This is a genomic window from Agrococcus jejuensis, from assembly GCF_900099705.1.
In the GTDB taxonomy this organism is placed as follows: domain Bacteria; phylum Actinomycetota; class Actinomycetes; order Actinomycetales; family Microbacteriaceae; genus Agrococcus; species Agrococcus jejuensis.
On the sequence record NZ_LT629695.1, the window covers coordinates 1 to 57,671 of the forward strand.

General features: G+C 71.6%; 45 protein-coding genes, 1 tRNA gene and 4 pseudogenes. 9 read left to right on the forward strand and 41 right to left on the reverse strand.

What is annotated here, in order from left to right:
* The 5 genes and pseudogenes from tal to pgl all read left to right on the forward strand — a co-directional run.
* Window positions 1-847 (forward strand): annotated as a pseudogene (gene tal / locus BLQ67_RS00005) (transaldolase); the annotation flags it as partial.
* Window positions 844-2,429: pseudogene (locus BLQ67_RS00010) on the forward strand (glucose-6-phosphate isomerase). The pseudogenes tal and BLQ67_RS00010, both read left to right, overlap by 4 nt.
* Before the next feature lie 24 nt (window positions 2,430-2,453).
* Window positions 2,454-3,955: pseudogene (gene zwf, locus BLQ67_RS00015) on the forward strand (glucose-6-phosphate dehydrogenase).
* Complete coding sequence (locus tag BLQ67_RS00020; RefSeq protein ID WP_092501421.1) at window positions 3,952-4,929, forward strand: glucose-6-phosphate dehydrogenase assembly protein OpcA; 978 nt, start codon at window positions 3,952-3,954, stop codon at window positions 4,927-4,929. The pseudogene zwf and the gene BLQ67_RS00020 overlap by 4 nt, the downstream one beginning before the upstream one ends.
* A pseudogene (pgl, locus tag BLQ67_RS00025) lies at window positions 4,926-5,644 on the forward strand (6-phosphogluconolactonase). Before BLQ67_RS00020 ends, pgl begins: the two are co-directional and overlap by 4 nt.
* 74 nt (window positions 5,645-5,718) lie before the next feature.
* Here the strand turns inward: pgl and BLQ67_RS00030 are convergent.
* From BLQ67_RS00030 to BLQ67_RS00105, 16 genes are all read right to left on the reverse strand, one after another.
* Window positions 5,719-6,078 carry an RNA polymerase-binding protein RbpA gene (locus BLQ67_RS00030; RefSeq protein ID WP_092501422.1) on the reverse strand — a complete coding sequence of 120 codons (360 nt, stop codon included), beginning with the start codon at window positions 6,076-6,078 and terminating at the stop codon, window positions 5,719-5,721.
* The gene (gene secG / locus BLQ67_RS00035; RefSeq protein WP_092501423.1) at window positions 6,078-6,329 is read right to left on the reverse strand and encodes a preprotein translocase subunit SecG; all 252 of its coding nucleotides are present in this window, start codon (window positions 6,327-6,329) and stop codon (window positions 6,078-6,080) included. The genes BLQ67_RS00030 and secG overlap by 1 nt, the downstream gene beginning before the upstream one ends.
* A gap of 78 nt (window positions 6,330-6,407) precedes the next feature.
* Window positions 6,408-7,190, reverse strand: coding sequence for a triose-phosphate isomerase (gene tpiA / locus BLQ67_RS00040; RefSeq protein ID WP_092501424.1), 783 nt, complete (start codon window positions 7,188-7,190; stop codon window positions 6,408-6,410).
* Window positions 7,184-8,395 carry a phosphoglycerate kinase gene (locus tag BLQ67_RS00045; protein WP_092501425.1) on the reverse strand — a complete coding sequence of 404 codons (1,212 nt, stop codon included), beginning with the start codon at window positions 8,393-8,395 and terminating at the stop codon, window positions 7,184-7,186. The genes tpiA and BLQ67_RS00045 overlap by 7 nt, the downstream gene beginning before the upstream one ends.
* A complete protein-coding gene (gene gap, locus BLQ67_RS00050; protein ID WP_092501426.1) occupies window positions 8,395-9,399 on the reverse strand; it encodes a type I glyceraldehyde-3-phosphate dehydrogenase in 1,005 nt (334 codons plus the stop codon). Before gap ends, BLQ67_RS00045 begins: the two co-directional genes overlap by 1 nt.
* Window positions 9,400-9,476: 77 nt before the next feature.
* On the reverse strand, window positions 9,477-10,100 hold the full coding sequence (locus tag BLQ67_RS00055) for a superoxide dismutase (RefSeq protein ID WP_092501427.1): 624 nt from the start codon (window positions 10,098-10,100) through the stop codon (window positions 9,477-9,479).
* A gap of 96 nt (window positions 10,101-10,196) precedes the next feature.
* Window positions 10,197-11,162, reverse strand: a complete 966-nt coding sequence (gene whiA, locus BLQ67_RS00060) for a DNA-binding protein WhiA (RefSeq protein ID WP_092501428.1) — start codon at window positions 11,160-11,162, stop codon at window positions 10,197-10,199.
* A gap of 1 nt (window position 11,163) precedes the next feature.
* Entirely contained in the window at window positions 11,164-12,024 is an 861-nt protein-coding gene (gene rapZ, locus BLQ67_RS00065) for an RNase adapter RapZ (RefSeq protein ID WP_269457094.1), read from the reverse strand.
* On the reverse strand, window positions 12,021-13,913 hold the full coding sequence (gene uvrC / locus BLQ67_RS00070; protein ID WP_092501429.1) for an excinuclease ABC subunit UvrC: 1,893 nt from the start codon (window positions 13,911-13,913) through the stop codon (window positions 12,021-12,023). The genes rapZ and uvrC overlap by 4 nt, the downstream gene beginning before the upstream one ends.
* A 16-nt stretch (window positions 13,914-13,929) precedes the next feature.
* Window positions 13,930-16,788, reverse strand: a complete 2,859-nt coding sequence (gene uvrA / locus BLQ67_RS00075) for an excinuclease ABC subunit UvrA (protein WP_092506679.1) — start codon at window positions 16,786-16,788, stop codon at window positions 13,930-13,932.
* A 151-nt stretch (window positions 16,789-16,939) separates the two neighbouring features.
* A complete protein-coding gene (locus BLQ67_RS00080) occupies window positions 16,940-17,518 on the reverse strand; it encodes a Dps family protein (protein ID WP_092501430.1) in 579 nt (192 codons plus the stop codon).
* A gap of 112 nt (window positions 17,519-17,630) precedes the next feature.
* Window positions 17,631-19,358, reverse strand: a complete 1,728-nt coding sequence (locus BLQ67_RS00085) for an acetyl/propionyl/methylcrotonyl-CoA carboxylase subunit alpha (protein WP_092506680.1) — start codon at window positions 19,356-19,358, stop codon at window positions 17,631-17,633.
* A gap of 2 nt (window positions 19,359-19,360) precedes the next feature.
* Entirely contained in the window at window positions 19,361-20,920 is a 1,560-nt protein-coding gene (locus BLQ67_RS00090; RefSeq protein ID WP_092501431.1) for a 5-oxoprolinase subunit B/C family protein, read from the reverse strand.
* Window positions 20,917-21,711 carry a putative hydro-lyase gene (locus tag BLQ67_RS00095; RefSeq protein WP_092501432.1) on the reverse strand — a complete coding sequence of 265 codons (795 nt, stop codon included), beginning with the start codon at window positions 21,709-21,711 and terminating at the stop codon, window positions 20,917-20,919. Before BLQ67_RS00095 ends, BLQ67_RS00090 begins: the two co-directional genes overlap by 4 nt.
* Window positions 21,708-22,475, reverse strand: coding sequence for a LamB/YcsF family protein (locus BLQ67_RS00100; RefSeq protein WP_092501433.1), 768 nt, complete (start codon window positions 22,473-22,475; stop codon window positions 21,708-21,710). Before BLQ67_RS00100 ends, BLQ67_RS00095 begins: the two co-directional genes overlap by 4 nt.
* Window positions 22,476-22,484: 9 nt before the next feature.
* Complete coding sequence (locus BLQ67_RS00105; RefSeq protein WP_092501434.1) at window positions 22,485-23,765, reverse strand: NRAMP family divalent metal transporter; 1,281 nt, start codon at window positions 23,763-23,765, stop codon at window positions 22,485-22,487.
* A gap of 160 nt (window positions 23,766-23,925) precedes the next feature.
* Here BLQ67_RS00105 and BLQ67_RS00110 point away from each other — a divergent pair, with 160 nt between their 5' ends.
* Complete coding sequence (locus BLQ67_RS00110) at window positions 23,926-24,561, forward strand: GntR family transcriptional regulator (RefSeq protein WP_092501435.1); 636 nt, start codon at window positions 23,926-23,928, stop codon at window positions 24,559-24,561.
* Window positions 24,562-24,579: 18 nt separating this feature from the next.
* On the opposite strand, the gene uvrB is transcribed toward BLQ67_RS00110, so the two are convergent.
* From uvrB to coaE, 3 genes are read right to left on the reverse strand one after another with little or no spacing between them, the layout of a single operon-like run.
* Window positions 24,580-26,631, reverse strand: a complete 2,052-nt coding sequence (uvrB, locus tag BLQ67_RS00115; protein WP_092501436.1) for an excinuclease ABC subunit UvrB — start codon at window positions 26,629-26,631, stop codon at window positions 24,580-24,582.
* Window positions 26,632-26,641: 10 nt separating this feature from the next.
* Complete coding sequence (locus tag BLQ67_RS00120) at window positions 26,642-28,114, reverse strand: serine hydrolase domain-containing protein (protein WP_092501437.1); 1,473 nt, start codon at window positions 28,112-28,114, stop codon at window positions 26,642-26,644.
* The gene (gene coaE, locus BLQ67_RS00125) at window positions 28,108-28,710 is read right to left on the reverse strand and encodes a dephospho-CoA kinase (RefSeq protein WP_092501438.1); all 603 of its coding nucleotides are present in this window, start codon (window positions 28,708-28,710) and stop codon (window positions 28,108-28,110) included. The genes BLQ67_RS00120 and coaE overlap by 7 nt, the downstream gene beginning before the upstream one ends.
* Window positions 28,711-28,791: 81 nt before the next feature.
* On the opposite strand from coaE, the gene BLQ67_RS00130 reads away from it, so the two are divergent.
* The gene (locus tag BLQ67_RS00130) at window positions 28,792-29,412 is read left to right on the forward strand and encodes a DUF4126 domain-containing protein (RefSeq protein ID WP_092501439.1); all 621 of its coding nucleotides are present in this window, start codon (window positions 28,792-28,794) and stop codon (window positions 29,410-29,412) included.
* An 87-nt stretch (window positions 29,413-29,499) separates the two neighbouring features.
* On the opposite strand, the gene rpsA is transcribed toward BLQ67_RS00130, so the two are convergent.
* From rpsA to polA, 9 genes are all read right to left on the reverse strand, one after another.
* Window positions 29,500-30,957, reverse strand: coding sequence for a 30S ribosomal protein S1 (rpsA, locus tag BLQ67_RS00135; protein WP_092501440.1), 1,458 nt, complete (start codon window positions 30,955-30,957; stop codon window positions 29,500-29,502).
* A 158-nt stretch (window positions 30,958-31,115) separates the two neighbouring features.
* Window positions 31,116-32,939, reverse strand: a complete 1,824-nt coding sequence (locus BLQ67_RS00140; protein ID WP_092501441.1) for a LamG domain-containing protein — start codon at window positions 32,937-32,939, stop codon at window positions 31,116-31,118.
* Entirely contained in the window at window positions 32,939-33,514 is a 576-nt protein-coding gene (locus BLQ67_RS00145) for a hypothetical protein (RefSeq protein ID WP_231945102.1), read from the reverse strand. The genes BLQ67_RS00140 and BLQ67_RS00145 overlap by 1 nt, the downstream gene beginning before the upstream one ends.
* Complete coding sequence (locus BLQ67_RS00150) at window positions 33,511-34,062, reverse strand: hypothetical protein (protein WP_157674597.1); 552 nt, start codon at window positions 34,060-34,062, stop codon at window positions 33,511-33,513. The genes BLQ67_RS00145 and BLQ67_RS00150 overlap by 4 nt, the downstream gene beginning before the upstream one ends.
* Before the next feature lie 73 nt (window positions 34,063-34,135).
* The gene (locus BLQ67_RS00155; RefSeq protein WP_092501443.1) at window positions 34,136-34,621 is read right to left on the reverse strand and encodes a hypothetical protein; all 486 of its coding nucleotides are present in this window, start codon (window positions 34,619-34,621) and stop codon (window positions 34,136-34,138) included.
* Between the two features lie 216 nt (window positions 34,622-34,837).
* Entirely contained in the window at window positions 34,838-35,314 is a 477-nt protein-coding gene (locus BLQ67_RS00160; protein WP_157674598.1) for a hypothetical protein, read from the reverse strand.
* A 23-nt stretch (window positions 35,315-35,337) separates the two neighbouring features.
* Complete coding sequence (locus BLQ67_RS00165) at window positions 35,338-37,020, reverse strand: DUF885 domain-containing protein (RefSeq protein WP_092501445.1); 1,683 nt, start codon at window positions 37,018-37,020, stop codon at window positions 35,338-35,340.
* A gap of 45 nt (window positions 37,021-37,065) precedes the next feature.
* Window positions 37,066-38,070: a TIGR03560 family F420-dependent LLM class oxidoreductase gene (locus BLQ67_RS00170; protein ID WP_331711981.1), complete on the reverse strand. Its 1,005-nt coding sequence runs from the start codon at window positions 38,068-38,070 to the stop codon at window positions 37,066-37,068.
* Between the two features lie 36 nt (window positions 38,071-38,106).
* A complete protein-coding gene (gene polA, locus BLQ67_RS00175) occupies window positions 38,107-40,734 on the reverse strand; it encodes a DNA polymerase I (RefSeq protein ID WP_197674644.1) in 2,628 nt (875 codons plus the stop codon).
* 110 nt (window positions 40,735-40,844) lie between these two features.
* On the opposite strand from polA, the gene BLQ67_RS00180 reads away from it, so the two are divergent.
* A complete protein-coding gene (locus BLQ67_RS00180) occupies window positions 40,845-41,273 on the forward strand; it encodes a PaaI family thioesterase (protein WP_407922498.1) in 429 nt (142 codons plus the stop codon).
* A gap of 117 nt (window positions 41,274-41,390) precedes the next feature.
* On the opposite strand, the gene BLQ67_RS00185 is transcribed toward BLQ67_RS00180, so the two are convergent.
* Both BLQ67_RS00185 and BLQ67_RS00190 read right to left on the reverse strand, forming a co-directional pair.
* Window positions 41,391-42,296, reverse strand: coding sequence for a hypothetical protein (locus BLQ67_RS00185; protein ID WP_092501447.1), 906 nt, complete (start codon window positions 42,294-42,296; stop codon window positions 41,391-41,393).
* A 332-nt stretch (window positions 42,297-42,628) separates the two neighbouring features.
* Complete coding sequence (locus tag BLQ67_RS00190) at window positions 42,629-43,273, reverse strand: ANTAR domain-containing response regulator (RefSeq protein ID WP_092501448.1); 645 nt, start codon at window positions 43,271-43,273, stop codon at window positions 42,629-42,631.
* Window positions 43,274-43,312: 39 nt separating this feature from the next.
* Between BLQ67_RS00190 and BLQ67_RS00195 the strand changes: the two genes are divergently transcribed.
* Window positions 43,313-43,397 (forward strand) — tRNA-Leu (locus BLQ67_RS00195).
* A gap of 89 nt (window positions 43,398-43,486) precedes the next feature.
* Here BLQ67_RS00195 and pyk read toward each other — a convergent pair.
* The 11 genes from pyk to hisI are packed head-to-tail and all read right to left on the reverse strand — an operon-like array spanning window position 43,487 to window position 57,628.
* A complete protein-coding gene (gene pyk / locus BLQ67_RS00200; protein WP_092501449.1) occupies window positions 43,487-44,995 on the reverse strand; it encodes a pyruvate kinase in 1,509 nt (502 codons plus the stop codon).
* 59 nt (window positions 44,996-45,054) lie between these two features.
* Window positions 45,055-46,509 (reverse strand): glutamate synthase subunit beta, encoded by a 1,455-nt coding sequence (locus BLQ67_RS00205; protein ID WP_092501450.1) that lies wholly within the window; start codon window positions 46,507-46,509, stop codon window positions 45,055-45,057.
* Window positions 46,502-51,046 (reverse strand): glutamate synthase large subunit, encoded by a 4,545-nt coding sequence (gltB, locus tag BLQ67_RS00210; RefSeq protein ID WP_231945103.1) that lies wholly within the window; start codon window positions 51,044-51,046, stop codon window positions 46,502-46,504. Before gltB ends, BLQ67_RS00205 begins: the two co-directional genes overlap by 8 nt.
* Window positions 51,047-51,102: 56 nt before the next feature.
* A complete protein-coding gene (lgt, locus tag BLQ67_RS00215) occupies window positions 51,103-52,122 on the reverse strand; it encodes a prolipoprotein diacylglyceryl transferase (protein ID WP_231945104.1) in 1,020 nt (339 codons plus the stop codon).
* A gap of 35 nt (window positions 52,123-52,157) precedes the next feature.
* Window positions 52,158-52,955 (reverse strand): tryptophan synthase subunit alpha, encoded by a 798-nt coding sequence (trpA, locus tag BLQ67_RS00220; protein ID WP_092501451.1) that lies wholly within the window; start codon window positions 52,953-52,955, stop codon window positions 52,158-52,160.
* Window positions 52,952-54,163: a tryptophan synthase subunit beta gene (gene trpB, locus BLQ67_RS00225; protein ID WP_092501452.1), complete on the reverse strand. Its 1,212-nt coding sequence runs from the start codon at window positions 54,161-54,163 to the stop codon at window positions 52,952-52,954. The genes trpA and trpB overlap by 4 nt, the downstream gene beginning before the upstream one ends.
* Window positions 54,160-54,939 (reverse strand): indole-3-glycerol phosphate synthase TrpC, encoded by a 780-nt coding sequence (gene trpC / locus BLQ67_RS00230; RefSeq protein WP_092501453.1) that lies wholly within the window; start codon window positions 54,937-54,939, stop codon window positions 54,160-54,162. The genes trpB and trpC overlap by 4 nt, the downstream gene beginning before the upstream one ends.
* The gene (locus BLQ67_RS00235; RefSeq protein WP_231945105.1) at window positions 54,939-55,184 is read right to left on the reverse strand and encodes a DUF6704 family protein; all 246 of its coding nucleotides are present in this window, start codon (window positions 55,182-55,184) and stop codon (window positions 54,939-54,941) included. The genes trpC and BLQ67_RS00235 overlap by 1 nt, the downstream gene beginning before the upstream one ends.
* Before the next feature lie 31 nt (window positions 55,185-55,215).
* The gene (locus BLQ67_RS00240; protein ID WP_092501455.1) at window positions 55,216-55,785 is read right to left on the reverse strand and encodes a Trp biosynthesis-associated membrane protein; all 570 of its coding nucleotides are present in this window, start codon (window positions 55,783-55,785) and stop codon (window positions 55,216-55,218) included.
* Complete coding sequence (locus tag BLQ67_RS00245) at window positions 55,782-57,302, reverse strand: chorismate-binding protein (protein WP_092501456.1); 1,521 nt, start codon at window positions 57,300-57,302, stop codon at window positions 55,782-55,784. Before BLQ67_RS00245 ends, BLQ67_RS00240 begins: the two co-directional genes overlap by 4 nt.
* Window positions 57,299-57,628: a phosphoribosyl-AMP cyclohydrolase gene (gene hisI, locus BLQ67_RS00250; RefSeq protein WP_092501457.1), complete on the reverse strand. Its 330-nt coding sequence runs from the start codon at window positions 57,626-57,628 to the stop codon at window positions 57,299-57,301. The genes BLQ67_RS00245 and hisI overlap by 4 nt, the downstream gene beginning before the upstream one ends.
* Between the last annotated feature and the right edge of the window lie 43 nt (window positions 57,629-57,671).

Consider the following 57,671-nt stretch of genomic DNA (forward strand, 5'->3'; position numbering starts at 1 on the left):
GACATCTTCCAGCCGATCTACGCCGCGACGAGCGGCATCGACGGCCGCGTGTCGATCGAGGTGTCGCCGAACCTCGCGTTCGACACCGAGGGCACGGTCGCGGAGGCCAAGGAGCTGCACGAGCGCGTCGCCAAGGAGAATGTGCTCATCAAGATCCCCGCGACGAAGCAGGGCCTCGAGGCCATCGCCGCGACGATCGGCGCCGGCATCAGCGTCAACGTCACGCTGATCTTCTCGCTCGACCGCTACCGCGACGTCATCAACGCCTACCTCACGGGCCTCGAGCGCGCGCAGCAGGCGGGCCACGACTCTCGACGATCCACTCGGTCGCCTCGTTCTTCGTGTCGCGCGTCGACACCGAGATCGACAAGCGCCTCGACGCGATCGGCACCGAGGAGGCCACGGCGCTCAAGTCGAAGGCGGGCGTCGCGAACGCGCGCCTCGCCTACGGCGTCTGGCAGGAGGCGTCTCGTCGGAGCGCGCGCAGACGCTGCTCGCCGCCGGCGCCAACGCGCAGCGCGCGCTGTGGGCCTCGACGGGCGTCAAGGACCCGTCGCTGCCCGACACGCTGTACGTCACGGAGCTCGCAGCGCCCGAGACCGTCAACACGATGCCCGAGAAGACGCTCGAGGCGCTCGCCGACCACGGCGTCGTGACGGGCGACGAGATCACGGCCAACGTCGAGTCCGCACAGGGCGTGCTCGACGCCGTCGAGGCGCAGGGCGTCTCGTACGTCGAGGTCACCGAGCTGCTCGAGCGCGAGGGCGTCGACAAGTTCATCGCCTCGTGGGACGAGCTCGTCGAGACCGTCCGCGGCCAGCTCGCGCAGGCGGGAGGTGCGGCATGAGCTTCGTGCTCCACGCCACCGGCGCCGCGCAGGAGGCCATCGACCGCGTCGTGCCGCAGCTCGTGGCCGACGGCGTCGCGGGCCGCATCGCCGCGAAGGACTCGACGCTCTGGGGCGAGGCCGCCGAGGCCGAGGCATCGAAGCGCCTCGGCTGGATCGACGCCGCCTCGAACACGCGCGGCCTCGTCGACGACGTGCTCGAGCTCAAGGCCGACCTGGCGGCGAAGGGCGTCGACCGCTTCGCCCTCGCTGGCATGGGCGGCTCGTCGCTCGCGCCCGAGGTCATCACGCGCACGTTCGGCGTGCACCTCACGGTGCTCGACTCGACCGAGCCCGGCCAGGTGCTCACGGCCCTGCGCGACGAGCTCGAGCGCACCGCGATCGTCGTCTCGTCGAAGTCGGGCTCGACGCTCGAGACCGACTCCGCGAAGCGCGTCTTCGAGCAGTGGTACCGCGAGGCGGGCATCGACCCGACCGAGCGCATCATCGTCGTGACCGACCCGGGCAGCCCGCTCGACGGCGCCGCGCGCGCGGCGGGCTACCGCGTCTTCAACGCCGACCCGAACGTCGGTGGCCGCTACTCGGCGCTCACGGCCTTCGGCATCGTCCCGTCGGCCCTCGCGGGCGTCGACGTCGCCGAGCTGCTCGACGAGGCGGAGGCGGCCCTGCCGCTCGTCTCGGAGGACGACGAGTCGAACCCGGGCCTCCAGCTCGGCGCCGTGCTCGCCGGCACGAAGCCGCTCAAGGACTACATCGGGATCGTCGCCGACGGCACGCACATCGTCGGCTTCGCCGACTGGGCCGAGCAGCTCATCGCCGAGTCGACGGGCAAGCAGGGCACGGGCGTGCTGCCCGTGGTGCTCGACGTCGACGCAGCCGAGCTCGGCGAGGACCTCGCCGACCTGCAGGTCATCCGCGTCGTCGGCTCGCGCGCCGAGGCGCGCGAGGTCGCTGCCGGCGAGGTCGAGGTCGCCGGCACGCTCGGCGCCCAGCTGCTGGTGTGGGAGTTCGCGACGGCCGTCGCCGGACGCCTGCTCGGCATCGACCCGTTCGACCAGCCCGACGTCGAGTCGGCCAAGGACGCGCGCGAGGCCTGCTGGAGGACCTCGCCCCCGGCGCCCGCGACGGTCGTCGACGGCTCGATCGAGCTGCGCGGCTCCGTCTCGGGCGACACGCTCGAGTCGTCGCTCGACGCGCTGCTCGCCGCGATCCCCGCCGACGGCTACCTCGCGGTGCACACGTACCTCGACCGCCTCGGCGAGGAGCGATTCGCGACGCTCCGCGACCTGCTCGCGGCACGCACGCAGCGCCCCGTCACGTTCGGCTGGGGTCCGCGCTTCCTGCACTCGACCGGCCAGTACCACAAGGGCGGCAAGCCCGTGGGCGTGTTCCTGCAGATCCTCGGCACCCCGCCGAGGACCTCGAGATCCCCGAGCGCCCGTTCACGTTCGGCCAGCTGCTGCAGGCGCAGGCTGGCGGCGACGCCGCCGTGCTCGCGGGCCACGACCGCCCCGTGCTCACGCTGACGCTGACCGACCTCGACGACGGGTACCGCCGCCTGGCCACCGCAGCCGCCGCATGAGCGCCGGCGGGCTGGTCGAATCCGCTGCGCGACGCGTCGGACCTCCGTCTGACGCGCATCCCCGAGCCGAACGCGCTCGTGCTGTTCGGCGTCACGGGCGACCTCGCGCAGAAGAAGCTGCTGCCGGCGATCTACGACCTCGCCAACCGCGGCCTGCTGCCGCCCGGCTTCTCGCTCGTCGGCTACGGCCGTCGCGAGTGGGATGCCGAGGCGTTCCGCGGCGTCGTCGAGAAGGCCGTGCGCGCCCACGCGCGCACGCCCTTCCGCGAGGACGTGTTCGCGCAGCTCGCCGAGGGCTTCCGCTTCGTGCAGGGAGACTTCGACGACGACGCGGCGTTCGACCGGCTCGCCGAGACGCTCCGCGAGCTCGACGACGCGCGCGGCACCATGGGCAACTACGCCTTCTACCTGTCGATCCCGCCGGGCAGTTCCCGGTCGTGACGCAGCAGCTGAAGCGCTCGGGCGTCGCGACGAGCGACGAGTCGTGGCGCCGCGTCGTCATCGAGAAGCCGTTCGGCCACGACCTCGCCTCGGCGAGGGACCTCGCGTCGGTCGTCGACTCGGTCTTCCCGCCCGACAGCGTTCCGCATCGACCACTACCTCGGCAAGGAGACGGTCCAGAACATCCTCGCCCTCAGGTTCGCGAACAACCTGTGGGAGCCGATCTGGAACGCCAACTACATCGACCACGTGCAGATCACGATGGCCGAGGACATCGGCGTGGGTGGCCGTGCGGGCTACTACGACGGCATCGGCGCCGCGCGCGACGTCATCCAGAACCACCTGCTGCAGCTCTTCGCCCTCACGGCGATGGAGGAGCCGGTGTCGTTCGACGCCGTCGACCTGCGCACCGAGAAGGAGAAGGTGCTCTCGGCCGCCCGCATCCCGGGCGACCTGGACGCCTCGACCGCACGCGGCCAGTACGCGGGCGGCTGGCAGGGCGGCACGCAGGTGACGGGCTTCCTCGACGAGGACGGCATGGCAGAGGACTCGGCCACCGAGACCTACGCCGCCATCACGCTCGAGGTCGACAACCGCCGCTGGCGGGCGTGCCCTTCTACCTGCGCGCCGGCAAGCGCCTCGGCCGACGCGTCACCGAGATCGCGATCGTCTTCAAGCGCGCGTCGCAGTACCTGTTCCCCGAGACGGCGACGCAGTCGATGGGCGAGAACGCCCTCGTCATCCGCGTGCAGCCCGACGAGGGCACCTCGCTGCGCTTCGGCTCGAAGGTGCCGGGATCCGGCATGCACGTGCGCGACGTCACGATGGACTTCGGCTACGGCCACGCGTTCACCGAGGAGTCGCCCGAGGCGTACGAGCGCCTCATCCTCGACGTGCTGCTCGGCGACCCGCCCCTGTTCCCGCAGGCGCGCGAGGTCGAGCTGTCGTGGGCGATCCTCGACCCCGTCGAGGAGCACTGGGCCGCCGTCGGCAGCCCGCTCGAGCAGTACGCACCGGGCTCCTGGGGGCCCGCGAGCGCCGACGCCATGCTGCGTCGCACCAACAGGCATTGGAGGCGCCCGTGATCGTCACGCTCGAGGGCACGACGACGAGCGCGATCCAGCGCCGACTCATCGAGATCCGCGAGGAGGGCGGCGTGCTCGCCCTCGGGCGCGTGCTCACGCTCGTCATCCACACGCATCTCGGCGAGGAGGAGGACGCGATCGCGGCCGCCAACGAGGCGAGCCGCGAGCACCCCATGCGCGTGCTCGTCGTGTCGCGGTCGATCGACGAGATCGCCGCGACCGAGGAGCCGCGCCTCGACGCCGAGATCCGCGTCGGCGGCGACGCCGGCGCCAGCGAGGTCGTGCTGCTGCAGTGCTACGGCGAGGTCGGCGCGCACCTCATCGGCGTCGTGCAGGGCCTCCTGCTGCCCGATGCGCCCGTCGTCGCGTGGTGGCCGCACCGCATGCCCGAGCACCCCGCATCCGCGCAGCTCGGCGCGCTCGCGCAGCGCCGCATCACCGACTCGGCACGCCAGGAGGACCCCCGCACGGTGCTCCGCGGCCTCGCCGAGGGCTACGAGCCCGGCGACACGGACCTCGCGTGGACGCGCGTCACGAACTGGCGCGCCCAGCTCGCGGCCGTGCTCGACCAGCCGCCGTACGAGCCCGTGATCCACGCGCGCGTCACCGGCGCGCTGCGCAGCCCGTCGGTGCACCTCATGGCGGCCTGGCTGCGCCTGCGCCTCGGCGTCGACGTCGACGTGTCGTCGCGCGCCGACGGCCCGCTCGGCTCGAGCGGCCTGTCGTCGGTCACGCTCACGCGGGCGTCGGGCGACGCGACGCTCACGCGCATCCGTCCGTCGACGGGTCTGCTGCAGATCCCCGGCCAGCCCGACCACGAGGTCGCGTTGTCGCACCGGCAGCTGCGCGACCAGCTCGCGGAGGAGCTGCGCAGGCTCGACCCCGACGAGATGTACCACCAGGTGCTCGAGGCGATCCGCATCTCGGGCACGGCGGGCACGAGCGTGCCCGCGCCCGAGGGAGGCAGCCGATGAGTCGCGAGCTCGTGATCCACGCCGACCGCGCCGCGCTCGTCGCCGAGACCGCCGACCGCTTCGCGGCGACGATCACGGCGGTGCTCGCCGAGCAGGACGAGTGCCACGTCGCCCTCACGGGCGGCTCCGTCGGCATCGAGCTGCTCGCCGCGCTGCGCGGTCGCGCGCTCGACTGGGCGCGCATCCACTGCTGGTGGGGCGACGAGCGCTTCGTCGCCGCCGCCGACGGCGACCGCAACGCGCTGCAGGCGCGCGAGGCGCTGCTCGACCACGTCGACATCCCCGCGGCGAACGTGCATGAGCTGCCCGCATCCGATGCGGGGCTCGACCTCGACGCCGCGGCGATCGCTGCGACGGCCGAGCTCGGCGATCGCGTGCTCGACCTCGTGCTGCTGGGCATGGGACCCGACGCGCACGTCGCGTCGCTCTTCCCCGGCCACGACGGCACCGACGTCGAGGGGGCGGGCGTCATCGCCGTGCGCGACTCCCCAAGCCGCCGCCCGAGCGCCTGAGCCTCACGTTCGACGCGCTCAACCGCGCCCCGCGCGTGTGGCTCGTCGTCGCGGGCGACGACAAGGCGTCGGCCCTCGCCCTCGCCATGTCGACGGCCGACCGGCACGAGGTGCCCGCAGCGGGCGTGCACGGCACGCGCGAGACGCGCTACCTCGTCGACCGCGCCGCGGCGTCGCTGCTCCCCGACGGCATGCTCGACTGAGCACCGTCCATCCGGACACGACGAAGGCCCGCATCCAGCGGATGCGGGGCCTTCGTCGTTGCGCGTGACGCGGGTCAGGAAGCCTGACCGCGGCGGGCGCGCAGCTTCTGCAGCGCCTCCTCGAGCAGCTGCTCCGCCTCCTCGGGCGTGCGGCGCTCCTTCACGTACGCGAGGTGCGTCTTGTAGGGCTCGGCCTTCGAGACCTGCGGGGGTGCATCCTTGTCGCGGCCGGCGGGCAGACCCGTCGACGGCGAGTCGATGACCTCGGGGATCTCGTCCTCGGGCAGGTCGGCCGCGAAGTAGCGCACCGTCTCGTTGCCCGCGGCGTCCCAGTAGGACACCGCCACGCGCTCGGCGTGGAAGCCGCGGTCCTGCTCGCCCATGGGGCCCGCGCCGACGCGCGAGCCGCGGATGGCGCTGCCGCCGGAGGCCATCAGCCGGCTCCGTTGAAGCGCGTGATGACGCCGAGCACCGTGATCGACGTGATCCAGGTGAGCACGAACGTCACCGTCAGGATGTTCAGGTTGCGCTCGGCGACGCCCGACGAGCCCATCGACGACGAGATGCCGCCGCCGAACATGTCGGACAGGCCGCCACCGCGGCCCTTGTGCAGCAGGATGAGCAGCGTCAGCAGCACCGACGTGATGCCGAGGATCACCTGCATGATGATCTGGAGGATCTCCACGTTCACCTCTCGTGGGAAGTCTGGACGATCGGTCAGTCTACCGCAGTGCCGGGGTCTCCCCCGGCGCCGCGGCGCGCGTCACGTGCCGACGTGATGCGTGAAGCGACTGATGGCGGCGAACTCGACCGGGTCGAGGCTCGCACCGCCGACGAGCGCGCCGTCGACGTCGGGCTGGCGCATGAAGCCTGCGATGTTCGCCGACTTCACCGAGCCGCCGTAGAGGATGCGCGTCGACTCGGCTGCCTCGGCGCCGCGGACGTCGGCGATGGCGGCGCGGATCGCGGCGCACACCTCCTGCGCCTGCTCCGCCGTCGCGGCCTGGCCGGAGCCGATGGCCCACACGGGCTCGTACGCGACGACGACGTCGCCTGCGGGCAGGTCGGCGAGGATCGTGCGGATCTGCTGCACCGGCACCGCGGAGGCGCCGTGCTGCTCGAGGTCCTCGGCCGTCTCGCCGATGCAGATGACCGGCGTCACCCCGTGGCGCAGCGCTGCAGCCGACTTGCGGCCGATGAGCTCGTCGGTCTCGCCGTGGATCTGGCGACGCTCCGAGTGGCCCACGAGCACGTACTGGCAGTCGAGACGCGCGAGGAACACGGGGCTGATCTCGCCCGTGTACGCGCCGGAGTCGTGCTCGGACACGTCCTGGCCGCCGTAGGCCAGATCGAAGCGCTCGGCCGCGACGAGCGACTGCACGCTGCGCAGGTCGGTGAAGGGCGGGAAGACCGCGACCTCCGCGTCCTTCGTGTCGTGCTTCGCGTCCTGCAGCGTCCAGGCGAGCTTCTGCACCACCCGGATCGCGTCCAGGTGGTCGAGGTTCATCTTCCAGTTGCCTGCGATGAGCGGGGTACGGGTCACCATCCGAGTGCCTCCAGTCCTGGCAGCCGCTTGCCCTCGAGGAACTCGAGGCTCGCACCGCCGCCGGTCGAGATGTGGTCGAAGTCGGAGTCTGCGAAGCCGAGCCTGCGCACCGCGGCCGCGGAATCCCCGCCGCCGACGACTCCGAGGCCATCGACCTCGGTGAGCGCCTGCGCGACGGCCTTCGTGCCCGCTGCGAACGCCGGCATCTCGAACACGCCCATCGGGCCGTTCCAGAACACCGTGCGGGATGCCGCGATGCGGGCGGCGAAGTCTGCGGCCGTGGTCGGGCCGATGTCGAGGCCGATGCCGGCGGCGCCGAAGGCGCTCGACTCGATGGCGGAGGCTTCGACGGTCTCGTGCGCGGCGTCGGCGTCGAACGCCTCCGCGACGACGACGTCCGTCGGCAGCACGATCTCGACGCCGGAGGCCTCGGCCTGGTGGAGGTAGCCGCGCACGGTCTCGAGCTGGTCGACCTCGAGCAGGCTCTTGCCGACGCCGTGGCCCTGGGCCGCGAGGAACGTGAAGAGCATGCCGCCACCGACGAGCAGCTGGTCGACGCGCGGCAGCAGGTGCTCGATCACGCCGAGCTTGTCGGAGACCTTCGAGCCGCCGAGCACGACCGTGTACGTGTGCTCGGGCGACTCGGTGAGGCGCGACAGCACGTCGAGCTCGCCCGCGACGAGGAGGCCGGCGGCGCTCGGCACGAGGCTCGCGACCTCGTAGACGCTCGCCTGCTTCCGGTGCACGACGCCGAAGCCGTCGGACACGAACGCGTCCGCGCCGTCGACGAGCTGCGCGGCGAAGGCCGCGCGTTCGGCCTCGTCCTTGCTCGTCTCCCGCGCGTCGAAGCGCAGGTTCTCGAGCAGCACGATGCCGCCGTCGGTCAGCGCGGCGCGCTTGGCGGCCGCATCCTCGCCGACGGTGTCGGTCGCGAACGCGACCGGGGTGCCGAGCAGCTCGCCGAGCCGCTCGGCGACCGGCGCCAGCGAGAACGCCGGGTTCGGCGAGCCGTCCGGACGCCCGAGGTGGGACATCGCCACGACCTTCGCGCCGGCATCCAGCAGATGGCGCAGCGTCGGCACGGAGGCCGCGATGCGGCCCTCGTCGCCGATGACGCCGTCCTTCAGCGGCACGTTGAGGTCGCACCGCACCAGCACGGTGCGGCCGGCGAGGTCCCCGAGGGACTCGAGCGTCCGGACCGGCATCAGAGCTTCGCGCCGACGTAGCTCGTCAGGTCGACGAGGCGGTTCGAGTAGCCCCACTCGTTGTCGTACCAGGACGACACCTTCACGAGGTTGCCGATGACCGACGTCAGGCCCGAGTCGTAGATCGACGAGTGCGGGTTGCCCTGGATGTCGCTCGAGACGAGCGGCTCGTCCGAGTACTGCAGGATGCCCTTGAGCGGGCCCTCGGCGGCGGCGCGGTACGCGTCGTTGATCTCCTCGACCGTGAGGCCGTCGCGCGTCACGAGCGTCAGGTCGACGATCGAGCCCGTGGGCACGGGCACGCGGTACGACGAGCCGTCGAGCAGGCCGTTGAGCTGCGGCAGCACGAGGCCGATGGCCTTCGCGGCACCCGTCGACGTCGGCACGATGTTGATCGCGGCGCCGCGTGCGCGACGGAGGTCCTTGTGCGGGCCGTCCTGCAGGTTCTGGTCGGCCGTGTAGGCGTGCGCCGTCATCATGAAGCCGCGTTCGATGCCGAAGGCCTCGTGGAACACGCCCGCGAGCGGTGCGAGGCAGTTCGTCGTGCACGAGGCGTTCGAGATGACGTGGTCGTTGGCCGGGTCGTAGTCGCCCTCGTTGATGCCCATGACGAACGTCGGGGCCGGGTCGGACGCCGGGGCCGAGATGATGACCTTCTTCGCGCCGGCCTCGATGTGCTGGCCGGCCTGGGCCACCTTCGTGAAGATGCCGGTCGACTCGATGACGACGTCGGCGCCGAGGTCGCCCCACGGCAGCGCCTTCGGGTCGCGCTCTGCGAGGGCCTGGAACGTCTGGTCGCCGACCGTGATCGACGAGCCGTCGCTGTGGACGGGGACGTCGAGGACGCCGCCGACGGAGTCGTACTTGAGGAGGTGCGCGAGCGTCGCGTTGTCGGTGAGGTCGTTCACGCCGACGATCTCGATGTCGGCGCCCTGCTCGAGCGCCGCGCGGAGGAAGTTGCGACCGATGCGGCCGAAGCCGTTGATGCCAACCTTGGTGGTCATTCCTGCTCCCTGGGGGTGGGGTGGGGGTGATGCGGGAGGCCCGGGCTCTCTCGTTCCGAGCCTCCCGCGGGGGTGGTTCAGAGGGTGATGAGGCCCTGGGTCTTCGTGCGAGCGGCCTCGAAGCGCGCCTGCGCGTCCTGCCAGTTCACGATGTTCCAGAACGCCTTCACGTAGTCCGCCTTGACGTTGAGGTAGTCGAGGTAGAACGCGTGCTCCCACATGTCGAGCATGAGGATGGGCTGCGTGCCGACGGGCACGTTGCCCTGCTGGTCGAACAGCTGGAACACGTTGAGGCGCTCGGCGAGCGAGTCCCACGCGAGCACCGACCATCCGGAGCCCTGGATGGCCGTGGCGTTCGCGGCGAAGTGCGCCTGGAACTTCGCGTAGTCCCCGAAGAACTCGGCGATCGCGGCCGACAGCTCGCCCTCGGGCTCGCCGCCGCCGTCGCCGGCCAGGTTGTTCCAGAAGATCGTGTGGTTCGTGTGGCCGCCGAGGTGGAACGCGAGGTCCTTCTCGAGCTTGTTGATGCCACCGAAGTCGCCGGCGTCACGCGCAGCGGCGAGGCCGTCGAGGGCCGCGTTGGCACCGTCGACGTACGCCTTGTGGTGCTTGTCGTGGTGCAGCTCCATGATCTTGGCGCTGATGTGCGGCTCGAGCGCTGCGTAGTCGTACGGCAGCTCGGGCAGGGTGTAGACGGTCATGCGTGTCTCCTTCGATCGTCGATGGGCATTCGCGTACGTCTCGTACAGCGATCCTAGTCGCGCGGATGTTCCCGCGACGGGGCCTTGAGATGCGGCTCAGTCGAGCTCGGGGACGCTCGCCTCGGTGTCGGGGATGCCCCGATCCTCGGCCGTCTTGTCGGCGAGCGCGAGCAGGCGACGGATGCGGCCGGCGACGGCGTCCTTCGTCATCGGCGGGTCGGCGCGACGACCGAGGTCGTCGAGCGACGCGTCGCGGTGGTCGAGACGCAGGCGACCCGCGTACGCGAGGTGCTCGGGCGTCTCGTCGCCCAGGATCTCGAGGGCGCGCTCGACGCGCGCGCACGCCGCGACCGCCGCCTGCGCGCTGCGGCGCAGGTTCGCGTCGTCGAAGTTGACGAGGCGGTTCGCGTTCGCGCGCACCTCGCGCTGCTGGCGCAGCTGCATCCACGACTCGACGGTGTCGCTCGCGCCCATGGCGGAGAGCAGGCGCGAGATCGGCTCGGTGTCGCGCACGATGACGCGGTGCACGCCGCGCACCTCGCGCGACTTCGCGGGCACGCCGAGGCGCTGCGCGGCGCCGACGATGGCCATGGCCGCCTCGCTGCCCGGGCTCGCGATCTCGAGCGCCGCCGATCGGCCGGGGTCGGTGAGCGAGCCGTGCGCGAGGAACGCGCCGCGCCACACGGCGGCGAGGTCCTCGAGCGAGCCCGTCGTGAGGCGGTTCGGCAGGCCGCGCACCGGGCGACGGCGAGCGTCGAGCAGGCCCGTCTGCCGGGCGAGCGTCTCGCCCTGCGCCACGACGCGCACGAGGTACGCGCGCTGGCGCGAGCCGCCCGAGATCACCGCGATCTCGGCACGCACCCCGTAGAGGTCGAGCAGGTCGCGTCCCAGGCGGCGCGCGATGGCGGCGGACTCGACCTCGCTCTCCACCGCCACGCGGCCGGAGATGACGTGGAGCCCGCCCGAGAAGCGCAGCAGGGAGGCGACCTCCGCTGCTCGCGCTTGCGGTCGCTGCACGCGCACGCGTGCGAGCTCCTCCTTGACGTCGTGCGTCAGGGTCACGTCACTCCCTTCCCAGGTCTCGGTGCTGCACCGTCACCGACACGCCGGAGTCGGCGAGGCGGGCGGCGAGATGCTCGGACATCGCCACGGAGCGGTGCTTGCCGCCCGTGCATCCGATGCCGAGCACGGCGTATCGCTTGTTCTCGCGGGCGTAGCCGGCCAGGACCGGCCGGAGCGCCTCGAGGTACGCGTCGGCGAACTCCGACGCGCCCTCCTGCGCGAGCACGTAGTCACGGACCGCCTCGTCGAGGCCCGTGTGCGACTTGAGCTCCGGCTGCCAGAACGGGTTCGGCAGGAAGCGCATGTCGGCGATGAGGTCGGCGTCCGGCGGCGTGCCGTACTTGAAGCCGAAGGAGAGCACGGTCAGGCGCACCTGATCCTCGCGGTCGCGCGAGAAGCGATCGCGCACGCGGTTCGTGAGCTCGTGGACGTTGATGTCGCTCGTGTCGAGCAGCACGTCGGCGACGTCGCGGATGCCCGAGAGGCGCGCGCGCTCGGTGCGGATGCCGTCGAGGATCGTGCCGTCGCCCTGCAGCGGATGCGGGCGGCGCACGGCCTCGAAGCGGCGCACGAGCGTCGCGTCGGAGGCCTCGAGGTACACGACCGTGATCGGCATCTCGGTGCGGAGCGTCTCGATGAGGCGCATGGCGTCGTCGAAGAGCACGCCACCGCGCACGTCGACGACGATCGCGAGGCGCTGCAGCTGCTCGGACGCGGCGGGCACGAGATCGACGAGCTGGCGCAGCATGACGGGCGGCAGGTTGTCGACCACGTAGTAGCCGAGATCCTCGAGTGCGTTCGCGACAGTGGATCGACCAGCACCCGACATGCCGGTGATGATGAGCACCTCGCGCGCAGTCACGATCCCCCTCGTCCTTCGTCCTCCACCGTATCGGTTCTCAGGGAGGTGAAGACCTGCTCGGCGAGCCCCGGACCGAAGCCCTGCACCTCGGCGATCTGCTCGGGCGAGGCTGCACGGACCCGCTTCGCGGAGCCGAAGTGCTTGAGCAGCCTGCGCACGCGCTCCTCCCCCAGGCCCGGGATCGCCGAGAGCTCGCTCTGGATCGCGCTCGAGCGCTGCTGGCGCTGGAACGTGATGGCGAAGCGGTGCGCCTCGTCGCGCAGGCGCTGCACGAGGTACAGCGACTCGCTCGTGCGCGGCAGGATCACGGGGTGGTCGTCGCCGGGCAGCCACAGCTCCTCGAGGCGCTTGGCGATGCCGGCGATCGCGATCGACTGGCCCGACTCCCGCACGGCGCGCGCCGCCGCGGCGACCTGCGGCTGGCCGCCGTCGACGAGCAGCAGCTGCGGCGGATACGCGAACCGCGAACGCCCCTCCGACGCCTCGGGGTCGCCGTCGACGAGGTAGCGCAGCCTGCGCGTGAGCACCTGATGCATCGCGTCGGTGTCGTCGGCCGCCTGGGCGATCTTGAACTTGCGGTACTGGTCCTTGCGCGGCAGGCCGTCCTCGAAGACGACCATCGAGGCGACGATGCCGGTGCCGCCGAGGTGCGAGACGTCGAAGCACTCGATGCGCAGCGGCGCCTCGGTCATGCCGATCGCCTCCTGCAGGTCGGCGAGCGCCGCCGACCGCGAGCCGTAGTCGCTCGTGCGCCGCGTCTTCGCGACCTGCAACGCGTGGGAGGCGTTGGCCATGGCCGAGTCGGCGAGCTGCTTGCGGTCGCCGCGCTGCGGCACGCGCAGGCGCACGGCGCCGCGCAGCCCGTGCGCCTCGCGACGCTCGCCCAGCCACGTCTCGACCTCGTCGGCGCTCTCGGGCAGCGTCGGCACGAGCACGTCGCGCGGCGGGGCGTCGTCGCCCTGGTACGCGACACGCAGCATCTGGCTCGACAGCTCGGCGGGCGTCATGTCGAGCTCGGTGTCGACGACCCACGAGCGGGTGCCGCGGATGCGGCCGCCGCGCACCGAGAACAGGTGCACCGCCGCCGACAGCTCGTCCTGCACGGTGCCGAACACGTCGGCGTCGACCCCGTCGGAGAGCACGACCGACGTCTTCGACAGCACGTTCTCGAGCGCGAGCATCTGGTCGCGCAGCGTCGCGGCGCGCTCGAACTCCTCGCGGGCGCTCGCGCGCTGCATCTGCCGGCGCACGTCGTCGACGACGCGCTCGTCGCGACCGCCCATGAACTCCGCGAGGCCCTCGGCGATCTCGCGGTGCTCGTCCTTCGTCACGCGGCCGACGCAGGGCGCCGAGCACTTGCCGATGTCGCCGAGCAGGCACGGCCGATTCGAGCGCTCGGCCTTGCGGTACACCGCCTGCGAGCACGTGCGCACCGGGAACGCCTTGAGCAGCACGTCGAGCGTCTCGCGGATCGCCCACGTCTTCGCGTACGGCCCGAAGTAGCGGGCGCCGCGGATGTCGTGGTTGCGCGTGACCATCGCCCGCGGCACGTCGTCGGCGAACGTCACCGCGAGGTACGGGTACGACTTGTCGTCGCGGAACTGCACGTTGAACGGCGGCTCGAACTCCTTGATCCACGTGTACTCGAGCTCGAGCGCCTCGAGCTCCGAGCCCACGATCGTCCATTCGACGCGCGCCGCGGACAGCACCATGCGACGCGTGCGCTCGTGCAGCGACCGCAGCGGCTGGAAGTAGTTCGAGAGCCGCTGGCGCAGGTTCTTCGCCTTGCCGACGTAGAGCACGCGCTCGTGCTCGTCGCGGAACCGGTACACGCCGGGCGTCGTCGGGATCTCGCCCGGCCGCGGCTTGTACGGGACGGTGTCTGCCATGCTCCTGCGCCCTGCGCTAGAGGATCTCGGCGAGGAACCTGCCCGTGTGGCTCGCCTCGATCGTCGCGAGGTGCTCGGGCGTGCCCTGGCCGACGAGCGTGCCGCCGCCGGAGCCGCCCTCGGGACCCAGGTCGATGAGCCAGTCCGCCGACTTGATGACGTCGAGCGAGTGCTCGATCGTCAGCACGGTGTTGCCCTTCTCGACGAGGCTCTCGAGCACGGCGAGCAGCTTGCGCACGTCCTCGAAGTGCAGGCCGGTCGTGGGCTCGTCGAGCACGTAGATCGAGCGGCCGTTCGAGCGCTTCTGCAGCTCGGTCGCGAGCTTGACGCGCTGCGCCTCGCCGCCCGAGAGCGTCGTCGCCGACTGCCCGAGGCGCACGTAGCCGAGCCCCACGTCGACGAGCGTCTTGAGGTAGCGGTGGATCGACGAGATCGCCTCGAAGAAGTCGGCGGCCTCCTCGATCGGCATGTCGAGCACCTCGGCGATCGACTTGCCCTTGTAGTGCACCGAGAGCGTGTCGCGGTTGTAGCGGGCACCGTCGCAGACCTCGCACGCGACGTAGACGTCGGGCAGGAAGTTCATCTCGATCTTGATGGTGCCGTCGCCCTGGCAGTGCTCGCAGCGACCGCCCTTGACGTTGAAGGAGAAGCGCCCGGGCAGGTAGCCGCGCGTCTTCGCCTCGGTCGTCTCGGAGAACAGCACGCGGATCTTGTCGAAGACGCCCGTGTACGTCGCGGGGTTCGAGCGCGGCGTGCGACCGATGGGCGCCTGGTCGACGTGCACGACCTTGTCGAGGTGCTCGAGGCCCGTGACGCGGCGGTGCCGTGCCGGCACCTGCTTGGCGCCGTTGAGGCCGTTGGCGAGCACCTTGTAGAGGATGTCGTTGATGAGCGACGACTTGCCGGAGCCCGAGACGCCCGTCACGGCCACGAAGAGGCCGAGCGGCACGTCGACGTCGATGCCCTGCAGGTTGTTCGCGCGAGCGCCCTCGATGCGCAGCATGCGCGCGGGATCGACGGGGCGGCGCTTCGCGGGCACCGCGATCGCCTCGCGGCCGGCGAGGAAGTCGCCCGTGATCGACCGCGGGTTCGCGAGCAGCTCGTCGTAGGTGCCCGAGTGCACGATCTCGCCGCCGTGCTCGCCGGCGCGCGGGCCGACGTCGACGATCCAGTCGGCCGTGCGGATCGTGTCCTCGTCGTGCTCGACGACGATGAGCGTGTTGCCGAGGTCGCGCAGGTTCACGAGCGACTCGATGAGGCGGCGGTTGTCGCGCTGGTGCAGGCCGATCGACGGCTCGTCGAGCACGTAGAGCACGCCCGTGAGGCCCGAGCCGATCTGCGTCGCGAGGCGGATGCGCTGCGCCTCGCCGCCCGAGAGCGTGCCGGCGGCGCGCGCGAGCGACAGGTACTGCAGGCCGACCTGGATGAGGAACGACAGTCGCGCGCGGATCTCGCGCAGCACCGCCGCGGCGATCTTCGCCTCGCGGTCGGTGAGGTCGAGCGTGTCCATGAACTCCGACGCGTCGGCGAGGCTCATGTCGGTGACCGACGAGATCGAGTGGCCGTGCACGAGCACCGACAGCACCTCGGGCATGAGGCGCGCGCCACCGCAGTCGGGGCAGGGGATCTCGCGCAGGTACTCGCCGTGCTTCGAGCGCGACCAGTCGCTGTCGGCCTCCATGAACTTGCGGTGCACGTAGGGCATGAGGCCCTCGTAGCCCGAGTTGTACGAGAGGGTGCGGCCGTAGCGGTTGCGCCACTTGACGGTGACGTTGCCCTCGGAGCCGCGCAGCACGACCTCGCGGACGTCGTCGCCGAGCTCGGCCCACGGGGTGTCGAGCGAGAAGTCGAGCTCCTTCGCGAGGCCCTTCATGAGGCGCTCGAAGTACGTGTAGAGGCCCTTGCCCGTCTGCGTCCACGGCAGCAGCACGCCCTCGGCGATCGACAGCGCCGGGTCGCCGAGCACGAGGTCCTCGTCGACGGCCATGCGCGTGCCGAGGCCGTCGCAGGTCTTGCACGACCCGAACGGCGCGTTGAACGAGAACGTGCGCGGCTCGATCTCGGTGAGCGTGACGGGGTGGCGGTTCGGGCACGAGAGCTTCTCGCTGAACGTGCGGGTGCCCGCCGCGGAGTCGTCGTCGACGAAGTCGATCGTCACGAGGCCGTCGGCGAGGCGCAGCGCCGTCTCGAGCGAGTCGGTGAGGCGCGTGAGGATGTCGGGGCCTGCGACGAGGCGGTCGACGACGACCGCGATGTCGTGCTTGACCTGCTTCTTCAGCGCAGGCGCCTCGGCGAGCTGCACGACCTCGCCGTCGATGACGGCGCGCGAGTAGCCCGTCGCGACGAGGTTGCGGATGAGGTCGGCGAACTCGCCCTTCTTCTGCTGCACGACGGGCGCGAGCAGCTGGTAGCGCGTGCGCTCGTCGAGCTCCATGAGCTCGTCGGCGATCTGCTGCACCGTCTGGCGCTGGATGCGCTCGCCGCAGACCGCGCAGTGCGGGATGCCGATGCGCGCCCAGAGCAGGCGCATGTAGTCGTAGACCTCGGTGATGGTGCCGACGGTCGAGCGCGGGTTGCGGTTCGTCGACTTCTGGTCGATCGACACGGCGGGGCTCAGGCCCTCGATGAAGTCGACGTCGGGCCGGTCGACCTGGCCGAGGAACTGGCGTGCGTACGCCGAGAGGGACTCGACGTAGCGGCGCTGGCCCTCGGCGAAGATCGTGTCGAACGCGAGCGACGACTTGCCCGATCCCGAGAGCCCGGTGAACACCACGAGAGCGTCGCGCGGGATCGCGAGGTCGACGTCCTTGAGGTTGTGGACGCGCGCGCCCTTGACGCTCAGCTGCGGCGTGTCGGGGTCCAACGAGGAGTCCACGGCGCGGTGGGAGGCGATGTCGACGGTCACCAGTCGAGCCTACGACCGACCACCGACACAACCCACCGGGTTCGCGTCGGGCGCAGCGCCTGGCATGCCGACGGGGCCGGCACTCGGCCGGCCCCGTCGAGCGTCGTCGCGACGTGCGCGATCAGGATGCTGCCTCTGCGGCGGCCGCCGCCTCGAGCTCGGTGTCGCCGGACTCCGCGGCGATCGTGCCCGTCGCGTCCTCCAGGTGCGCGCGCAGGAACCACTGGAACTGCTCGAGCCCTCGGATCTGCTCCACCGCGAGGTCCTCGGACATCGCGTCGAGCTCGCCGAGCCGGGCCTGCGCCGTGCGGTAGTCCGCGATCACGCCGTCGTACACGAGGTTGAGCGCGGCGATGTGCGCCTGCGTCGGTGCGCGGTGGACCGAGTAGTCGTCCCACGACCGCGCCGCGACGATGGCGCCGGGGAGGCCGTTCGGCGAGACGCCGAGCGTCGCGATGCGCTCGGCGAGGTCGTCGACCCAGCCGCGCACGAGGTCGATCTGCGGGTCGAGCATCTCGTGCACCGCGATGAACTGCGGCCCGACCACGTTCCAGTGGGCGTGCTTGAGCGTGAGCTGCAGGTCGTTGAGCGCGTGCAGGCGGTCCTGCAGGATCCGCGCGCTCTCGTGGCCCTCGCTGAGGGAGAGTCCGGGCACCGTGAACGCGGCCTCGTCGAGCTTCGAGCTGGTGACGTTCGTCATGGGGAAGGCTCCTTCCGTCTCGTCTGCGTCAACGCTGCCAGCGCGGCGCGGCTTCCGCCTGGCCTTGACGAGCGACGGGAGTTCGCCCACGGCGCACCCGGGACGGCCCGGGTCAGGCGATGCGGCCCAGCGCATCCCCGATCGCCGTCGTCGCGCCCTCCTCGACCGACCGCGCGAGCGTGCCTGCGCGGTGCGCGACGACCGTCGTCTCCATCTTCATGGCGTCGAGCACGGCGACGGCGTCGCCCTCGGCGACGGTCGCGCCATCGTCGACGAGCCAGCGCACGAGCGTGCCGGGCACGGGCGCCTCGAGCACCGACTCGTCGCGCGCGGCGGATGCGGGCGCTCCCGAACCTCCGTCGGCGCCGCCAGCACCCGCCGCCGCCGCGAGCAGCGCATCCGGCAGCCCCAGCACGACGCGGCGGCCGTCGACCTCGATCGCGACGCGACGCAGCGCATCCTGCGGCGCCGGCGCGGGGCGCAGCTGCGGCTCGAGGCGCGGCATGAGCTCGGCCTCGATCCACTGCGTCGACACGGCGAAGCCGTCGGTCGAGAACGCGGGCTCGTCGAGCACCGCGAGAGCGAACGACGCGACGGTCGCGACGCCGTCGACCTCGAGCTCGCCGATCGCTCGGCGCAGGCGCACGAGCGCCGCGTCGCGGTCGGGCGCGTGCACGATGAGCTTGGCGGCGAGCGAGTCGAACGCGGCCTCGACCCGATCGCCCGCCTCGACGCCCGCATCCCACCGCACGCCCGGCCCGCCGGGCACGCGCAGGCGCTCGATGCGGCCGGGGCTCGGCAGGAAGCCGCGGCCCGGATCCTCGGCGTTGACGCGCAGCTCGATCGCGTGGCCGACGGGCTCGGGCGTCTCGGCGAACGAGATGCCGAGGCCCGCGGCGATGCGCAGCTGCTCGCGCACGAGGTCGGTGCCCGTGACGAGCTCGGTCACGGGGTGCTCGACCTGCAGCCGCGTGTTGACCTCGAGGAACGCGATCGTGCCGTCGCTCGCGAGCAGGAACTCGACCGTGCCCGCACCGCGGTAGTCGACGGCGGCGCAGATGTCGTGCGCGGCCTCGTGGATGCGCGTGCGCTGCTCGGGCGTGAGGCCGGGAGCGGGCGCCTCCTCGACGAGCTTCTGGCTGCGACGCTGCAGCGAGCAGTCGCGGTCGCCCACGACGACCACGGTGCCGCGGCCGTCGCCGAGCACCTGCGCCTCGACGTGCCGCGGGTGCTCGAGGTAGCGCTCGACGAAGCACTCGCCTCGCCCGAACGCGCCGACGGCCTCGCGCGACGCCGCGTCGAACGCGTCGGGCACCTCCTCGAGCGTGCGTGCGATGCGCATGCCGCGCCCGCCGCCGCCGAACGCGGCCTTGATGACGACGGGCAGCCCGTGCTCCCGCGCGAACGCGACGGCCTCGTCGGCGCCCTCGAGCGGGCGGTCGATGCCCGGGGCGAGCGGTGCGCCGGCCGCGATGGCGATGCGGCGGGCCGAGACCTTGTCGCCGAGCTGCTCGATGCTCTCGGGCGTCGGCCCGATCCACGTGAGCCCCGCCTCCTCGACCGCGCGCGCGAACGCGGCGCTCTCGGAGAGGAAGCCGTAGCCGGGGTGCACGGCGTCGGCCCCCGAGGCGCGCGCGGCGGCGAGCAGCGAGGGGATGTCGAGGTACGTGTCGGCGGCGGTCGTGCCGTCGAGCGCGACCGCCGCGTCGGCGGCGCGGACGTGCATGGCGTCGACGTCCTGGTCGGCGTAGACCGCGACGGAGCGGATGCCCGCCTCGGCGCACGCGCGCGCGACGCGCACGGCGATCTCGCCGCGGTTGGCGATGAGCACGGTCTGGATGGTCATGCCTGGTCTCCCGGGTGGACGATGCGGAGTCGGATGCGCGCGCCGGGCGGCACCTGGCCCGCGAGGTCGAGGTCGGCGTCGACGACGGCGCCGACGATCGGATAGCCGCCCGTGAGCGGGTGGTCGGCGAGGAACAGCACGGGCTGGCCGTCGGGCGGCACCTGGATGGCGCCGGTCACGGCGCCCTCGCTGGGCAGCTCGCCGTCGACGGCGCGCTCGAGCGGCGCGCCCGCGAGGCGCACGCCGACACGGTCGGAGCGGGGTGTGACCTCCCACGCCTGGCCGACGAGCGTCTCGAGCGCCGCCGGCGTGAACCAGTCGTCACGGGGGCCGAGCACGATGCGCAGCACCGCCTCGTCGCCGGCGGCGGGCAGGGCACGAGCGGGCGCCGCCACGGGCTCGACGGCGTGCGGCGCCGTGGCTGGGCCGTGCAGCGGCAGCACGCTGCCCACGACGAGCGGCGCGGGACCGAGTCCGGCGAGCGTATCGGTGGCGAGGCTGTCGAGCACGGGCTCGAGGGCGATGCCACCGCGGATCGCGACGATCGCACGCAGTCCCTCGCGCACCGCGCCGATGCGCAGCTCGTCGCCGTCGTCGAGCGCGAACGGCGTGCCGTGGGCGGGCGTCGCGGTGCCTGCCGCGCCCTCGACGGTCGCGTCGGCGACGCCGCCGGCGAGCGCCACGACGGCAGCGCCGCGGGCGCGCAGCACGGCACCGCCGCCCGCGAGCTCGAGCACCGCGGCATCCTGGCGGTTGCCCACGGCACGGTTGGCGTCGCGCAGGGCCGTGCGGTCGGCGACGCCCGACTGGCTCACGCCCGTCGCCGCCATCGAGGGGCGACCGAGGTCCTGCACGAGCAGCTGCAGACCGGGCCGCACGACCTCGAGGGCGTGCGCCGCCTCGATGGCGGGGCGCTCGGCGGGTGCGAGGACGGCGAGCTCGCGCTCGATGCGCTCGAACCGCACGGTCGCGCCCGGCGACAGCAGCGCGGGCTCCTCGCGCTCGAGGTCCCACATGCGCGCATCCGTCGTGCCGATGAGCTGCCAGCCGCCAGGGCTCTCGCGCGGGTAGACGCCCGAGAACGCACCGGCGAGGCCGACCGATCCAGCCGGGATGCGCGTGCGCGGGCTCGATCGCCGCGGCACCTGGAACAGGTCGTCGTCGCCGACGAGGTAGCCGAACCCGGGCGCGTAGCCCGTGAACGCGACCGTCCACGTCGCCGCCTGGTGGCGCGCGACGACCCCGTCGGTCGACACCGACAGCAGGCTCGCGACCTCGTCGAGGTCCTGGCCGTCGTAGCGCACGGGGATCGTGACGACGGCGTCGCTCGCGATGCGCTCGTCGGCGGGCTCGACCGCGAGCAGCCGCTCGGCCAGTGCGTCGGCTGCCACGACGCGCGGGTCGAAGCGCACGAGGATGGTGCGGGCGGCGGGCACGAGCTCGGTGACGCCCGGCAGCGACGCCTCGCGCAGGCGCGGCAGCAGGCGCATCGACTCGTCGAGGTCCGCGGCCTCGAGCATGAGCGCCGTGTCGGCGGCGGCGAGGATGCGCGTCATGCGGCGTACGCCGCGTCGGGCACGTCGAGCAGCATCATGTGGCCGGGCGCGTGCGTGATCGCGAACGGGGGCCGCGACGCCATGATCGCCGCCTGCGGCGTCACGCCGCACGCCCAGAACACCGGCACCTCGCCGTCGCGCACCTCGGGAGCGTCGCCGAAGTCGGGGTGGTCGAGGTCGATGCCGAGCGCGGCGGGCTCCCCCACGTGCACGGGTGCGCCATGCACCGCGGGGAAGCGGCCCGAGATCGTCACGGCGTCCGCGACGCGATCGGCGGGGATCGGCCGCATCGACACGACGAGCTCGCCCGAGAGGCGGCCTGCGGGCGCGCAGTCGCGGTTGGTGCGGTACATCGGCACGTTGCGGCCGAGCTCCTGATGGCGGATGGGGATGCCGGCGTCGGCGAGACCGGCCTCGAACGTGAACGAGCAGCCGATGAGGAAGGCCACGAGCGGCTGCTCGGCCCACGCGGCGGTCGCGTCGGCGACCTCCTCGGCGAGCTCGCCGTCGCGCCACACGCGGTAGGCGGGGATGTCGGTGCGCAGGTCGGCGCCGGGCGCGAGCCGCGGCTCGAACGAGCCGGCCTCGACGACCTCGAGCACGGGGCACGGCTTCGGGTTGCGCTGCGCGAAGAGCAGCATGTCGAACGCCCAGTCCTCGGGCACCGCGATGAGGTTCGCCTGCACGAGCCCGTGGGCGACGCCGCTCGTGGGCGCCACGACGCCCGACCGGTACGACGCGCGAGCCTCGCGCGCCGAGGCGTGCTGCGCCGCGCTCGCGACCGCGGTCATCGCGCGCCCGCGAACGGCGCGATCGTCACACCGGCCGCCTCGAGCGCCGCGCGCGTCGCCTCCGCCATCGCGATGGCGCCGGGGCTGTCGCCGTGCACGCAGATCGATTCGGCGCGCACGGCGACGTCGGAGCCGTCGATCGCCTGCACGACGCCCTCCTGCGCGAGCCGCACCATGCGGGCTGCCACGGCATCCGCGTCGTGCAGCACCGAGCCCTCCTGCGAGCGCGACACGAGGTGGCCGTCGGGCGTGTACGCGCGGTCGGCGAACGCCTCCGCCGCCGTCGCGAGCCCCGCCGCCTCGGCGACGTCGAGCACGACGCCACCCGCGAGCCCCAGCAGCACGAGCGACGGATCGATCGCCTGCACGGCCGCCACGACCACGCGGGCCTGCCGCTCGTCGCGCGCGATCGTGTTGTAGAGCGCGCCGTGCGGCTTCACGTAGACCATGCGGCCGCCCGCCGACGACGCGAGCGCGCCGAGCGCGCCGAGCTGGTACTCGACGTGCGCCTGCAGCGTCGCGTCGTCGACGTCCATCTCCCTGCGCCCGAAGCCCTCGTAGTCGCGGTAGCCCGGGTGGGCGCCGATCGCGACGCCGCGTGCGACGGCCTCGACGAGCGTCGCGCGGATGCCCTCGGGGCTGCCTGCGTGGAAGCCGCACGCCACGTTGGCGCTCGTCACGACGCGCAGCATGGCCGCGTCGTCGCCCACGATGCGCTCGGGGACGTTCTCGCCGAGGTCGGAGTTGAGATCGATGGCGGGCATGCGTGCTCCTTACGCGGTGAGGAAGGCGAAGATCGGGCCGACCGACACCGCACCCATGTACCAGGTGAGCGCGGTCGCGAGCGTGCCGATGACCAGCAGCCACACCGGGTAGCGGTAGCCGCCCAGCACGTCCTTCTGCCGGAACCAGCCGATGTACATGAAGATCGTGAGGCCGATCGGCAGGATGAGGCCGTTGAAGCCGCCGACGAAGACGAGCAGCGCCGCCGGGGCCGTGCCGATGAGCAGGTACACGACGAGCGACACGACGATGAACGCGACGGTCGCGAGCTGCAGCGGCCAGCCACCCTTGAGCGTCTTCGAGAAGACCGACAGGAACGTCGCCGACGTGTAGGCGGCGCCGATCACGGAGGTGATGGCGGCTGCCCAGAAGATGAAGCCGAAGATGCGGAAGCCCGCGTCGCCCAGCACGGCGGCGAACGCTGCGCCGGCCGGGTTGGCACCCTGACCCGAGACGTCGAGCACGACGCCCGAGGCCACGACGCCGAGGATGGCGAGGAACAGCACGTAGCGCATGACGCCGGTGACGAGGATGCCCTGGAACGACGCGCGGTGCACGTCCTTCACGTGCTCGGGGCCTGTGAGGCCCGACTCGAGGTAGCGGTGGGCGCCGGCGTACGTGATGTAGCCACCGACGGTGCCGCCGACGATCGTCGTGATCGTGGCGAAGTTCAGCTCGTCGGGCACGAACGTCTGGCGGAAGGCGTCGCCGATCGGCGGGTTCGAGACGATCGCGACGACGATCGTCATCACGATCATGCCGACGCCGAGCACCATGACCACGACGTCGACGACGCGGCCCGCCCGCTTGAACAGGAAGATGCAGATCGCGAGCAGGCCCGTGACGAGGCCGCCGATCTTCGCGTCCATGCCCAGCAGGGCGTTGAGGCCGAGGCCGCCGCCGGCGATGTTGCCGATGTTGAACGCGAGGCCGCCGATGACGATGAGCACGGCGAGCACGTGGCCCGAGAACGGCACGGCGCTGTTGGCGAGGTCGCCCGCGCGCTTGCCAGAGACCGTGATCATGCGCCAGATGTTCATCTGCACCGCGAGGTCGATGAGGATCGACACGAGGATCGCGAACGCGAACGCGGCGCCGAGCGTCGCGGTGAACGTCGCGGTCTGGGTGATGAAGCCCGGCCCGATGGCCGAGGTCGCCATGAGGAAGATCGCGCCGAGGATGGGACCTCGGCGACTCTTGGCGAAGGCCTTCGCCTTCTCGGCGGAGGTCGCCTCGGTGGACTGCTGCGAATCGGTCACGAGCGTTCCCATCGTCGTCGGTGGGCTCTGGCGTCGCGGATGCGGCGCTGGGCAGAGCCTACGGTTCGTAGGACAGCATCGCAATGATTGTTCAACAATGCGTGCCGATCGTGTTTCGATCCTGTTGCAGATGCTCCGACGATCCGGCCGTCGGCGCGCGTAGCATCGGGGCATGAGCGACACGACCCTCGCCGACGCCCTGCGCGCGCGCATCATCGCGGGCGAGTTCGCGCCCGGCGAGCGCCTGTCGGAGGCCGCGCTCGCCGCACGCCTCGACGTGTCGCGCAACACGCTGCGCGAGGCCTTCCGCGTCCTCGCGCAGCACGGCCTCGTCGAGCACGTGCCCAACCGCGGCGTCTCGGTGGCCTCCCCCACGACCGCCGACGTCGTCGACATCTACCGCGCCCGCAGGCAGATCGAGTGCGGCATCCTGCGCGACGCATCCGCGCTGCACCCGAGCATCGCCGTCATGCGCGAGGAGCTCGAACGTGCAGAGGCCGGCGTCGAGGCAGGCGACTGGCCCACCGTCGCGGCCGCGAACATGGCCTTCCACCGCGCGCTCGTCGCCCTCTCCGACAGCCCGAGGCTCGAGCGCACGCACGAGCAGCTGCTCGCCGAGCTGCGCCTCGCGTTCCTCGCGATCGCCGACTTCGAGTCGCTGCACCGTCCGTTCGTCACGCGCAACCGTGCCGTGCTCGACGCGCTCGTCGACCAGGGGCCGCAGGCTGCAGCCGACGAGCTCGAGGACTACCTCACGGAGTCCGAGCGCCGCGTGCTCGGCGCGTACGCGCGCCTCGGCCGCGGCTGACCCACCTGACGCGATGCGTCAGCTCGCCTCGCGCAGCTGCCGCAGGTCGCGCTTGAGGTCGTGCAGCTCGTCGCGGATGCGCGCGGCGAGCTCGAACTTCAGCTCGCCAGCCGCCTCCGACATCTGGGCGGACAGGTCGGCGATGATCTGCTCGAGCTGCGCCGGGCCGTCGAGGCTCGAGCGATCGTTCGCGAGCCGCGGCGTGGGCGCGCCGCGCTTCGTGCCCGAGAGCAGCTCGGCCGTGTCGGCCTCCTCGCGCGCGAGCATCGCGGTGATGTCGCCGATCTTCTTGCGCAGCGGCTGCGGGTCGATGCCGTGCTCGGCGTTGTACGCCTGCTGGATCTCGCGGCGACGCTCGGTCTCCTCCATCGCCAGCTGCATCGAGTCGGTGATGGTCGAGGCGTACATGTGCACCTCGCCCGAGACGTTGCGCGCCGCGCGCCCGATCGTCTGGATGAGCGACGTCGACGAGCGCAGGAAGCCCTCCTTGTCGGCGTCGAGGATCGCGACGAGCGACACCTCGGGCAGGTCGAGGCCCTCGCGCAGCAGGTTGATGCCGACGAGCACGTCGAAGACGCCGGCGCGCAGCTGCGTGAGCAGCTCGACGCGCCGCAAGGTGTCGACGTCGGAGTGCAGGTACCGCACCCGCACGCCGGCGTCGGTGAGATAGTCGGTGAGCTCCTCGGCCATGCGCTTCGTGAGCGTCGTGACGAGCACGCGCTCGTCGCGGTCGGCGCGCACGCGGATCTCCTCGAGCAGGTCGTCGATCTGGCCCTCGACGGGCTTCACGACGAGCTTCGGGTCGACGAGGCCCGTCGGACGGATGATCTGCTCGACGATCGTGTCGGCGCGCTCGCGCTCGTATCGGGCGGGCGTCGCCGAGAGGTAGACGGTCTGGCCGACGCGGTCGAGGAACTCGTCGAACTTCAGCGGCCGGTTGTCGAGCGCCGACGGCAGGCGGAAGCCATGCTCGACGAGCGTGCGCTTGCGGCTCGCGTCGCCCTCGTACATCGCGCCGATCTGCGGCACCGTGACGTGGCTCTCGTCGATGACGACGAGGAAGTCCTCGGGGAAGTAGTCGAGCAGGCAGTCGGGTGCCTCGCCGGGCTCGCGACCGTCGATGTGGCGCGAGTAGTTCTCGATGCCCGAGCAGAAGCCGATCTGCTCCATCATCTCGAGGTCGAACGTCGTGCGCATGCGCAGCCGCTGCGCCTCGAGCAGCCTCCCCTGCCGCTCGAGGTCGGCGAGGCGCTCGTCGAGCTCGGTGCGGATGCGCTCCATCGCCCGATGCATGCGATCGGTGCCCGAGACGTAGTGGCTGCCAGGGAAGACCGAGACGGCGTCGAGCCGCTGGATGACCTCGCCCGTGAGCGGATGCAGCGTCGAGATCGACTCGATCTCGTCGCCGAACAGCTCGATGCGGATCGCGTGCTCCTCGTACATCGGGATGATCTCGATGGTGTCGCCGCGCACGCGGAACGTGCCGCGCTGGAAGGCGACGTCGTTGCGCTGGTACTGCATGCTCACGAACCGGCGCAGCAGCTCCTGCCGATCGATGCGCATGCCGACCTGCAGCGCGATCATGGCCTCGAGGTACTCGGCGGGCGAGCCGAGGCCGTAGATGCACGACACGGTCGACACCACGATGACGTCGCGCCGCGACAGCAGCGCGTTCGTCGCCGAGTGGCGCAGGCGCTCGACCTCGGCGTTGAGCGACGAGTCCTTCTCGATGAAGGTGTCCGTCTGCGGCACGTACGCCTCGGGCTGGTAGTAGTCGTAGTACGAGACGAAGTACTCGACGGCGTTGTTCGGCAGCAGCTCGCGGAACTCGTTCGCGAGCTGGGCGGCGAGCGTCTTGTTGTGCGCGAGCACGAGCGTCGGCCGCTGCACCTGCTCGACGAGCCAGGCGGTCGTCGCCGACTTGCCCGTGCCGGTCGCGCCGAGCAGCACGATGTCGGTCTCGCCGCGGTTCACGGCAGCCGCGAGCTCGGCGATGGCCTTCGGCTGGTCGCCGGAGGGCTGGTACTCGGACTCGACCTTGAACGGTCGCACGGCACGAGTGGGTTCCATGCCCTCGAGCCTAGGAGCGACCTCCGACAGAGCCTGCATCCTGGCGGTACGCCTCGAGCGATCGGGCAGGCTCGAGCCGCCAGCCGCCCGTGATGCGACGCACGGATCCCCGCGCGTCGAACTCGTAGCGGATGGGCTCGCCCACCGAGCCGTAGCCGCCGGCGTCGTCGGCGCGCAGCGTCGAGTCGTCGAGCACCGTGAGCCGCTGCGCCTCTGCCATGGGGCGTGCTGCGCCCGGCGGGATGGCGTAGAGCGCGTCGCCAAGGCGCACGACGTCGACGAGCTGCCACGGGCTCTGGAACCGGCCCGTGAAGCGCATGAGGTCGACGCGGCGCGCACCGCGCACCGGCTCCATCGACGCCGAGCCGTGCTCGGGCACGTCGTGGCCAGACGGCATGGCGAGGTCGTCGGCCTCGCGCCGCTGCGTCGCCATGAGGATCTCGACGATGCCCTCCGCGAGCTCGGCCGCAGGTCCGTCGATCGCGTTCGTGAGCACGCTCACCGCGATGCCGAGGCGCGGCTCGAAGAGCGTGCGCGTGATCTGGCCGGGCCAGCCACCGCCGTGGCCGAGCCACGTGCGACCCGCGATCTGCCGCAGCTGCATGCCGAGGCCGTAGCCGGCGGGCACGCCGTCGCGATCGACCGTCGACCACTGCTGCTGCCCCATCCACCGCTTCGAGCGGTCGTCGAGCAGCTCGTCGGAGCCGAGGAAGTGCCCGGCAGCGAACCGTACGAGCTCCGCGGCGGTCGACGTGACGCCCGTCGCTGCGGCGAGGGAGCCCGACGTGGGGCTCTCGAGCACCTCGCGCGTCATCGTCGTGTGGATGCCCGAGTGCGACGACACATGCTTCGCGCTCTTGCGCACGTCGACGTCGGGCACCGTGCGGATGAGGCCGAGCGGCTTCACGACGCCCTCGCGCACCGCATCCTCGTAGCGGCCGCCCGTGACGGCCTCCACGACGAGGCCCAGGATGCCGAAGCCGATGTTCGAGTACTTGAAGCCCGTCGTCGACGGCAGCACGTCGAGGGGCTCGGCGAGGATCGCGTCGAGCTCGATGGCGTCGGGGAACGGCTTCTGCAGCGACCAGAACGTCGTGTCGGCCGAGTCGCGCGTGATGCCCGAGCCATGGCTGAGCAGCTCGCGGATCGTCACGTGCTCGGCGCCGGTGCCCAGCAGCTGCGGCACGTGCGCGCTCGCGAGGTCGTCGAGGCGCAGGCGTCCCTGCTCGACCAGCTGCAGCACGACGGTCGCGGCGAGCATCTTCGAGTGGCTCGCGACGCGGAACTGGTGCGTCGCCGTGAGGCGCTCGCCCGTCGCGACGTCGGCGACGCCGAACGCCTTCGACATGCGCAGCCCGCCACCGAACCAGATCGCCACCTGCGCACCGGGCACGCGCGTGCGCCACACGCGGTACTCGATCCAGCTCACGAGGTAGTCGAGCGCCGCCTTCGCCGCGATCGACGCGTCGGACTCCTTCACCATGCCGTCCCCTCCTCGATCGCGCGCCAGAGCTCGTCGACCTGCGCGATCGTCTCCTCCATCGTGCCCGACGTGTCGACGACGACCGTCGCGACCGCGAGCCGCTCGTCGTCGCTCGCCTGCGACCGCACGCGCCGCTCGGCCTCCTCCTGCGCGATGCCGCGCAGCTCGACGAGCCGCGCGATGCGCTGCTCGGCGGGCGCGTGCGCCACGACGATCGCGTCGAACGCGTGCGGCACGCGCGCCTCGACGAGCAGCGGCACGTCGTAGACGACGACGGCGTCCGGGTCGTCGGCGTGCGCGGCGATGCGCTCGGCGACCCGCGCCTGGATCGCCGGATGCGTGATGCGCTCGAGGTCGCGACGCGCGTCGGCGTCGGCGAAGACGATCGCGCCGAGCGCCGGCCGGTCGAGGGCGCCGTCGACGACGACGTGCTCGCCGAAGCGCGACGCGATGCTCGCGAGGGCCGGCTCCCCCGGCTCCACGACCTCGCGTGCCACGCGATCCGCGTCGATGACGATGGCGCCGTGCTCGGCCAGCCGAGCGGCGACGGTGGACTTGCCGGCGGCGATGCCGCCGGTGAGGCCGATGAGTCGCATCGACCCATCATCCCAGGTCTCGAGCACCCCTCGGGGCTACCATCGCGATCGAGGGGGACGCTCCCCCGATGGGAGGCCCCGATGCTCGAGCTCCTCACCGGCTCCGGACTCGCCGCCGCGGCAGGCATGAACGCCTACATCCCGCTCCTGGCGGTGGGCGTCGCGAACCGCTTCCTGCCGCAGGTCCTGAACCTGCCGGAGGGCTGGCAGTGGCTGTCGAACGAGTGGGTGCTCGGCATCGTCGCCGTGCTGCTCGTCGTCGAGATCGTCGCCGACAAGATCCCCGCCGTCGACACCGTCAACGACGTGCTGCAGACGATCGTGCGCCCGACGGCCGGCGGGCTCGTGTTCGGCTCGTCGTCGACCGCGTCGACCGTCGCCGTCACGGACCCCGCAGCGTTCTTCGCCTCGAACCAATGGGTGCCGATCGTGATCGGCGCGGTCATCGCGCTGGCGGTGCACGGCACGAAGATGGCCGTGCGCCCCATCGCCAACGTCGCGACGGGCGGCACGGCCGCTCCCGTCATCTCGACATTCGAGGACGTCGGCGCCGTCGGCATGACCGTGCTCGCCATCGTCATGCCCGTGCTCGTCATCGTCGGCATCCTGCTGCTCGTCGGCGTCGCCGTCGCGATCGTGCGGCGTGGCAGGCGTGGCTCCGGCGCTCCGCTGCAGCAGCCGCCCGGGCCGACGACGGCCTAGCCGCGCCGCCGCCGCGGCGCCGCCCGCACACGCGACGAGGGCCGCATCCCCGTGGGGATGCGGCCCTCGAACGTGGGGCGGAGAGACTCAGTCGGCGCGGCCGGTGAGCTTCTCGCGGAGCGCTGCGAGCGCCTCGTCGTCGGCCAGCGTGCCGCCGCCGTTCGACTCGGACGAGTAGCTCGAGCCCGTCGACGCGCCAGCGGCCACGTCTGCGGCCTCGACCTCGCGAGCGTTCTTGACCTGCTCCTTGTGCGACTCCCAGCGAGCCTGGGCAGCCGCGTACTCGGCCTCCCATGCCTCGCGCTGGGCGTCGAAGCCCTCGCGCCACTCGTTGGTCTCGGCGTCGAAGCCCTCGGGGAACTTGTAGTTGCCCTGCTCGTCGTACTCGGCGAGCATGCCGTAGAGCGCGGGGTCGAACTCCGTGGCCTCGGGGTCGACGTCGAAGTTCGCCTGCTTGAGCGACAGCGAGATGCGGCGACGCTCGAGGTCGATGTCGATGATCTTGACGAAGACCTCGTCGTTGACCGACACGACCTGGTCGGCGGTCTCGACGTGCTTCTCGGAGAGCTCCGAGATGTGCACGAGACCCTCGATGCCGTCTGCGACGCGCACGAACGCACCGAACGTGACGAGCTTCGTGACCTTGCCCGGTGCGAGCTGACCGATCGCGTGGGTGCGGGCGAAGACCTGCCACGGGTCCTCCTGCGTCGCCTTGAGCGACAGCGAGACGCGCTCGCGGTCACGCTCGACGGTGAGGACCTCGACCGTGACCTCCTGGCCGACCTCGACGACCTCGGAGGCGTGCTCGATGTGCTTCCACGAGAGCTCCGAGACGTGCACGAGGCCGTCGACGCCGCCGAGGTCGACGAACGCGCCGAAGTTGACGATCGACGAGACGACGCCCTTGCGGATCTGGCCCTTCTGGAGCCCGTCGAGGAACTGGCTGCGCGACTCCGACTGCGTCTGCTCGAGCAGCGCACGGCGCGAGAGCACCACGTTGTTGCGGTTCTTGTCGAGCTCGAGGATCTTCGCCTCGATCTCCTGGCCGAGGTACGGCGTGAGGTCGCGGACGCGGCGCAGCTCGATGAGCGAGGCCGGGAGGAAGCCGCGGAGGCCGATGTCGACGATGAGGCCACCCTTGACGACCTCGATGACCGAACCGGTCACGACGCCGTCGGTCTCCTTGATCTTCTCGACGTCGCCCCATGCGCGCTCGTACTGGGCACGCTTCTTGGAGAGGATCAGACGACCCTCCTTGTCCTCCTTCTGGAGGACGAGCGCCTCGACGGCATCGCCGACCTCGACGACCTCCGTGGGGTCGACGTCGTGCTTGATGGAGAGCTCGCGCGAGGGGATGACGCCCTCGGTCTTGTAGCCCACGTCGAGAAGGACCTCATCGCGGTCGATCTTGACGACGGTGCCCTCGATCAGGTCGCCATCGTTGAAGAACTTCAGGGTCTTCTCGACGGCGGCCATGAAGTCGTCGGCGCTGCCGATGTCGTTCACGGCGACCTGCTTCGGGGCCTTGGTCGTTGCAGTGGTCATGTGGTGTTGGTTGCCTTCGGTTCGGACAGAGTCTGGCCCGTGGAGTCATCCTGGATGGAGTGCGCTCCGCGAGCATGCGGAAGTGAGTGCCGCCAATGGCGACGGTCCAGGCTACCGCACTCCTGCCGCTCGTGCAGTCGCGACCTGGCGATCGTCGTCTAGCGGGCGTTCGCGTAATGCGACTGGATCTCCGCGTTCGTGAGCACGCGATCGTAGATCGCGATCTCGTCGAGGTTGCCGCGGTAGTACTGACCGGCGATGTTCGTCTGCAGACGACCGAAGTCGATGCTGGCGGAGGAGTTGAGCGACTGCGTTCCGCCGGTCACGGTTCCGACGCTCCTGCCGTCGATCCAGAGCTCGACGATCCCGGTGGCGTTGCTGCGCGTCATGACGACGTGATGCCAGGCGTTGTTCGCCAGGCCGGCCTGCGAGGCGATGTTGACGTCGCCGACGCCCGGCCGCCCGACGCCCGCGATCACGCGCCCATCGGCCATGAGCGCGATGCCGAAGTCGTTCGCGACGCCCGGCCACTCGGCGTCGACGAGGCCGGCGCCGTTGTACCAGTTCGAGCCGGCGCCCTTGCCGCCGTTGTCGGAGCGGAACCAGAACTCGATCGTGAAGGAGTCCTGGATCGTGCGCTGGGTGCGGATGAAGTCGTTCGAGCCGTCGAAGAAGGCCGAGGAGCCGCCGTCGCCCGCGATCGGCGAGTCGCTGGTCGCCGTCGGTCGCGTGTCCATCGACGTCGTCGACCCGTTCGTGCCGATGGAGTTGCGGAGCACGTTCGCGGAGTCGAACGTGTACTGGCCCACGACCCCCGAGGTGCCCGACACGAGACCTTGGTACGGCGGCTTGACCTTCACGACGTTCGTGCCGGTCGACTCCAGCGTGTTGGCCACGGCGTCCGTCACGACGTAGCGGTACTGCACGCACGTGCCGACTGGCGCCGCGTCGCTCACGGTCTGCGCCCGGTTGTCGCCGAAGGTCGCGATCGCCGCCCACGAACCGTAGGTGCTGCCGCAGGCGTCGCCGGTCAACGGCGCCGTCCTGCGCTCGAGCACGCGAGTGGCGACGCCGGAGCCGTTCAAGTCGGCGACCGCGCCGACCGACACCGACACGGCGCCGGTGGATGCGGTCGCCGAGCTCGTGCGCACCGTGCCCGAGGCGTACGAGATCGCGCCGCCGGTCGGCGCCGTGTTGTCGTTGGCGAAGGTGAGCGTGCTCGCAGCGGTGTTGCCCGCGCGGTCGATGCCCGAGATGCCGAGCGTCGGGGTGCCCGTCGTCCCCGGCCCCCACGCGACGGGGTTCGAGAAGTACCGGCCATCGGTCGCCGTGCTCACCGGACCAGCCGTGTGGGACCAGCCGCTGGTGTCTCCCGTGAGCATGCCCGTGACGCTCTGCGCGGGTCCGGACAGATCGTCCGTGAGCGCGTTCACGATGCGGAGCGATCCGTTGCCGGCGCCACGGAACCAGACGGTGCTGCCGACCAGCACGGCGCGCCCCGACGTCACGTCGATCGACAGCGCGTTCGTCGGCGGGACGGTGTCCGCGATCGCGACGGCGCTCGACGCGCTCGACGGACCCGTCCAGCTCGTGGCGAAGCGCGCGACGATCGCGTAGGTCCAGCGGCCGTCGGGCACGGCGGCCTCGAGGCACGTCGTCGCGGTGCCGACGTTCGCGCATCCGCCCGTCGCGGCGAACGACGTGCCGGTGTCCGCGTTCGTGCGCGTCACGAGGTAGCCGCCGACGGCGGTGCCGTCGGCGAGCGTCGTCGCGGGCCAGGAGACCGTGACGTCGTTCCGCGACGCGACGGTGGCCGTCGGCGTGCCGACCTGCTGCACCGTCGTCGCCTGCGCCGCGCTCGAGCCGCCGCTCGTGCTCGCGCTCCAGAACGCCTCGCTGCTGGGGCTCGGCATGACGAGCGACGCGACGAGCGCGGCCACCGTGGCGCCGACGACGATCGGCACGATCGCGAGCCGGCGCATCACGAGCCGGCCTTGAGGTACACCGTCACGGTCGCGCCCTGGCAGCCCGAGGGCGCCGACGAGGTCATGGCCAGCGCGCCGGAGAGGCTGATGGTCGTCGAGCCGTTGGCGGGCACGTTCCAGCCCGCCGAGCTCTCCGAGAACGTGAACGCGGACGCAGGGCACGTGCCGGACGCCCCGGTGATGCCGAAGCCGCTGCTGCCGCGCGCCGTGTCCAGCACGAGCGAGGTGATGCGCACGTCCGCGGCGTTCGGGTTGGTCGCGGTCGTGGCGACGGCCACCGATGCACCGGGGCGCAGCGACCCCGTCGAGGCGCCCTCCGACAACGCCACCGAGGCCGACGCGGTTCCCGTCGTCGAGGTCCCGGAGCCGGAGCCCTGCGCGCTCCAGACCGCGTTCGCGGTGCCTCCGACGCCGACGATCGCGGTCACGGCGACGGCCGCGACGAGCCAGCCTCGCGTGCGTGCGCCCATCCCGGCGCGCGCCGGGATGCGGCGGTGGCGTCCGCCGATCGTGCGGTGGTGGCCAGCCGCGGCGAGCTCGGTGGCGACGTCGTCGCGCTCGCGGACGCTCATGCGGGGGTACCGACCGCGGCGTACTCGAGCGCGAGCGTCGCGCCGACGCAGCCGGCCTGGTCGACGTCGGTGTCGAGCATCGACAGCAGCGGCAGGTCAGCGGCCACGGCACCCGCACCGGTGAGCGACGACGACGACGCGCCGGCGAGCTCGAAGCCGAACGTCGACTGCTCGATCGCGAAGTCGGCGACCGAGCATCCCAGCTCCGCGGTCGCGTTCGGGGCGACGACGTCGGCGATGCGCACCGAGAGCCCGCTCACGGCGAGCGCCGCGTCGGTCTCGTTGAGGATGACGAGGTCGAGGCGCTCGCCCATCCCGGGCTGCAGCGGCACCGTGAGCGAGCCGGAGATCGACAGCGCGCCCGACGGAGCCGTGACCGACTCCTGGTCGGTGCCGCCGCCGACGACGATCACGCCGTCGCGGCCGGCATCGACGACCGCCCAGGTCGCCACCGTGCCGAGCCAGAGGAGGAGCAGCACGACGAGCGCGATCACGAGGGGGCGGCGGCGGCGAGTGCGCTCACGCTCCCCTGCTGTCGCAGTCGTCATGGTCATCCTCTCCGTCGCTCGTTCGTCTCGTCACCGTCGGGATGGGGCGGCGCGATCGCCGCCCCACGCCCGGTCAGCCGACCGTGTAGCTGAGGTTGACGGTCACGCCCTGGCAGGCGTTCTGGTTCGCGGCGCGGTTGTTGAACTGGATCGACGCGCCGGTCCATGCCTGCTGGCCGCTGGCGGGGATGTCCTGGTTCACGGCAGCGGGCTGGACGAGCGTGTAGTCGGCGGCCGTGCAGCCGGTGACGGCCGTGCCGTTCTTCGTGATGCTCGAGATCGACACCGTGACGGTCGACACGTAGAGCGCGCTCGTCGTGGTGTTCGAGATGGTGCCGGCGAGGGGCTGCGCGGCGCGGCCCGGCGCGAGCCCGCCGACCTCGGAGGTCTGCGCGACGGCGACGACGCCGGCCGTGCCGGTCGTCGCGGTGCCGGTGCCGGTGCCGGTCGTCGACCACCAGGCGTAGGCGACGCCACCGCCGGCGAGCACGAATGCAGCGGTGACGATCGCGATCAGCTTCTTGCGGTGGGTGCGACGGGTGGGCGCGTTCGTGGACATGACGAGACTCCGAGCTCTGAGAGATGAGAAGGAGGATCGCCGTGTGCGGCGCAAGAAGCTGCTCGTCGCGTGCATCGACCCTCGGCGCACGACCATACAGATTCGAGCATCCCTCACCAAATGTTCTTGTGACCGGGGTACAAACTCGTGTTCTGCAACCCGGGTTGCGCGTGAGCATCCCTCATTCTCGACGCTCGAGGCGTCTGAGATGTCCCGTCAGTCGTCGGCGAGCGCGGCCAGCCGATGCCAGTCGCCGAAGCCTCCGTCGAGCGTGAACGCCACGAGATGCGACGGGTAGAGGTCGCGGCTCACCAACCCGCGCAGGGCCGCCTCGCGGTCCACCTCGAGCGCGGCCAGCCACGCGGGATCGAGCGTCGCGCGCCACGCCGCGAGCTCGCCGGAGGTGCGGGGCTCGACGTCGTCGCGCTCGGCCCGCCACGCCTCGTAGGCAGCCTGCTGCGCGTCCCAGGCGGCACCGTGGTCGCGGGCATCGGGCACGAGCCAGCGCAGCAGGGCACCCGGCGACGCGGGACGGTGCGGCGAGGGCCGCGATGGCCGTGCGAGCTCGAGCTCGTCGAGCGCGGCACGCTGCTGCGTGACGAGCGCCACGAGGGCCGCGGCGGCGGGGTGCTCCCCCATCGCCGCGGCCTCGAGCGTCGCGAGCGTCGCGTAGTGGTCGACGAGGTCGGTCATCCGACCCGCCGCGTCGACGGCGCTCATCGGCCGCGCAGCACCGCGCCCTTGAGGGTGTCGAGGCCGACGCCGCCGATGTTCAGCACGCGCATGTGGAAGTCCTTGAGGTCGAACGCGTCGCCCTCCGCGGCCTTCGCCTCGTCGCGGATCTGCTCGAAGATGCGCTGGCCGATCTTGTACGACGGCGCCTGGCCCGGCCACCCGAAGTAGCGGTTGACCTCGAAGCGCACGAACGGCTCGTTCATGTTCACGTTCGACTTGAGGAACTCGAACGCGTAGTCGAAGTCCCACGAGCCGGTGCCGTCGAGGCGCGGCTTGCCCAGGTGCACGCCGATGTCGAGCACGACGCGCGCCGCGCGCATCCGCTGCCCGTCGAGCATGCCGAGGCGGTCGGCCGGGTCGTCGAGGTAGCCGAGCGACTCCATGAGGCGCTCCGCGTAGAGCGCCCAGCCCTCCGCGTGGCCCGACGTGCCCGCGAGGCGGCGCCACGTGTTCAGCTGCGCGCGGTTGTACGTCGCCTGCGCGATCTGCAGGTGATGCCCGGGCACGCCCTCGTGGTACACCGTCGTGAGCTCGCGCCACGTGTCGAACTCCGTGACGCCCTTCGGCACCGACCACCACATGCGGCCCGGACGCGAGAAGTCGTCGGCGGGACCCGTGTAGTAGATGCCGCCCGTCTGCGTCGGCGCGATCATGCACTCGAGCGCCTCGATGGGCTTCGCGATGTCGAAGTGCGTCGTGCCGAGCTCGGCGATCGCCGCATCGCTCGTCTCCTGCATCCACGCCTTGAGGGCATCCGTGCCGTGCAGCTTTCGCGACGCGTCGCCGTCGAGATGCGCGATCGCCTCGGCGACGGATGCGCCGGGCACGATCTCGTTCGCGATGCGCTCCTGCTCGTCGCGCATGCGGGCGAGCTCCTCGATGCCCCACTCGTACGTCTCGTCGAGGTCGACCGTCGCGCCCAGGAAGCGGCGCGACATGAGCGAGTAGAACTCGCGGCCCACCGCATCCTCCTCGCGCGCGGCGGGCAGCAGCTCGTCGCGCAGGAAGTCGCGCAGCACGCCGTAGGACAGCGTCGCCGACTGCGCGCCACCCTGCAGGTCGCTGCGCAGGCCCTGGCTGAGGTCGCCCTCGTCGGCCTTGGCGTCGTTCGCGAGCTCGTGGAAGAAGCCGGCGCCGTCGCCGAAGTCGTCGAGCTGCTCGAGCACCTGCTCGACCTGACGGCGCGCAGGCGTGTTGCCGGCCTCGATGCCGGCGCGCAGGCTGTCGACATAGCCGTCGATCGCGCCGCGCACCGTGCGCATGCGGCCCGAGATGTCGCTCCAGTGCTCCTCGGTCGCCGTCGGCATCATGTCGAAGATGTCGCGGATGCCCTGCGCCTCGGAGGCGAGGTTGTTGAGGTCGCGCTGCCACCAGCCCGACTCGATCGTCTCGACCTCGAGCTCGAGCTCACGGGTGAGGTCGGTCTTCGTGACCCAGTCGACGTCGTCGACGGGCTCCTCGGCGGCGAGGGCTGCGAGCGTGCCGCGCGCGGCCTCCAGGCGGGGCTCGATGCCCGCGCGCGAGAGGTCGCCGTACTGGGTCTTGTCGCCCTCGGCGCCGAGCCAGACGCGCGTGCGCGGCTCGAGCTCGATCTCCTTTTGCACGACCGCCTCGGCGATCGCGTCGATGGGCGTGGGGGTGCGTTCCTGCGGGGTCTCCGTCATGCTCCGACCCTACTCGCGACGGGGCGCCGCACGCCCGGGTCGCGCTCAGTCGAGCAGGGGCAGCACGGCCTCCTCGAAGGCGTCGATGCCCTCGTGGCCGTAGGCGACGTCGGGCATGTACACGACGAGGTAGTCGCACCCAGCGGCCTGCAGCGCTCGGATGCGGTCGGCCACCTGCTCGGGGCTGCCGACGGCCGCGCCCTCGGGCTTGAACGCGGCGCCTGCCTGGTCTGCGGGCAGCGTGCGATCCGTGCGCGCGTGCACCTCGTCGACGACGCGACGCGCCTCCGCCTCCGTCGCCCGCACGACGACGTTGAGGTTCGTCGAGTTCGTGATCGTGCCCGGGTCGCGGCCCACGTCGTCGCAGTGGCGGTGCAGGATGTCGCGCTTCCGGGCGAACTGCTCGGGAGTGCCGCCGAAGTTCGACGCGTCGCCCCAGCGTGCGACGTACCGCAGCGTGCGCTGCTCGCCGCCCCCCGCGATCCACGTGGGGATGTGCGGCGTGCCGTCTGGCCGGCGCTGCAGCGGCTGCGGCTGGCAGATGGCGCCGTCGACCGAGTACCACTCCCCCTCGAGCGTCGCCTCGCCCTCGTGCCACAGGCGCTGCATGATCTGCACGCCGTCGCGCAGGCGGCCGATGCGCTCGCCGGTGCCGGGGAATCCGTAGCCGTAGGCGCGGAACTCGTGCTCGTACCAGCCGGCGCCGATGCCCATCTCGACGCGGCCGCCCGAGATCGCGTCGACCGTCGCGGCGATCTTCGCGAGGTGCGCCGGGTGGCGGTAGCCCATGCACGTGCACATCTGGCCGAGGCGGATGCGGTCGGTCGCCGCGGCGAGGGCCGCCATGAGCGTCCAGGCCTCGTGCGTCGCCTCCTGCGTCGGATGCGGCGTCGTGTGGAAGTGGTCGTACACCCACACCGACTCCCACGAGCCGGCCTCGGCGCGCCTGGCGACGTCGAGCATCGTGCGCCACTGCTCGGCGGGCTCGACGTCGACGAGGTCGAGGCGCCAGCCCTGCGGCACGAACAGTCCGGTACGCAGCGTCGTCATGGCTCGCAGCCTACGCGGCGTCGGGCGTGCGGTCGGTCAGTGACCGGCGGCATCCCAGTTCGGGCCGACGCCGACCGCGACGTCGAGGGGCACGGACAGGTCGGCGGCGCCGCCCATGCCGTCGCGCACGATCTCGGTCATGCGGTCGAGCTCGCCGGGCGCGACCTCGAAGACGAGCTCGTCGTGCACCTGCAGCAGCATGCGCGACTGCAGGCCCTCGTCGATGATCTGCGCGTCGATCGCGAGCATGGCGCGCTTGATGATGTCGGCCGCCGAGCCCTGGATGGGCGAGTTGAGCGCCTGGCGCTCGGCGTTCTCGCGCAGCACGCGGTTCGCCGAGTGCAGGTCGGGGAACGGCCGGCGACGCCCGAAGATCGTCGTCGTGTAGCCGTCGTCCTTCGCCTGCATGACGACGCCGCGCAGGTAGGCGCGCACGCCGCCGAAGCGCTCGAAGTAGTCGAGCATGAGCTGCTTCGCCTCGGACTGCGGGATGCGCAGCTGCTTCGAGAGGCCGAAGGCGCTGAGGCCGTACGCGAGGCCGTACGACATCGCCTTGACCTTCGTGCGCATGAGCGGCGACACGTCGGCGGGGTCGACGCCGAAGACGCGCGAGCCGACGAAGCGGTGGAGGTCCTCGCCCGAGTGGAACGCCTCGATGAGTCCCGCATCCTCCGACAGGTGCGCCATGATGCGCATCTCGATCTGCGAGTAGTCGGCGGTCAGCAGCGTCTCGAAGCCCTCGCCGTGCACGAACGCCGTGCGGATCTCGCGGCTCACGTCGGTGCGGATCGGGATGTTCTGCAGGTTCGGGTCGTTCGACGACAGGCGGCCCGTGTTGGAGCCCGTCTGGTCGTACGTCGTGTGGATGCGGGCATCCGTCTGGATGCCCTTCTGCAGCGTCTCGATGATCTGCATGAGCTTCGTCGCCTCGCGGTGCTGCAGCAGCAGCCCGAGGAACGGATGCGGGCTCGACTCCTGCAGGTCGGCGAGCGCCTGCGCGTCGGTCGAGTAGCCCGTCTTCGTCGCACGCGTCTTGGGCATGCCGAGCTCGTCGAACAGCACGGTCTGCAGCTGCTTGGGGCTGCCGAGGTTCACCTCGTGGCCGATCTCGGCGAACGCATCCTGCGCATGCCCGTCGGCCTTCTCGCGCATCGTCGCGTGGATGCGCTCGAGCACCGACGCATCGATCGTGACGCCCGCGTTCTCCATGCGGGTCAGCACGGGCTGCAGCGGCAGCTCGATGTCGGCCTCGACGCCCTGCGTGCCCTCGTCGAGGTTCGCGGTGAGCGGGTCGGCGATGCGCGCGACGTACCAGGCGATCGTGCCGATGGCGCTCGGCTCGACGTCGGGCACGAGCTGCGTCGGATCGGGCTTCGGCATCGTCTCGCCGAGGATCGTGAAGACCTGGTGGTCGAGCTCGTACGTCTTCGCCAGCGCCGTCGGCGCCGCGAGCCACGCGGCGATGCGCGTGTCGACGACGACGCCGCCGAGGTCGAGGCCCGCCGCCCACAGCCAGCGGCGCTGCAGCTTTGCGTCGTGCAACGCCTTCGGGTGGTCGCCCGCGAGCCACTCGGCGAGCGCGACGTAGTCGCCCGTGCCCGCCTGGTACGGCACGTAGACGCTCGCCTGGTCGGTCGACAGGCCGATGCCCGTGAGCTCGTCGCCCGTGCGCTCGAGGTGCACGGCGACCTGCGCCGTCTGCCGCTCGAGCCAGGTCGCGAGCTCCTCGTCGACCATCGTGTGCACGGCGGGTGCCGCGGGGCCGCTCGCCGCGGGTGCGGACTCGCCGTCGGCGCCGCCGCCCTCCTGCGTGAGCACGCGGTCGAGCAGCGTGCGGAACTGCAGGCGCTGCGAGAACATCTCGCGCACCTTCGCCTCGTCGATCGGCTGCCTCGCGACGTCGGTCGGCCCGATCGGCAGCTCGACGTCGTTCACGAGCCGGTTCAGCCTGCGGTTCCTGACCGCGCGGTCCTGCTGCTCGCGGAGGTTGTTGCCGACGACGCCCTTGATCTCGTCGGCGTGCTCGAGGATGTTCGCGACGGTGCCCCACTGCTGCACCCACTTGACGGCCGTCTTCTCGCCGACCTTGTCGATGCCCTGCAGGTTGTCGCTCGTCTCGCCGACGAGCGCCGCGATCTCGGGGTACTGGTGCGGCTCGATGCCGTAGCGCTCGCGCACGGTCTCGGGCGTGTAGCGCTTGAGCTCGGAGACGCCGCGCGCCGACGGGTACAGCAGCGTCACATCCTCGTTCACGAGCTGGATCGTGTCGCGGTCGCCCGAGACGACCAGCACGTCCATGCCGTCCTCGACGCCCCGCCTCGCCATCGTGGCGAGGATGTCGTCGGCCTCGAAGTCCTCCTTCGAGATCGTGCGGATGCCCATCGCGTGCAGCGCCTCCTCGAGGAGCGGGATCTGCCCCTTGAACTCCGGCGGCGTCTCCGCGCGCGTGCCCTTGTACTCCGCGTACTCGCGGGTGCGGAACGAGAACCGCGAGATGTCGAACGCGACGGCGAGATGCGTCGGCCGCTCGTTCTTGAGGATGAGCAGCAGCATCGAGATGAACCCGTGGATGGCGTTCGTGTGCTGCCCCTCGCTGTTGACGAAGTTGTCGAGCGGCAGGGCGAAGAACGCCCGGAACGCCAGCGAGTGGCCGTCGATGACCATGAGGGTAGGCTTCGTGTCCGGCACGGCAGCAAGCCTAGCCAGCACCAGCGACACTGCCTTCTGGAGGCCCCTTGTCCGACGCGCCGGCACCCGCGACTCCCCCGCATCCGATCCCCTCCGACGTCGCTGCAGATCCGGGCGCGTCGTCGCTGCTCGGCGAGCGAGGCCGCGGCGAGCTCGCGGAGCGCATGGGCATCGAGTTCACGGAGCTCTCGGCGTCGCGCTCGGTCGCGACGATGCCCGCGGAGGGCAACCGGCAGCCGATCGGCCTCATCCACGGCGGGGCCTACTGCGTGCTCGCGGAGTCGCTCGGCTCGATGTCGGCGAACGCCCACGCCATCACGCTCGACCGCTACGCCGTCGGCATCGACATCAACGCGACGCACACCCGCTCGGTGCGCTCGGGCACCGTGACCGGCACGTGCACGGCCGTGCACCTCGGCTCGACGATGACGGTGCACGAGATCGTGATCACCGACGAGGCGGGCGCTCGCATCTCGACGGCGCGCATCACGAACCTGCTGCGCGAGCGCCGCTGACGCGTCCGCGTCGATCGATTGGCCACTTCCTGCGGCGATTGGCCACTTTCTGCGGTGATTGGCCCCTTTCTGTAGGTGCGGCCCAGTCGATTGGTCCACAACTGGACCAATCGATCGTCATCGAGCTCCAGAGCCTGACCGCCGGATCGCGGCGCGAACCAGCTGCACGACCTTCCGCCCGCCGTCGTCCAGATCGCGAGCCGTGACACGCACGATCGTCCAGCCGGCCTGCTGCAGACGACGATGCCGATCGATGTCGAGCGCATACTGACGATCCTCGAGGCGATGCTGCTGGCCGTCGTACTCGACGCCGACGCGGAGCGCACGCCATCCCATGTCGAGCCGCCCGATGAACTCCCCGTCGTCGGTTCGCACGACAACCTGGAGCTCTGGCGCCGGGATGCCGGCTCGAACGAGCAGCAGGCGCAACCGCGTCTCGCGCGGCGACTCCGATCCCACGCGGATCGCGCCGAGTGCGCGACCCACTCTGCTCATCCCCCGCGCCCCTCGGAAGTGCTCCGTGTGCTCGGTCAGCTCTCCGATCGTCAGTCGATTCGAGCGCCCGGTCGCCACGATGGCGTCGCCGACGACCACCAGCTCGTCGTGGTCCAGCTCGCTGGCGACGTGCACGAAGCAATCCTCGAGCGACTCGACGGCGAAGCCGGCGACCTCGACCACGCGAGCCTTGATCCGATGGCCCACGACGCCCGGCCGGCGCATCCTGGCGGTGTAGGACGGCGACGCGACGTGGATGGGTACGAGCCTGATGCGTCTCGGCAGCGGGAGTCCATGGATCATCGCGGCGGTCGAGTGCGAGAAGAACTGGCGCGGGCGCTGCACGGCGAGCAGCGCCGCGAACAAGTCGTGGGCGGTATCGCCGACCGCCGACGGCAGTCGGACGCCCCGCGTCGGGGCAGCGAGCGTGCCGTCGCGCAGCGCATGCTGCGAGAAGCCGAGGTCTACGGCCTCGTGGACGGCGAACGCATCGAGTCGATGCGGGATGCGGGGGTCCGGTTGATGCATCGCGCCAGCATGACCGCCGAGGTCGCGGTCGAGCCGACCGGCTCCGAACGCCTGACGATCCCGAGGTTGTGAGGGACGCGCAGGCCGCCAACTTCCGGGAACGCGTGACGCACCCGTAGGCGCAGACGTCGATTGGTCCAGTTTCGGACCAATCGACGGGCGGACACCGACCTGACTTGGCCAATCACCGCAGGAAGTGGCCAATCACCGCAGGAAGTGGCCAATCACCGCAGGAAGTGGCCAATCACCGCAGGAAGTGGCCAATCACCGCAGGAAGTGGCCAATCGACGCACGAAGCGTCGGCGGTGGACTCGCAGAGGAGCCCGAGGGCGTCAGCCCTTCTTGCCGTCGCCCAGCTGCTCGATGACGGCGCGGGCGACCTCGCCCATCGTCAGGCGGCGGTCCATCGACGCCTTCTGGATCCAGCGGAACGCCTCGGGCTCCGACAGGCCCATGCGCTGGCCGAGCAGGCCCTTCGCACGGTCGACGAGCTTGCGCGTCTCGAAGCGCTCGGCGAGGTCGGCGACCTCGGTCTCGAGCGCCTGGATCTGGTCGTAGCGAGCGAGCGCGATCTCGATCGCGGGCAGCAGGTCGTTCGGCGTGAACGGCTTCACGACGTACGCGAGCGCGCCGGCCTCCGACGCGCGCTCGACGAGCTCCTTCTGCGAGAAGGCGGTGAGCAGCACGACGGGGGCGATCTTGCCCTCCGACAGCTTCTCGGCCGCCGAGATGCCGTCCATCTTCGGCATCTTCACGTCCATGACGACGAGGTCGGGCTTCAGCTCGGTCGCGAGCTCGACGGCCTTCTCGCCATCGCCGGCCTCGCCGACGATCTCGAAGCCGTTGTCCTGCAGCGTCTCGACGATGTCGAGGCGGATGAGCGACTCGTCCTCCGCGACGACGACGCGGCGCCGGGTGCTGCTCGTGGCGGCCTCCGGCTCGGGGAGCTCGGGCTCCAGGAACGTGGCATCGGTCATGGGACTAGCCTATGGGATGCGCGCGCGGCTTCCGCCCGCGCCGGCATGGCGGAATTGGCAGACGCGGCGCACTCAAACTGCGCTTCCTCACGGAGTCAGGGTTCGAGTCCCTGTGCCGGCACCAGACGAGCGCAGACGCGCAACGGGGCCGCACGCGCGAACGCCCCCACCCGATCGGGTGGGGGCGTTCGTCACGAACGGGGTCGACGCGCGTCAGACCGCCGGCGTCGACGCGGCGCGGGCGCGCTCCTGCGCGACCGTCGGCACCTCGATGCGTCGCATGCCGTGGTACGCCTGCGCCGCCTCGTTGTGGGCGTCGCCGACGACGTGCACGCGCAGGTCGTTCGTCGAGCCCGAGATGCCGGGAGGGGATCCCGAGATCACGACGACCTTCTCGCCCATGGCGACGAGGCCGCGGCCGATGAGGATGTCGTCGGCGAGCGCGATCATCTCGTCGGTGTGCGTCACGCGGTCGACGAGGTACGTCTGCATGCCCCAGATGAGCTGCATGCGCGACTCGATCTCGGGGTCGGGCGTGAGCGCGATCGTCGGGATCGACGTGCGCAGGCGCGACATGCGGCGTGCCGAGTCGCCCGACTCGGTGAAGACCACGATGGCCTTCGCCTCGACGAACTCGGCGACCTCGCGGGCGGCGAGCGTGATGGCGCCACCCTGCGTGCGCGGCTTCGTGCCGAGCGGCGGGATGCGCGTGAGGCCGTGCGCCTCGGTCGACTCGATGATGCGCGCCATCGTCTGGATCGTGACGATCGGGTACGCGCCCACGCTCGTCTCGCCCGAGAGCATGACCGCGTCGGCGCCATCGAGGATGGCGTTGGCGCAGTCGGATGCCTCCGCGCGCGTCGGGCGCGGCGCGTCGATCATCGACTCGAGCACCTGCGTCGCGACGATGACGGGCTTCGCCCAGCGCCTCGAGAGCTCGACGGCGCGCTTCTGCACGAGCGGCACCTGCTCGAGCGGCAGCTCGACGCCGAGGTCGCCGCGCGCGACCATGATCGCGTCGAACGCGTCGATGATCTCGGCGAGGTTGTCGACGGCCTGCGGCTTCTCGACCTTCGCGACGACGGGCAGGCGACGGCCCTCCTCGTCCATGATCTCGTGCACGCGCTGGATGTCGGCGGCGTCGCGCACGAACGACAGCGCGATGATGTCGGCGCCCAGCTGCAGCGCCCAGCGCAGGTCCGCCTCGTCCTTCTCGGACAGGGCGGGCACGTTCACGGCGACGCCGGGCAGGTTGATGCCCTTGTTGTCGCTGACCTTGCCGCCCACGACGACCTTCGTGACGACGCGCACGCCGTCGGTCGAGATGACCTCGAGCGCGATGCGGCCGTCGTCGATCAGCAGCGGGTCGCCCGGCTTGACGTCGGCGGGCAGGCCCTTGAACGTCGTCGAGACGACGTCCTTGTCGCCGGGCACGTCCTCGATGGTGATGGTGAAGATGTCGCCGTCGGCCAGGATCTGCGGGCCGGCCGCGATCTTGCCGAGGCGGATCTTCGGACCCTGCAGGTCGACGAGGATGCCCACGGGCATCCCCAGCTCGTCGGATGCCCTGCGGATGTCCTCGTACACGGCCTCGTGCACCGGGTAGGCGCCGTGGCTCAGGTTCAGGCGGGCGACGTTGACGCCGGCCGCGATCGCGGCCTTCGTCTGCTCGTATCCCGACAGCGCCGGCCCGAAGGTGGCGACGATCTTCGCTCGTCTCATTGCTCTCTCTCGCACGTGACTCGACTGCGGCACGGATGCCGTGACGAGTCTTCCACTGTCTACGCGCGGATGGGGAGGTCGGTCGCGCGCACCGGTGCCGGCAGGGTCGTCGACCCCTCCAGGAACCGGTCCACGGCCGCTGCCACCGCGCGTCCCTCTGCGATCGCCCACACGATGAGCGATGCACCTCGACCGGCGTCGCCAGCCACGAAGACGCCTTCCGTCGAGGTCGCGTAGTCCGCGTCGCGCGTGACGGCGCCGCGGGTGAACTGGGTGCCGAGCTGACCGCCGAGGGTCTCCTGCTCCGCACCGGTGAATCCGAGGGCGAGCAGCACGAGGTCCGCGGGGATCTCGCGCTCGGTGCCCGCCTTGGGGCGTCGCACGCCGTCGACGATCTCGGTCTCGGCGACCTTGAGGGCGCGCACCTCGCCGACCTCGTTCGACACGAACTCGACGGTCGAGGCGAGGAACGTGCGCTCGCCGCCCTCCTCGTGGCTCGACTGCACCTCGAAGATCGCGGGATGCGTCGGCCACGGCTGGTGGTCGGGTCGCTCGGCGGGCGGCTGCACGCCGATCGCGAGGTTCGTGACCGACAGCGCGCCCTGGCGGTGCGCCGTGCCGATGCAGTCGGCGCCGGTGTCGCCGCCGCCGAGCACGACGACGTGCTTGCCCTCTGCCGTGATCTGGCTCGAGACGGCCGTGCCTGCGACGGCGCGGTTCTGCTGCGTCAGGTACTCCATGGCGTAGTGCACGCCCGCGAGGTCGCGGCCGGGGATCGCGAGGTCGCGCGGCACCATGGCGCCGGTCGCGACGACGATGGCGTCGAACCGCTCGCGCAGCGCATCCCACGTGATGTCGGTGCCGATGTCCACACCGGCCCGGAAGCGGGTGCCCTCTGCCGTCATCTGCGCGAGACGCTGGTCGATCGTGCGCTTCTCGAGCTTGAAGTCGGGGATGCCGTAGCGCAGCAGGCCGCCGATGCGGTCGTCGCGCTCGTACACGGCCACGGTGTGGCCGGCGCGAGTGAGCTGCTGCGCCGCCGCGAGGCCCGCGGGGCCCGAGCCGACGACCGCGACGGTCTTGCCCGTGAGGCGAGCGGGCGGGTGCGGCTCGATCCAGCCGTGCTGGAACGCGTCGGCGGCGATCGACTGCTCGACCTGCTTGATCGTCACGGCGGGCTGGTTGATGCCGAGCACGCACGACGACTCGCACGGCGCGGGGCACAGCTTGCCCGTGAGCTCGGGGAAGTTGTTCGTCGCGTGCAGGCGGTCGCTCGCCGCACGGCCCTCGCCGCGCCACGTGAGGTCGTTGAACTCGGGGATGAGGTTGCCGAGCGGGCAGCCCTGGTGGCAGAACGGCACGCCGCAGTCCATGCAGCGACCGGCCTGGCGGCGCAGCACGGCCTTGTCGCCGAGCTCGCCGATCTCCTTCCAGTCCATGATGCGCACCGAGACGGGGCGCTTGGGAGCGAGCTCTCGCTCCGTCGTCTTCAGGAATCCGCGGGGATCAGCCACCGGTCACCTCCAGGATGCGCGTCCAGATCTGGTCGGAGTCGGGATCGATGCCCGCATCCTCGGCCTGCTTGCGGATGTCCCGCACGGCAGCCCAGTCGCGGGGCACGATCTTCGTGAAGCCCGCGAGCCCGCCGCGGCCGTCGAGGAGGCGTGCGGCGACGGTCGACTCGGTGAGCTCGACGTGGCGCTCGAGGATCGCGCGGAGCTCGATCTCGTCCTCCTCGCTCAGGCGCTCGAGCAGCAGCTCGCCCGCATGCAGCGACTCGCGGTTGATGCGCGCGGCGTCGAGGTCGAGCACGTACGCGACGCCGCCGGACATGCCGGCGCCGAGGTTGCGGCCCGTCTGCCCGAGGATCACGGCGATGCCGCCCGTCATGTACTCGAGCGCGTGGTCGCCGGTGCCCTCGCACACGGCGGTCGCGCCGGAGTTGCGCACGAGGAAGCGCTCGCCGACGATGCCGCGGATGTGCAGCGAGCCGGAGGTCGCGCCGTAGCCGATGACGTTGCCCGCGATGACGTTGCGCTCGGCGACGTACGGCGCTGCCGGGTCGGGGCGCACGGTGATGAGCCCACCGGAGAGGCCCTTGCCGACGTAGTCGTTCGAGTCGCCGATCAGGCGCAGCGTGATGCCGCGCGGGATGAAGGCGCCGAACGACTGGCCGGCGGAGCCGCGCAGCGTGATGTCGATCGAGTCCGGCGGCATGCCGGCCTCGCCGTGGCGCTTCGTGACCTCGTTGCCGAGCATCGTGCCGACGGCGCGGTCGGTGTTCGCGACCGGGATGTCGAGACGCACGGTCTCGCCGGCGTGGTGCGCGCGCAGCACGTCGTCGAGCAGGCGCATGTCGAGCTGGTCGTCGAGCTCGTGGTCCTGCACGGTCGTGTTGCGTCGCTCGCCTGCACCCTCGGGCACGTCGAGCACCTTCTGCAGGTCGAGGCCGTCTGCCTTCCAGTGGTGGATGGCGTCGTCGACGTCGAGCAGCTCGGAGCGGCCGATGGCCTCGTCGATCGAGCGCAGGCCGAGCGACGCCAGCAGCTCGCGCACCTCCTCGGCGACGTACTCGAAGAACGTGACGACGAACTCGGGCTTGCCCGTGTAGCGCTCGCGCAGCGTGGGGTTCTGCGTCGCGACGCCCACGGGGCACGTGTCGAGGTGGCAGACGCGCATCATGATGCAGCCGGACACGACGAGCGGCGCCGTGGCGAAGCCGTACTCCTCGGCACCGAGCAGCGCGCCGATGAGCACGTCGCGGCCGGTCTTCAGCTGGCCGTCGACCTGCACGACGACGCGCTCGCGCAGGCCGTTGACCATGAGCGTGTGCTGCGCCTCGGCGAGGCCGATCTCCCACGGCGTGCCCGCGTGCTTCAGCGAGTTCAGCGGGCTCGCGCCCGTGCCGCCGTCGTGACCGGACACGAGCACGACGTCGGCCTTCGCCTTCGCGACGCCCGCCGCGACCGCGCCGATGCCCGACTGCGACACGAGCTTCACGTGGATGCGCGCCTCGCGGTTGGCCCGCTTGAGGTCGAAGATGAGCTGCTTGAGGTCCTCGATCGAGTAGATGTCGTGGTGCGGCGGCGGCGAGATGAGGCCGACGCCCGTCGTCGCGTGCCGCGTGCGCGCGACCCACGGGTACACCTTCGCGGGCGGCAGCTGGCCGCCCTCGCCGGGCTTCGCGCCCTGCGCCATCTTGATCTGGATGTCGTCGGCGTGCGTCAGGTACATCGACGTGACGCCGAAGCGACCCGAGGCGACCTGCTTGATCGACGAGCGGCGCTCGGGGTCGAGCAGTCGGTCGACGTCCTCGCCGCCCTCGCCCGTGTTCGACTTCGCGCCGAGGCGGTTCATCGCGATCGCGAGCGTCTCGTGCGCCTCCTTCGAGATGGAGCCGTACGACATGGCACCCGTCGAGAAGCGCTTCACGATCTCGCTGACCGGCTCGACCTCGTCGATCGGGATGGGCGTGACGCCCTCGGTCTTGAGGCGGAAGAGGCCGCGCAGCGTCTTCAGCTCGCGCGACTGCTCGTCGACGGCCGTCGAGTACTCGCGGAACACGTCGTACTGACGGGTGCGCGTCGAGTGCTGCAGACGGAAGACCGTCTCGGGGTTGAAGAGGTGCGGCGTCGAGTCGCGACGCCACTGGTACTCGCCGCCCGTCGGCAGGCCCTCGTGCGCGAACGGCGCCTTCTCTGCCGGGTACGCGATCGCGTGGCGCTGCGCGGACTCGCTCGCGAGCACCTCGACGCCGACGCCGCCGAGACGCGTGGGCGTGCCCTCGAAGTAGCGCTCGACGAGCGCCTCCGACAGACCGACCGCCTCGAACGCCTGCGCGCCCGCGTACGACCCGACCGTCGAGATGCCCATCTTCGACATGATCTTCGTCACGCCCTTGCCGAGCGCCTTGATGACGTTGTGCACGGCATCCTCGGGGCTGATGCCCGGGATGCGGCCCGTGATCGCCAGCTGCTCGGCGGTCTCCATCGCGAGGTACGGGTTGATCGCCGAGGCGCCGTAGCCGATGAGGAGCGCGACGTGGTGCACCTCGCGCACGTCGCCGGTCTCGGCGACGAGGCCCACGCGCATGCGCGTCTCGGCGTCGATGAGGTGGTGGTGCACGGCCGACACGGCGAGGAGGCTCGGGATCGGCGCGAGCTGCTCGTTCGAGTCGCGGTCCGACAGCACGACGTACTGCGCGCCCTCGGCGATCGCCTCGTCGACCTCGGCGCACATGGCGTCGAGGCGCGCGACCATCGCGTCCGCTCCCCCGTCGACCGGGTAGAGCGCCGAGATCGTCACGGTGCGGCGCGAGCCGGGCGTGCGGTCGATGTGGCGGATCTTCGCGAGCTCGTCGTTGTCGATGACGGGGAAGTCGAGGATGACCTGGCTCGCGTGCGCGGCGGAGGCGGTGAGCAGGTTGCGCACGGGGCCGAGGCCCAGCCGCATCGACGTGACGACCGACTCGCGGATGGAGTCGAGCGGCGGGTTCGTGACCTGCGCGAACGCCTGCGCGAAGTAGTCGAACAGCAGGCGCGGACGCTCGGAGAGCACCGCGATGGGCGTGTCCGATCCCATGGCGCCGAGGGGCTCGGCACCCGTCGCCGCCATGGGCGTCAGCAGGATGCGCACCTCCTCCTCGGTGTAGCCGAAGGTGCGCTGACGGCGCGTGACCGACGCGGGCGTGTGGATGACGTGCTCGCGGTCGGGCAGCTCGCTCAGGTGGATGCGGCTCGACTCGAGCCACTCGCCCCACGGCTGCGACCGTGCGAGCTCCATCTTCGTCTGGAAGTTGTCGAGCAGGCGGCCGTGCTCGGTGTCCACGAGGAACAGGCGGCCGGGCTGCAGGCGGCCGCGCTGCACGACCCGGGCGGGGTCGATCGGCAGCACGCCGGTCTCGGAGGCGACGACGACGAGGCCGTCGTCGGTCACGAGCCAGCGCCCCGGGCGCAGGCCGTTGCGGTCGAGCGTCGCACCGACGAGCGTGCCGTCGGTGAACGAGATGGCGGCGGGGCCGTCCCACGCCTCCATGAGCAGCGAGTGGTACTCGTAGAACGCGCGCAGCTCGTCGGGGAGGTCGGTGGCGTTCTCCCACGCCTCCGGCACCATCATCATCATGGCGTGCGGCAGGCTGCGGCCCGAGAGGGTCAGCAGCTCGAGCACCTCGTCGAACGAGCCGGAGTCGGAGATGCCGGGCGTGACGATGGGGTAGAGCGGCTTGAGGTCGCCGAGCAGCTCGCTGCGCAGCTGCGACTGGCGTGCGCGCATCCAGTTGCGGTTGCCCTCGACCGTGTTGATCTCGCCGTTGTGGGCGATCATGCGCAGCGGCTGGGCGAGCGGCCACGACGGGAACGTGTTCGTCGAGTACCGCGAGTGCACGATCGCGAGCTTCGTGGCGAAGCGCTCGTCGGACAGGTCGGGGTAGAACGGCTCGAGCTGCAGCGTCGTGACCATGCCCTTGTAGGTGATGGTCCGGGCAGAGAGCGACGGGAGGTAGTCGCCGACCTCGCGCTCGATGCGCTTGCGCAGGCGGAAGGTCAGGCGGTCGAGGTCGATGCCCGATGCCTGCGTGCCCGCCGAGGCGACGAAGAGCTGCTCGATGGCCGGCATCGCGGCGCGCGCGAGCTCGCCGAGCGTCTCGGGGCGCACGGGCACCTCGCGCCAGCCGAGCACCGTGAGGCGCTCCTCGCCGGCGAGGCGCTCGATGTCGCGCTTCGCCGTGGCGCGCTCGGCGTCGTCGACGGGCAGGAACGCGAGTCCCGCCGCGTAGGCGCCGGCCTGCGGCAGGGCGAAGCCCGCGACGGCGCGCAGGAACTCGTCGGGCATCTGCGTGAGGATGCCCGCACCGTCGCCGGTGCCGGCGTCGGAGCCGACGGCACCGCGGTGCTCGAGGTTGCGCAGCGCGTCGAGGGCGTGCACGACGATGTCATGGCCGGCGCTGCGGCGCAGCGTCGCGACCATGGCGAGGCCGCACGAGTCGCGATCCAGTCGCGGGTCGTACATCCCCGACTCGGGGTGGCCACCGAGGTGGCGGAGCATGGATGCCATGTCGGACCTCCGAAGAAGAGAGGGCGGCACGGAACGTCGTCGGCCCGTGTGGCGAATCAGGTGGTGGTCGTCGCGGTTCCCGCGCCCACCGCCGGCTCGGCCGTTGTGTCGGCCTCGTCGAGCTCGGAGTACGTCTCGGAGTCTACCGCGTCGTCCTCGGGCTCCCGACCAGGCTGCCACGGCGTGGGCTCGAGACCCGGGTGCCTGCGGCTCTGCACGAGCCAGATGATGACGCCGAGCACGACGGCACCGATGGCGGCCCACACGTTGACGCGGATGCCGAAGAAGACCTCGGAGGGGTTGATGCGGATCGACTCCCACACGATGCGGCCCACGCCGTACCAGATGAGGTAGAGGCCGGCCGCCTTGCCCCACTGGATGTCGCGCCGACGGTCGAGCCACAGGATCACGGCGGCGCCGACGAGGTTCCAGATGATCTCGTACAGGAACGTCGGGTGGAAGAGCGTGCCCTCGGGCAGGCCGACGGGGAACGCGGGGTTCGTCGCCTCGATCTGCAGGCCCCACGGCAGGCCGGTGGGCTGGCCGAAGAGCTCGTGGTTCACGTAGTTGCCGAGGCGGCCAGCGGCCTGCGCGATGAGCATGCCGGGCGCGAGGGCGTCGACGAACGTCGTGAAGCGCAGTCCCGTGTACTTGCAGCCGAGCCAGATGCCCAGGGCACCCGCGATGAGGGCGCCGAAGATCGCGACGCCGCCGTTCCAGACGGCGATGACGTTGTAGAGGTCGAAGTTCTCGCCCAGGTACTCGTCGGGATACGTGAGCACGTGGAAGACGCGAGCGCCGATGATGCCGAGGATGACGGCGAACACGGCGACGTCGATCACGAGGCCGCCGTCGACGCCGCGCTGACGCAGGCGGCGGGCGGTGAGCCAGGCGGCGAGGAGGATGCCGAGCAGGATGCACAGCGCGTACGTGCGGATGTCGAAGTTCGCGAGGTTGAACGTCGCGCCCCACGGCAGCGTCACGTCGTTCCCGAGGAACGGCATGAGGTTCGTCAGCCACTCGCCGACGGGGACGCCCTGCCACTCGGGCGACGGGCTGGGGATGCTCTGGAGCACGGATCCTCCGGGATCGGTGGGTCCCGACCGAATGGTCAGTGGGACTGGACGAGTGTACCCGCGGCGAGGTCGGCGACCCGCGCGCGCAGGCCCTCCTGACCTCCGTCGCGCAGGGCGGCGACGAGCGCGGAGCCCGTGATGGCGCCCTCGGCGTAGCCGAGCACGTCGGCGACCTGCGCGCCGGTCGAGATGCCGAGGCCGACGCAGCGGGGCAGGTCGAGGCCGAGCGCCGTGCGGCGCGTGTCGAGGCGGTCGGCGAGCGTGCGCGCAGCCGTGTCCATCTCGCCGCGCGCACCCGTGGTGCCCATGGTCGAGACGGTGTAGACGAAGCCGCGCGACGCCTGCAGCACGACGTCGAGGCGCTCGTCCGACGACGACGGGGCCGCGAGGAAGATGCGGTCGAGGTCGTGGTGCTCGGACGCGGCCATCCACTCGGCGCCGTTCTCGGGCACGAGGTCGGGCGTGATGAGCCCTGCTCCCCCGGCCTCCGCGAGGCGGCCGGCGAATCGGTCGACGCCCCAGCGCAGCACGGGGTTCCAGTACGTCATGACGAGCACGGGGATGCTCGTGCGGCGCGTGACCTCGGCGATGGTCTCGAAGGCCTCCTCGATGCGGAAGCCGCGGTCGAGCGTGCCCTGCGTCGCCGCCTGGATCACGGGGCCGTCGAGGCTCGGGTCCGAGTACGGCAGGCCGAGCTCGATGGCGGTGAAGCCGCCCTCGGCGAGCGCGACGCACGCGTCGACGCAGCCCTGCTGGTCGGGGTAGCCGGCCGGCAGGTAGCCGATGAGGGCGCGGCCGTTCGAGGCGTCGATCGCCTGCTGCGTGCGGCTCATGACTGCGTGGCCCCTTCGTCGAGCACGTCGAACCACTTCGCTGCGGTCGCGACGTCCTTGTCGCCGCGACCCGAGAGCGACACGAGCAGCACGGCGTCGGGGCCGAGCTCGCGTGCGAGGCGCATGGCGCCCGCGACGGCGTGCGCCGACTCGATCGCCGGCATGATGCCCTCGAGCCTCGTGAGCTCGCGGAAGGCATCCATGGCCTCGGCGTCGGAGACGGGCTGGTACTCGGCGCGGCCGATGTCGTGCAGCCACGCGTGCTCCGGGCCGACGCCCGGGTAGTCGAGGCCTGCGGAGATCGAGTGAGAGTCGAGCGTCTGGCCGTCGGCGTCCTGCAGCATGTACGACCGCGAGCCGTGGAGCACGCCGGGGCTGCCCTTGCCGATCGTCACGGCGTGCCGCTCGGTCTCGGCGCCGTCGCCGGCCGCCTCGAACCCGATGAGGCGCACGTCGGCGTCGTCGAGGAAGGCGTGGAAGATGCCCATGGCGTTCGAGCCGCCACCGACGCACGCGAGCACGGCATCCGGCAGCCTGCCTGCCTGCTCGAGCATCTGCGCGCGGGCCTCCTCGCCGATCTGGGCGTGGAAGTCGCGCACCATGACCGGGTAGGGGTGCGGGCCCGCGACGGTGCCCATGAGGTAGTGGCTCGTGTCGACGGTGCGCACCCAGTCGCGGAGGCCCTCGTTGATGGCGTCCTTGAGCGTGCGCGCGCCCGTCCTCACGGGCACGACCTCGGCGCCGAGCAGGCGCATGCGGGCGACGTTGAGCGCCTGGCGCTCGGTGTCGACCTCGCCCATGTAGATCGTGCACTCCATGCCGAAGAGCGCGGCGGCCGTCGCGGTGGCGACGCCGTGCTGGCCCGCGCCCGTCTCGGCGACGAGGCGCGTCTTGCCGAGGCGCTGCGCGAGCAACGCCTGGCCGAGCACGTTGTTGATCTTGTGCGAGCCGGTGTGGTTGAGATCCTCGCGCTTGAGGAAGATGCGCGCGCCGCCGACCGACGCCGACAGGCGCGGCGCCTCGGTGAGCAGCGACGGTCGACCCGTGTACTCGCGGCCGAGGCGTGCGAGCTCCTCGCCGAACGCGGGGTCCTGACGGGCCTCCTCGTAGGCGGCGGCGAGCTCGTCGATCGCGGCCATGAGCGGCTCGGGCATGTGGATGCCGCCGAACTCGCCGAAGTCGGGGCCGCGCTCGGCCCGCAGGCTCACGATGCGCTCCGGAACGCCGCGACGCGCGCGGCGGGCTCGCCGTCGCGCACGAGCGTCTCGCCGACGAGCACCGCGTGGGCACCTGCCGCCTTGTACGCCTGCACGTCCCCGACGGACTGCACGCCCGACTCCGCGACGGCGACGACGCCCGCCGGGATGAGCGGACGCAGCTCCGTGAATCGCTCGGGGTGCATCTCGAACGTCTTGAGGTCGCGCGTGTTCACGCCGACGATGCGGGCGCCGACCGCGAGAGCGCGGGCGACCTCGTCGGCGTCGTGCACCTCGACGAGCACCGACAGGCCGAGCTCCTCGGCGAAGCCGTGGAGGTCGGCGAGCGTCGCGTCGTCGAGCGCCGCGACGATGAGCAGCACGAGGTCGGCACCTGCCGCGCGAGCCTCGAGCAGCTGGTAGCGCGTCGAGAGGAAGTCCTTGCGCAGCACGGCGACGTCGACGGCCGCGCGCACGGCACGCAGGTCGTCGAGCGTGCCGAGGAAGCGGCGACCCTCGGTGAGCACCGAGATGACGCTCGCGCCACCCTCGGCGTACGCGGCCGCGAGGGCTGCGGGCTCGGGGATGTCGGCGATGCGACCCTTCGACGGGCTCGCGCGCTTCACCTCGGCGATGACGTGCACGCCGTCGACCGGCTGCGACAGCAGCGCGACGACGTCGATCGGGGTGCGGGAGGCACGCGCGACGGTGTCGAGCTCGTCGTACGGCAGATCGCCACGACGAGCCTCGGCATCCTCGAGCGCCCCAGCGGTGAGGGCGTCGAGCATCAGTGCTCCTTGGGGGTGTACTTCGGTCCGTTGACGCCGTAGCCGGCCTTCGCGAGGCCCCAGCCCACGAGCGCGCCGACGGGCACGAACGCGGCCGAGATCCACACGAGCGCGGGGATGTCGAGCCAGAAGAAGAGCGTGCCGGCCGCGATGGCGACGAGCATGATGATCACGGCCGCCCAGGCGGCAGGCGAGTGGCCCTCGCCAGGCTCGGCGTGCGCTTCGATGGCGGTCTGGTCGCTCACGGTGCTCCTCGAATCCATGGGTTCGGTCAGTCTATCGGTCGTGGGTGCCGCGCTCGTCCGCCCGGCCGCTCGCCGTCGGATCCTCGCCGTCGTCGAGCGCATCCCACGCGAGGCCAGACTCCGCGCGCTCGAAGCGCTGCTGCGCCTGCCTGCGCTGCCAGTGCGGCGCCGTGACGAACGCCCAGACCGCCGAGGCGAGCGCGAGCACGAGGCCCACGACCGCGAGGGCGGGCGCCGCGGTGGTCGTCGATGCAGCGTCGAGCGTCGTGACGCCCGTCGCGGCGCTCGCGGCGTCGGCGATCGTGTCGCCGAGCGTCGCGACGCGCTGCGCGAGGTGCGTCGCGCCGATGCCGACGACCGCGACGCCGAGGATCGCGAGCACGCGAGCGACGATGGGCGACGCGATCGTGAGCGCGAGGCCGAGGGCGCCGAGCGTGAGGGCGACGGGGGCGAGCGCCGGCGCGACCGTCGTGCCGTCGAGCTCGACGGACGGGGCGTCGGCCGGGACGACGGTCGCCCACACGAGCACCGAGCCCGCGAGGATGAGGGCGCCGCCGACGAGGTGCGCGAGCACCGCGACGATGCGACCCCGGGCCCTCATCGCACGATCCTGCGCATCGCGTCCGCTCGCGCCGTCGCCCGCAGCGGCGCGGCGGCCTTGCTGCGCACCTCGGCGTGCTCGGTGGCGGGCACGCTGTCGGCGACGAGGCCGGCGCCCGCCTGCACGTGCGCCATGCCGTCGACGATCGTCACGGTGCGGATCGCGATCGCGAGGTCCGCGTCGCCCGCGAAGTCGAAGTAGCCCACGACGCCGCCGTAGACGCCGCGCTGCGCGGGCTCGAGCGCGTCGATGATCTCGAGCGCGCGCGGCTTCGGTGCCCCCGAGAGCGTGCCCGCCGGGAACGTGGCGCGGAACGCGTCGACCGCGGAGGCGTCGGCGCGCATCCGCCCCTCGACCGTCGAGACGATGTGCATGATGTGGCTGAAGCGCTCGATGACCATGAACTCGGTCACGGCGACCGAGCCCGCCTCGCACACCTTGGCGAGGTCGTTGCGCGCGAGGTCGACGAGCATCACGTGCTCCGACCGCTCCTTCGGGTCGGCGAGCAGGTCGTCGGCGAGGGCGTTGTCGGCCGCCGCGTCGGCGCCGCGCGGTCTCGAGCCGGCGATGGGATGCATCGTCGCGGCACCCTCGTGCAGCGTGACGAGCGCCTCGGGGCTCGAGCCCACGACCTGGTACGGCTTGCCCGAGGCATCCTCGAGCGTCAGCAGGTAGAGGTACGGCGACGGGTTCAGGAGCCGCAGCACGCGGTACACGTCGAGCGGATGCGCGTCGAGCGGCACGTCGAAGCGGCTCGACAGCACGACCTGGAACACGTCGCCGTCGACGATGTGCTCCTTCGCGCGCTCGACCATGGCGGCGAAGCCGTCGGGCGACACGGATGCGGTCGGCTCGGGCTCGACGTCGGCGAGCGGCTCGGCGAGCCATGCGGGCGCGCCGTCGGCGAGGCGCGCCTGCATGTCGTCGAGCTGGCGCTGCGCCCCCGCCCACAGGCGGTCGGCGTCCTCGACGCCGTCGGCGAGCGCCGTCGCGATGAGCAGCGCCGTGCCCGAGCGGTGGTCGAGCACGACGAGCTCGGCGACGAACGACAGGCCGATCGCGGGCACGTCGACCTGGCGCTCCGGCGGGTTCGGCAGGTGCTCGAGCTCGCGCACGGCCTCCCAGCCGATGTGGCCGACGAGGCCGCCCGTGAGGCGCGGCAGGCCGGGGATGCGCGGCGTGCGCCACCGGTCGAGCACGTGCGCGACGGTCTCGAGGGGTGTGCGCCGGGCGTCGTCGCCCAGCAGGCGCTCGATGCTGAGGCCGTGGCTGCGCCACGACACGTCGCCCTCGTCGGCCGTGAGCTGGCCGAACGACGAGACGCCGACGAACGAGAAGCGGTTCCAGACGCCCTGCTCGGCGGACTCGAGCAGGAACGAGCCCGGGCGGTCGACCGCGAGCTTGCGGTAGACGCCGACGGGCGTCTCGGTGTCGGCGAGGATCTCGCGCACGACCGGGATCACGCGGTGCGTCGGCAGCAGCGCGTCGAACGCCTCGCGCGTCGTCGTCGCGGTCACGAGGTCACCTCGATGGGCGTGAAGAAGCACGTGCGGCTTCCCGTGTGGCACGCGGGACCCGTCTGCTGCACGCGCACGAGCAGCGTGTCGGCGTCGCAGTCGATCGCGATCGACACGGGCACCTGGACGTTGCCCGACGTGTCGCCCTTGCGCCAGTACTCCTGGCGCGACCGCGACCAGAACGTCACGCGACCCTCGGTCGACGTGCGGCGCAGCGCCTCGGCGTCCATGTAGCCGACCATGAGCACGTCGCCCGTCGCGTCGTCCTGGATCACCGCGGGCACGAGGCCGTGCTCGTCGGTCTTGAGCTCGGGCAGCGTGGTCATCGCACCGTCTTCCCCGCCGCGCGCATCGCGGCCGTCGTCTCGT

What these genes read in the sequence shown, in the direction of transcription:
- BLQ67_RS00030 (WP_092501422.1), bottom strand. Translation starts at nt 6,078, where the DNA reads ATGGCCTCCGGCGGCAGCGCCATCCGCGGCTCGCGCGTCGGCGCGGGC.
- tpiA (WP_092501424.1), bottom strand. Translation starts at nt 7,190, where the DNA reads ATGGTGACCCGTACCCCGCTCATCGCAGGCAACTGGAAGATGAACCTC.
- BLQ67_RS00045 (WP_092501425.1), bottom strand. Translation starts at nt 8,395, where the DNA reads ATGCCGGTCCGGACGCTCGAGTCCCTCGGGGACCTCGCCGGCCGCACC.
- gap (WP_092501426.1), bottom strand. Translation starts at nt 9,399, where the DNA reads ATGACCACCAAGGTTGGCATCAACGGCTTCGGCCGCATCGGTCGCAAC.
- BLQ67_RS00055 (WP_092501427.1), bottom strand. Translation starts at nt 10,100, where the DNA reads ATGACCGTCTACACCCTGCCCGAGCTGCCGTACGACTACGCAGCGCTC.
- uvrC (WP_092501429.1), bottom strand. Translation starts at nt 13,913, where the DNA reads ATGGCAGACACCGTCCCGTACAAGCCGCGGCCGGGCGAGATCCCGACG.
- BLQ67_RS00080 (WP_092501430.1), bottom strand. Translation starts at nt 17,518, where the DNA reads ATGACGAACGTCACCAGCTCGAAGCTCGACGAGGCCGCGTTCACGGTG.
- BLQ67_RS00090 (WP_092501431.1), bottom strand. Translation starts at nt 20,920, where the DNA reads ATGACGCGCATCCTCGCCGCCGCCGACACGGCGCTCATGCTCGAGGCC.
- BLQ67_RS00095 (WP_092501432.1), bottom strand. Translation starts at nt 21,711, where the DNA reads ATGACCGCGGTCGCGAGCGCGGCGCAGCACGCCTCGGCGCGCGAGGCT.
- BLQ67_RS00100 (WP_092501433.1), bottom strand. Translation starts at nt 22,475, where the DNA reads ATGCCCGCCATCGATCTCAACTCCGACCTCGGCGAGAACGTCCCCGAG.
- BLQ67_RS00105 (WP_092501434.1), bottom strand. Translation starts at nt 23,765, where the DNA reads ATGGGAACGCTCGTGACCGATTCGCAGCAGTCCACCGAGGCGACCTCC.
- BLQ67_RS00110 (WP_092501435.1), top strand. Translation starts at nt 23,926, where the DNA reads ATGAGCGACACGACCCTCGCCGACGCCCTGCGCGCGCGCATCATCGCG.
- uvrB (WP_092501436.1), bottom strand. Translation starts at nt 26,631, where the DNA reads ATGGAACCCACTCGTGCCGTGCGACCGTTCAAGGTCGAGTCCGAGTAC.
- BLQ67_RS00120 (WP_092501437.1), bottom strand. Translation starts at nt 28,114, where the DNA reads ATGGTGAAGGAGTCCGACGCGTCGATCGCGGCGAAGGCGGCGCTCGAC.
- coaE (WP_092501438.1), bottom strand. Translation starts at nt 28,710, where the DNA reads ATGCGACTCATCGGCCTCACCGGCGGCATCGCCGCCGGCAAGTCCACC.
- BLQ67_RS00130 (WP_092501439.1), top strand. Translation starts at nt 28,792, where the DNA reads ATGCTCGAGCTCCTCACCGGCTCCGGACTCGCCGCCGCGGCAGGCATG.
- rpsA (WP_092501440.1), bottom strand. Translation starts at nt 30,957, where the DNA reads ATGACCACTGCAACGACCAAGGCCCCGAAGCAGGTCGCCGTGAACGAC.
- BLQ67_RS00140 (WP_092501441.1), bottom strand. Translation starts at nt 32,939, where the DNA reads ATGCGCCGGCTCGCGATCGTGCCGATCGTCGTCGGCGCCACGGTGGCC.
- BLQ67_RS00145 (WP_231945102.1), bottom strand. Translation starts at nt 33,514, where the DNA reads ATGAGCGTCCGCGAGCGCGACGACGTCGCCACCGAGCTCGCCGCGGCT.
- BLQ67_RS00150 (WP_157674597.1), bottom strand. Translation starts at nt 34,062, where the DNA reads ATGACGACTGCGACAGCAGGGGAGCGTGAGCGCACTCGCCGCCGCCGC.
- BLQ67_RS00155 (WP_092501443.1), bottom strand. Translation starts at nt 34,621, where the DNA reads ATGTCCACGAACGCGCCCACCCGTCGCACCCACCGCAAGAAGCTGATC.
- BLQ67_RS00160 (WP_157674598.1), bottom strand. Translation starts at nt 35,314, where the DNA reads ATGACCGACCTCGTCGACCACTACGCGACGCTCGCGACGCTCGAGGCC.
- BLQ67_RS00165 (WP_092501445.1), bottom strand. Translation starts at nt 37,020, where the DNA reads ATGACGGAGACCCCGCAGGAACGCACCCCCACGCCCATCGACGCGATC.
- BLQ67_RS00170 (WP_331711981.1), bottom strand. Translation starts at nt 38,070, where the DNA reads ATGACGACGCTGCGTACCGGACTGTTCGTGCCGCAGGGCTGGCGCCTC.
- polA (WP_197674644.1), bottom strand. Translation starts at nt 40,734, where the DNA reads ATGGTCATCGACGGCCACTCGCTGGCGTTCCGGGCGTTCTTCGCCCTG.
- BLQ67_RS00185 (WP_092501447.1), bottom strand. Translation starts at nt 42,296, where the DNA reads ATGCATCAACCGGACCCCCGCATCCCGCATCGACTCGATGCGTTCGCC.
- BLQ67_RS00190 (WP_092501448.1), bottom strand. Translation starts at nt 43,273, where the DNA reads ATGACCGATGCCACGTTCCTGGAGCCCGAGCTCCCCGAGCCGGAGGCC.
- pyk (WP_092501449.1), bottom strand. Translation starts at nt 44,995, where the DNA reads ATGAGACGAGCGAAGATCGTCGCCACCTTCGGGCCGGCGCTGTCGGGA.
- gltB (WP_231945103.1), bottom strand. Translation starts at nt 51,046, where the DNA reads ATGGCATCCATGCTCCGCCACCTCGGTGGCCACCCCGAGTCGGGGATG.
- trpA (WP_092501451.1), bottom strand. Translation starts at nt 52,955, where the DNA reads ATGAGCCGCACGCAGCAGGCGATCGACGCCTCGAACGGCCGCGCCCTC.
- trpC (WP_092501453.1), bottom strand. Translation starts at nt 54,939, where the DNA reads ATGCTCGACGCCCTCACCGCTGGGGCGCTCGAGGATGCCGAGGCTCGT.
- BLQ67_RS00240 (WP_092501455.1), bottom strand. Translation starts at nt 55,785, where the DNA reads ATGAGGGCCCGGGGTCGCATCGTCGCGGTGCTCGCGCACCTCGTCGGC.
- hisI (WP_092501457.1), bottom strand. Translation starts at nt 57,628, where the DNA reads ATGACCACGCTGCCCGAGCTCAAGACCGACGAGCACGGCCTCGTGCCC.